Annotated in this window: 57 protein-coding genes, 1 tRNA gene and 1 pseudogene (2 of these 59 only partly in view); 44 read left to right on the top strand and 15 right to left on the bottom strand. The window is 35.9% G+C overall.

Annotated features, from left to right (window positions below):
• From darB to LOK78_RS05060, 27 genes are all read left to right on the top strand, one after another.
• A protein-coding gene (gene darB, locus LOK78_RS05190) for a dialkylresorcinol biosynthesis protein DarB (protein ID WP_053970634.1) crosses the window boundary here: on the top strand, positions 1 to 199 show its 3' portion. It extends 935 nt beyond the left edge of the window; only the last 199 of its 1,134 coding nucleotides appear in the window; its start codon lies off the left edge, out of view; its stop codon occupies positions 197 to 199.
• Positions 200 to 631 (top strand): hotdog family protein, encoded by a 432-nt coding sequence (locus tag LOK78_RS05185; RefSeq protein ID WP_166956488.1) that lies wholly within the window; start codon positions 200 to 202, stop codon positions 629 to 631.
• Positions 624 to 1,073, top strand: coding sequence for a hotdog family protein (locus LOK78_RS05180; RefSeq protein WP_232634121.1), 450 nt, complete (start codon positions 624 to 626; stop codon positions 1,071 to 1,073). Before LOK78_RS05185 ends, LOK78_RS05180 begins: the two co-directional genes overlap by 8 nt.
• A gap of 6 nt (positions 1,074 to 1,079) precedes the next feature.
• Complete coding sequence (DarG, locus tag LOK78_RS05175; RefSeq protein ID WP_166956491.1) at positions 1,080 to 1,490, top strand: flexirubin biosynthesis protein DarG; 411 nt, start codon at positions 1,080 to 1,082, stop codon at positions 1,488 to 1,490.
• Positions 1,480 to 2,475 carry a BtrH-related acyltransferase DarH gene (gene darH, locus LOK78_RS05170; protein WP_232634119.1) on the top strand — a complete coding sequence of 332 codons (996 nt, stop codon included), beginning with the start codon at positions 1,480 to 1,482 and terminating at the stop codon, positions 2,473 to 2,475. Before DarG ends, darH begins: the two co-directional genes overlap by 11 nt.
• A 5-nt stretch (positions 2,476 to 2,480) precedes the next feature.
• Complete coding sequence (locus LOK78_RS05165) at positions 2,481 to 3,224, top strand: ABC transporter ATP-binding protein (protein ID WP_232634118.1); 744 nt, start codon at positions 2,481 to 2,483, stop codon at positions 3,222 to 3,224.
• Positions 3,217 to 4,488, top strand: coding sequence for an ABC transporter permease (locus LOK78_RS05160; protein ID WP_232634116.1), 1,272 nt, complete (start codon positions 3,217 to 3,219; stop codon positions 4,486 to 4,488). Before LOK78_RS05165 ends, LOK78_RS05160 begins: the two co-directional genes overlap by 8 nt.
• On the top strand, positions 4,466 to 4,915 hold the full coding sequence (locus LOK78_RS05155; RefSeq protein ID WP_166956500.1) for an acyl-CoA thioesterase: 450 nt from the start codon (positions 4,466 to 4,468) through the stop codon (positions 4,913 to 4,915). The genes LOK78_RS05160 and LOK78_RS05155 overlap by 23 nt, the downstream gene beginning before the upstream one ends.
• Positions 4,908 to 6,056, top strand: coding sequence for a beta-ketoacyl-[acyl-carrier-protein] synthase family protein (locus LOK78_RS05150; RefSeq protein ID WP_232634115.1), 1,149 nt, complete (start codon positions 4,908 to 4,910; stop codon positions 6,054 to 6,056). Before LOK78_RS05155 ends, LOK78_RS05150 begins: the two co-directional genes overlap by 8 nt.
• Positions 6,053 to 7,117: a methyltransferase gene (locus LOK78_RS05145; protein WP_232634113.1), complete on the top strand. Its 1,065-nt coding sequence runs from the start codon at positions 6,053 to 6,055 to the stop codon at positions 7,115 to 7,117. Before LOK78_RS05150 ends, LOK78_RS05145 begins: the two co-directional genes overlap by 4 nt.
• Complete coding sequence (locus tag LOK78_RS05140; RefSeq protein WP_232634105.1) at positions 7,118 to 7,735, top strand: beta-ketoacyl-[acyl-carrier-protein] synthase family protein; 618 nt, start codon at positions 7,118 to 7,120, stop codon at positions 7,733 to 7,735.
• A gap of 2 nt (positions 7,736 to 7,737) precedes the next feature.
• Positions 7,738 to 7,995 carry a phosphopantetheine-binding protein gene (locus tag LOK78_RS05135; RefSeq protein WP_053970645.1) on the top strand — a complete coding sequence of 86 codons (258 nt, stop codon included), beginning with the start codon at positions 7,738 to 7,740 and terminating at the stop codon, positions 7,993 to 7,995.
• A 7-nt stretch (positions 7,996 to 8,002) separates the two neighbouring features.
• On the top strand, positions 8,003 to 9,205 hold the full coding sequence (locus LOK78_RS05130; RefSeq protein ID WP_232634103.1) for a beta-ketoacyl-[acyl-carrier-protein] synthase family protein: 1,203 nt from the start codon (positions 8,003 to 8,005) through the stop codon (positions 9,203 to 9,205).
• 2 nt (positions 9,206 to 9,207) lie between these two features.
• The gene (locus tag LOK78_RS05125) at positions 9,208 to 10,269 is read left to right on the top strand and encodes a beta-ketoacyl synthase N-terminal-like domain-containing protein (RefSeq protein WP_232634101.1); all 1,062 of its coding nucleotides are present in this window, start codon (positions 9,208 to 9,210) and stop codon (positions 10,267 to 10,269) included.
• Complete coding sequence (locus tag LOK78_RS05120) at positions 10,263 to 11,039, top strand: polysaccharide deacetylase family protein (protein WP_232634099.1); 777 nt, start codon at positions 10,263 to 10,265, stop codon at positions 11,037 to 11,039. The genes LOK78_RS05125 and LOK78_RS05120 overlap by 7 nt, the downstream gene beginning before the upstream one ends.
• Positions 11,032 to 11,649 (top strand): flexirubin biosynthesis/transport protein LolA2, encoded by a 618-nt coding sequence (lolA2, locus tag LOK78_RS05115; RefSeq protein WP_232634097.1) that lies wholly within the window; start codon positions 11,032 to 11,034, stop codon positions 11,647 to 11,649. Before LOK78_RS05120 ends, lolA2 begins: the two co-directional genes overlap by 8 nt.
• Positions 11,630 to 12,235, top strand: a complete 606-nt coding sequence (lolB2, locus tag LOK78_RS05110; protein WP_502243832.1) for a flexirubin biosynthesis protein LolB2 — start codon at positions 11,630 to 11,632, stop codon at positions 12,233 to 12,235. Before lolA2 ends, lolB2 begins: the two co-directional genes overlap by 20 nt.
• A gap of 5 nt (positions 12,236 to 12,240) precedes the next feature.
• Positions 12,241 to 12,852 (top strand): porin family protein, encoded by a 612-nt coding sequence (locus LOK78_RS05105; protein ID WP_053970651.1) that lies wholly within the window; start codon positions 12,241 to 12,243, stop codon positions 12,850 to 12,852.
• A gap of 4 nt (positions 12,853 to 12,856) precedes the next feature.
• Positions 12,857 to 13,222: an ApeI family dehydratase gene (locus LOK78_RS05100; protein ID WP_053970652.1), complete on the top strand. Its 366-nt coding sequence runs from the start codon at positions 12,857 to 12,859 to the stop codon at positions 13,220 to 13,222.
• Between the two features lies 1 nt (position 13,223).
• Positions 13,224 to 13,718 (top strand): hypothetical protein, encoded by a 495-nt coding sequence (locus LOK78_RS05095; RefSeq protein ID WP_053970653.1) that lies wholly within the window; start codon positions 13,224 to 13,226, stop codon positions 13,716 to 13,718.
• 19 nt (positions 13,719 to 13,737) lie between these two features.
• Entirely contained in the window at positions 13,738 to 14,934 is a 1,197-nt protein-coding gene (locus LOK78_RS05090; protein ID WP_232634093.1) for a DUF2062 domain-containing protein, read from the top strand.
• Entirely contained in the window at positions 14,927 to 18,616 is a 3,690-nt protein-coding gene (locus LOK78_RS05085; protein ID WP_232634086.1) for an MMPL family transporter, read from the top strand. Before LOK78_RS05090 ends, LOK78_RS05085 begins: the two co-directional genes overlap by 8 nt.
• 1 nt (position 18,617) lies before the next feature.
• Complete coding sequence (locus LOK78_RS05080) at positions 18,618 to 20,147, top strand: phytoene desaturase family protein (protein WP_232634084.1); 1,530 nt, start codon at positions 18,618 to 18,620, stop codon at positions 20,145 to 20,147.
• 3 nt (positions 20,148 to 20,150) lie between these two features.
• Positions 20,151 to 21,020, top strand: coding sequence for a cupin-like domain-containing protein (locus tag LOK78_RS05075; protein ID WP_232634082.1), 870 nt, complete (start codon positions 20,151 to 20,153; stop codon positions 21,018 to 21,020).
• Positions 21,013 to 22,713, top strand: coding sequence for a C45 family autoproteolytic acyltransferase/hydrolase (locus LOK78_RS05070; RefSeq protein WP_232634080.1), 1,701 nt, complete (start codon positions 21,013 to 21,015; stop codon positions 22,711 to 22,713). Before LOK78_RS05075 ends, LOK78_RS05070 begins: the two co-directional genes overlap by 8 nt.
• Positions 22,710 to 23,999 (top strand): flexirubin biosynthesis putative acyl-CoA ligase FlxY, encoded by a 1,290-nt coding sequence (gene flxY, locus LOK78_RS05065; protein WP_232634078.1) that lies wholly within the window; start codon positions 22,710 to 22,712, stop codon positions 23,997 to 23,999. The genes LOK78_RS05070 and flxY overlap by 4 nt, the downstream gene beginning before the upstream one ends.
• Positions 24,000 to 24,079: 80 nt before the next feature.
• Positions 24,080 to 26,506 (top strand): hybrid sensor histidine kinase/response regulator, encoded by a 2,427-nt coding sequence (locus tag LOK78_RS05060; protein WP_232634076.1) that lies wholly within the window; start codon positions 24,080 to 24,082, stop codon positions 26,504 to 26,506.
• On the opposite strand, the gene LOK78_RS05055 is transcribed toward LOK78_RS05060, so the two are convergent.
• Both LOK78_RS05055 and LOK78_RS05050 read right to left on the bottom strand, forming a co-directional pair.
• Positions 26,503 to 27,840 (bottom strand): sigma-54-dependent transcriptional regulator, encoded by a 1,338-nt coding sequence (locus LOK78_RS05055; RefSeq protein WP_232634074.1) that lies wholly within the window; start codon positions 27,838 to 27,840, stop codon positions 26,503 to 26,505. The genes LOK78_RS05060 and LOK78_RS05055 overlap by 4 nt on opposite strands.
• A 144-nt stretch (positions 27,841 to 27,984) precedes the next feature.
• Positions 27,985 to 28,305, bottom strand: a complete 321-nt coding sequence (locus LOK78_RS05050; RefSeq protein ID WP_232634072.1) for a hypothetical protein — start codon at positions 28,303 to 28,305, stop codon at positions 27,985 to 27,987.
• A 272-nt stretch (positions 28,306 to 28,577) separates the two neighbouring features.
• Between LOK78_RS05050 and nhaA the strand changes: the two genes are divergently transcribed.
• From nhaA to LOK78_RS05020, 6 genes are all read left to right on the top strand, one after another.
• Positions 28,578 to 29,900 (top strand): Na+/H+ antiporter NhaA, encoded by a 1,323-nt coding sequence (gene nhaA / locus LOK78_RS05045; RefSeq protein ID WP_232634071.1) that lies wholly within the window; start codon positions 28,578 to 28,580, stop codon positions 29,898 to 29,900.
• Between the two features lie 32 nt (positions 29,901 to 29,932).
• Positions 29,933 to 31,591, top strand: coding sequence for an FAD-dependent oxidoreductase (locus tag LOK78_RS05040; protein ID WP_232634069.1), 1,659 nt, complete (start codon positions 29,933 to 29,935; stop codon positions 31,589 to 31,591).
• Between the two features lie 234 nt (positions 31,592 to 31,825).
• Positions 31,826 to 33,160, top strand: coding sequence for a tyrosine-type recombinase/integrase (locus LOK78_RS05035; RefSeq protein WP_232634067.1), 1,335 nt, complete (start codon positions 31,826 to 31,828; stop codon positions 33,158 to 33,160).
• A 387-nt stretch (positions 33,161 to 33,547) separates the two neighbouring features.
• On the top strand, positions 33,548 to 33,817 hold the full coding sequence (locus tag LOK78_RS05030; RefSeq protein ID WP_232634065.1) for a helix-turn-helix domain-containing protein: 270 nt from the start codon (positions 33,548 to 33,550) through the stop codon (positions 33,815 to 33,817).
• A 4-nt stretch (positions 33,818 to 33,821) separates the two neighbouring features.
• Positions 33,822 to 34,211 carry a hypothetical protein gene (locus LOK78_RS05025; protein ID WP_232634064.1) on the top strand — a complete coding sequence of 130 codons (390 nt, stop codon included), beginning with the start codon at positions 33,822 to 33,824 and terminating at the stop codon, positions 34,209 to 34,211.
• 64 nt (positions 34,212 to 34,275) lie between these two features.
• The gene (locus LOK78_RS05020) at positions 34,276 to 35,175 is read left to right on the top strand and encodes a hypothetical protein (protein WP_232634062.1); all 900 of its coding nucleotides are present in this window, start codon (positions 34,276 to 34,278) and stop codon (positions 35,173 to 35,175) included.
• 29 nt (positions 35,176 to 35,204) lie between these two features.
• On the opposite strand, the gene LOK78_RS05015 is transcribed toward LOK78_RS05020, so the two are convergent.
• Positions 35,205 to 35,441, bottom strand: a complete 237-nt coding sequence (locus LOK78_RS05015; protein WP_232634061.1) for a hypothetical protein — start codon at positions 35,439 to 35,441, stop codon at positions 35,205 to 35,207.
• A 188-nt stretch (positions 35,442 to 35,629) separates the two neighbouring features.
• Positions 35,630 to 35,800 (bottom strand): hypothetical protein, encoded by a 171-nt coding sequence (locus LOK78_RS05010; protein WP_232634060.1) that lies wholly within the window; start codon positions 35,798 to 35,800, stop codon positions 35,630 to 35,632.
• Positions 35,801 to 36,413: 613 nt separating this feature from the next.
• Between LOK78_RS05010 and LOK78_RS05005 the strand changes: the two genes are divergently transcribed.
• Genes LOK78_RS05005 through LOK78_RS04995 form a run of 3 tightly spaced genes read left to right on the top strand, consistent with a single transcriptional unit; the run spans position 36,414 to position 37,459 of the window.
• Positions 36,414 to 36,863 carry a hypothetical protein gene (locus tag LOK78_RS05005; protein ID WP_232634059.1) on the top strand — a complete coding sequence of 150 codons (450 nt, stop codon included), beginning with the start codon at positions 36,414 to 36,416 and terminating at the stop codon, positions 36,861 to 36,863.
• Between the two features lie 16 nt (positions 36,864 to 36,879).
• Positions 36,880 to 37,086 (top strand): hypothetical protein, encoded by a 207-nt coding sequence (locus LOK78_RS05000; protein WP_232634057.1) that lies wholly within the window; start codon positions 36,880 to 36,882, stop codon positions 37,084 to 37,086.
• A gap of 10 nt (positions 37,087 to 37,096) precedes the next feature.
• Positions 37,097 to 37,459, top strand: coding sequence for a hypothetical protein (locus LOK78_RS04995; protein ID WP_232634056.1), 363 nt, complete (start codon positions 37,097 to 37,099; stop codon positions 37,457 to 37,459).
• Between the two features lie 226 nt (positions 37,460 to 37,685).
• Here the strand turns inward: LOK78_RS04995 and LOK78_RS04990 are convergent.
• The 3 genes from LOK78_RS04990 to LOK78_RS04980 all read right to left on the bottom strand — a co-directional run bounded on the left by LOK78_RS04990 (position 37,686) and on the right by LOK78_RS04980 (position 41,168).
• Positions 37,686 to 37,759, bottom strand: a tRNA-Asn gene (locus LOK78_RS04990).
• A gap of 57 nt (positions 37,760 to 37,816) precedes the next feature.
• Positions 37,817 to 39,163, bottom strand: a complete 1,347-nt coding sequence (gene rseP / locus LOK78_RS04985) for an RIP metalloprotease RseP (protein ID WP_232634054.1) — start codon at positions 39,161 to 39,163, stop codon at positions 37,817 to 37,819.
• A gap of 70 nt (positions 39,164 to 39,233) precedes the next feature.
• Complete coding sequence (locus tag LOK78_RS04980; protein WP_232634053.1) at positions 39,234 to 41,168, bottom strand: M1 family metallopeptidase; 1,935 nt, start codon at positions 41,166 to 41,168, stop codon at positions 39,234 to 39,236.
• 97 nt (positions 41,169 to 41,265) lie between these two features.
• Between LOK78_RS04980 and LOK78_RS04975 the strand changes: the two genes are divergently transcribed.
• From LOK78_RS04975 to LOK78_RS16900, 4 genes are all read left to right on the top strand, one after another.
• Positions 41,266 to 41,937, top strand: a complete 672-nt coding sequence (locus LOK78_RS04975; RefSeq protein WP_232634051.1) for an SCO family protein — start codon at positions 41,266 to 41,268, stop codon at positions 41,935 to 41,937.
• A gap of 73 nt (positions 41,938 to 42,010) precedes the next feature.
• Positions 42,011 to 42,244, top strand: coding sequence for a FeoA family protein (locus tag LOK78_RS04970; RefSeq protein WP_053970666.1), 234 nt, complete (start codon positions 42,011 to 42,013; stop codon positions 42,242 to 42,244).
• Positions 42,237 to 44,336 carry a ferrous iron transport protein B gene (gene feoB / locus LOK78_RS04965; RefSeq protein ID WP_053970667.1) on the top strand — a complete coding sequence of 700 codons (2,100 nt, stop codon included), beginning with the start codon at positions 42,237 to 42,239 and terminating at the stop codon, positions 44,334 to 44,336. The genes LOK78_RS04970 and feoB (LOK78_RS04965) overlap by 8 nt, the downstream gene beginning before the upstream one ends.
• 16 nt (positions 44,337 to 44,352) lie before the next feature.
• Positions 44,353 to 44,493, top strand: a complete 141-nt coding sequence (locus LOK78_RS16900; RefSeq protein ID WP_157492133.1) for a FeoB-associated Cys-rich membrane protein — start codon at positions 44,353 to 44,355, stop codon at positions 44,491 to 44,493.
• Positions 44,494 to 44,495: 2 nt separating this feature from the next.
• Here LOK78_RS16900 and LOK78_RS04955 read toward each other — a convergent pair whose 3' ends face one another.
• The 4 genes and pseudogenes from LOK78_RS04955 to LOK78_RS04935 form a co-directional block, all read right to left on the bottom strand.
• Entirely contained in the window at positions 44,496 to 44,930 is a 435-nt protein-coding gene (locus LOK78_RS04955) for a hypothetical protein (RefSeq protein WP_232634049.1), read from the bottom strand.
• A gap of 10 nt (positions 44,931 to 44,940) precedes the next feature.
• Positions 44,941 to 47,116, bottom strand: a pseudogene (feoB, locus tag LOK78_RS16755) (ferrous iron transport protein B).
• A gap of 16 nt (positions 47,117 to 47,132) precedes the next feature.
• Positions 47,133 to 48,155: a metal-dependent transcriptional regulator gene (locus LOK78_RS04940; protein WP_232634043.1), complete on the bottom strand. Its 1,023-nt coding sequence runs from the start codon at positions 48,153 to 48,155 to the stop codon at positions 47,133 to 47,135.
• Positions 48,152 to 48,811 carry a metal-dependent transcriptional regulator gene (locus LOK78_RS04935; RefSeq protein ID WP_053970670.1) on the bottom strand — a complete coding sequence of 220 codons (660 nt, stop codon included), beginning with the start codon at positions 48,809 to 48,811 and terminating at the stop codon, positions 48,152 to 48,154. Before LOK78_RS04935 ends, LOK78_RS04940 begins: the two co-directional genes overlap by 4 nt.
• Before the next feature lie 104 nt (positions 48,812 to 48,915).
• On the opposite strand from LOK78_RS04935, the gene LOK78_RS04930 reads away from it, so the two are divergent.
• Positions 48,916 to 51,168, top strand: coding sequence for a TonB-dependent receptor (locus LOK78_RS04930; protein ID WP_232634041.1), 2,253 nt, complete (start codon positions 48,916 to 48,918; stop codon positions 51,166 to 51,168).
• A gap of 9 nt (positions 51,169 to 51,177) precedes the next feature.
• On the opposite strand, the gene LOK78_RS04925 is transcribed toward LOK78_RS04930, so the two are convergent.
• The 4 genes from LOK78_RS04925 to LOK78_RS04910 form a co-directional block, all read right to left on the bottom strand.
• Positions 51,178 to 52,098, bottom strand: coding sequence for a hypothetical protein (locus LOK78_RS04925; protein ID WP_232634040.1), 921 nt, complete (start codon positions 52,096 to 52,098; stop codon positions 51,178 to 51,180).
• A 105-nt stretch (positions 52,099 to 52,203) separates the two neighbouring features.
• Positions 52,204 to 54,000, bottom strand: a complete 1,797-nt coding sequence (locus LOK78_RS04920) for an energy transducer TonB (protein ID WP_232634038.1) — start codon at positions 53,998 to 54,000, stop codon at positions 52,204 to 52,206.
• A 10-nt stretch (positions 54,001 to 54,010) separates the two neighbouring features.
• Entirely contained in the window at positions 54,011 to 54,550 is a 540-nt protein-coding gene (locus LOK78_RS04915; RefSeq protein WP_232634036.1) for an RNA polymerase sigma factor, read from the bottom strand.
• Positions 54,551 to 54,611: 61 nt separating this feature from the next.
• Positions 54,612 to 55,400: a TerB family tellurite resistance protein gene (locus tag LOK78_RS04910; RefSeq protein ID WP_232634034.1), complete on the bottom strand. Its 789-nt coding sequence runs from the start codon at positions 55,398 to 55,400 to the stop codon at positions 54,612 to 54,614.
• 117 nt (positions 55,401 to 55,517) lie between these two features.
• On the opposite strand from LOK78_RS04910, the gene LOK78_RS04905 reads away from it, so the two are divergent.
• The 3 genes from LOK78_RS04905 to LOK78_RS04895 all read left to right on the top strand — a co-directional run.
• On the top strand, positions 55,518 to 55,928 hold the full coding sequence (locus tag LOK78_RS04905) for a BrxA/BrxB family bacilliredoxin (RefSeq protein ID WP_053970676.1): 411 nt from the start codon (positions 55,518 to 55,520) through the stop codon (positions 55,926 to 55,928).
• 76 nt (positions 55,929 to 56,004) lie between these two features.
• Positions 56,005 to 56,742, top strand: coding sequence for a lysophospholipid acyltransferase family protein (locus LOK78_RS04900; protein ID WP_166956591.1), 738 nt, complete (start codon positions 56,005 to 56,007; stop codon positions 56,740 to 56,742).
• Between the two features lie 12 nt (positions 56,743 to 56,754).
• Positions 56,755 to 57,671: the 5' portion of an acyl-ACP desaturase gene (locus tag LOK78_RS04895; RefSeq protein ID WP_232634032.1), read on the top strand. Its footprint extends 76 nt past the window's final position; only the first 917 of its 993 coding nucleotides appear in the window; it begins with the start codon at positions 56,755 to 56,757; its stop codon lies off the right edge, out of view.

The following is a 57,671-nucleotide window of genomic DNA, read 5'->3' as shown; positions in this document are numbered from 1 at the left end:
AGAAGGTGGTGTAGAAATTCCATGGGAAAACTGGTTCATGAATTTGGAACGTGTTGGAAACGTAGGTGCTGGTTCCATTTACATCATGCTTGAAGAATTAGTAGCTTCTGGAAAGTTGAAAAAAGGAGATAAAATACTCTTATCTGTTCCTGAAAGTGCCCGATTTGCATATTCTGTCGCATTAGTAACAGTGGTTTAGATGTCAAAACTCCCAATTACTGATATTTCAAATCTTATTCCGCAAAAATCACCTTTTGTGATGGTGAATTCTTTGGAACATTTCTCTGAAACAGAAGTTGTTTCCACCTTTACGATTACAGAAAACAACATTTTTGTTGAAAACGGTCAATTACAAGAACCTGGATTGGTGGAGAACATGGCCCAGACGGTGGCGCTTCATACTGGATATGCCTATTTTCTAAAAGGAGAAGATGCACCCACAGGATATATTGGATCCATAAAAAAAATAGCAGTAAAAAAACTTCCATCCATCAAAGAGACCATAACTACAAAAGTTAGTATTTTACACGAAATAATGGGAGTAACTATGGTTAACGTAACTGTATTAAACGTTGACCAAGAGGAAATTGCCTCAGGCGAAATGAAAACTGTTATTGCTGATAATGGATAAGATTCACAATCTTGATATCACCAAATTTCTACCACATCGTGAACCTTTTTTAATGGTTGATCATGTACTTTCAATTGATGATCAACATGTATCGACCTCTTTTCATGTAACCGAAAATTGTCTTTTTACTGAAAATGGTTTTTTTAATGAAGTTGGGCTCGTAGAAAATGCTGCCCAGACTTGTTCTTCAATTGTTGGGAAAACCTATTTTGATGGCAACGATGCCGATGACATCAAACTCATTGGATATATTAGCGCAATTAAAAAAGTTTCCATTCTTTCTTTACCAAAAGTTAACTCTACTATAGTTACCGATGCCAAGTTAATTTCCCGTTTTGACACAGAAGAATTTAGCATCTGTACGTTACAATGTAAAATTGTCCAAGACCACAAAGAATTAGTATCTTGTGAATTGAATTTAGTGATTCAAGAATTAACATAGGAGCAAATGAAGAAGAATGAAGTACCTCAAGATAAAAGTAATTTAGAATCTGCCAATTTTAAAGAATTGTGCTATGCTGTGGATGAGAATGGGGAGTATACCACGGTAAATAGTAGTGGTTGGACCCCTAAAACCATCGCTCTTAATCAAGCCATTGAAGATATTAATGAACGTGTTGCAGCAGCCAAAAATAGGGTCTTGAATAACGATGTTAGCCCTATTGAGTACTACATGGAATACCATAAAATGGATTTAGGTATCTTATCCAGTTATGTTGGTATGTGGCAATGGCGCGTAAAACGTCATTTTAAACCTAATGTTTTTAAAAGGCTATCTACCAAAACTCTAAAAAAATATGCTGATGCTTTTGATGTGAGCATTGAGCAATTAAAAAATATCGAATTGCATGAAAATTGATTTTACGCACCATCAATCGGCACATTGTGAAAATGGTGTGGTATCCAATTTAATGAAGCACAATGGATTTGAAGTAAGTGAACCCATGGTTTTTGGAATTGGATCTGGATTGCTTTTCTGCTATGTTCCATTGTTGATGGTCAATCATGCACCTGCCATTACATATCGCGCGATGCCAGGATTTATTTTTAAACGATTTGCCAATCGTGTGGGTATTAAAATTAAAAGAGAAAAATTTAAAGACCCAGTCAAGGCCAAGGCTCGATTGGATGAAAATCTTGAAAAAAATAATCCTGTTGGATTGCAAGTAGGTGTTTATAACCTACTTTATTTTCCAGATGAATATCGCTTTCATTTCAACGCCCACAATATGGTGGTTTATGGCAAGGAAGGAGACACGTATCTTATTAGTGATCCCGTTATGGAAACGGTCACAACACTTACCGATAAGCAATTGGAGAAAGTCCGGTTTGCAAAAGGTGCTTTTGCTCCTAAAGGACATATGTACTACCCTATTGCCTTCCCCAAGGAATTACATTTGGAAAAAGCCATCATAAAAGGCATCAAACAAACCTGTAAGGATATGTTGGCCCCTGTACCCATTGTAGGAGTCAAGGGCATTCGCATGATAGCCAAACTGATAAGAAAATGGCCCAAAAAGAAAGGCACCAAAGTGGCCAACCACTATTTGGGACAGGTCGTAAGAATGCAGGAAGAGATTGGAACTGGCGGCGGTGGCTTTAGATACATCTTTGCAGCTTTTTTACAAGAATCCAGTAAAATTTTGGGCAACCAAAAACTTTCCGAACTTTCAAAAGAAATGACTAGCATCGGTGATGCTTGGAGGGATTTCGCACTGGAGGCTTCCCGCATATATAAAAATAGAAGTCCGAAAACAGATGCCTACAATCAAGTGGCCGATATGTTGGACGTCATAGCAGATAGGGAAGAACAATTCTTTAAGAAATTAAGAAAAGCTATCTAGTAGTTATGATTCAAATTGACCAGGTATCAAAAAAATATAAGGACGCCGATTATTATTCGGTATCCAATTTGAGCCTGCACGTCAATGAAAAGGAAATTTTTGGTCTTTTGGGACCAAATGGCGCTGGAAAAACAACTCTCATTTCTATTTTGTGCTCCTTGATTAAACCTACTTCTGGGACTTTCAAAATTGATGGATTGGATTATCAACATGATAAAAACCGATTAAAACAACTCATAGGTATTGTTCCTCAAGAATACGCCTTATACCCGACTCTAACAGCCTTTGAAAACTTGCAGTACTTCGGAAGTATGTATGGTTTGAAGGGAAAGGATTTATCCAACAAAATAAATGTTGCCTTAGAGCGATTAGGTTTGCTCCCTTTTGCACATAAAAAAATACGAACGTTTTCAGGAGGAATGAAACGCCGAGTCAACCTGATTGCCAGTATTCTTCATCATCCCAAAGTGTTATTTCTTGATGAACCCACCGTTGGTGTGGATGTCCAATCCAAGAATGCGATTATTCAATTTCTACAAGAACTGAATCAAAATGGGACCACTATCATTTACACCTCCCATCATTTAAATGAGGCCGAAAATTTTTGTACTGAAGTGGCTATCATTGACCATGGAAAAATTATTATCCAAGGAAAACCAAAAGACCTTATTTCCAACCATGAAGGAACTCACAATCTGGAAGATGTCTTTTTAAGCTTAACAGGTAAAGCACTTAGGGATCATGCGTAAATTATGGGCATCTGCATATAAAGAATTTTTGTTGCTTACCAGAGACATTGGGGGTATTGCTATCTTATTTATCATGCCTTTGGTACTAATTGTAACCATTACATTAATTCAGGATAGCTCTTTCAAAACCATCGAAAATATTGACATTCCCATTTTGGTAGTTGACAACGACCAAGGTGATGTTTCTAAAACAATACTGGATGGTCTAAAAGAATCCGACGCATTTGAAATCCATTCCAAAACCTCTGAAGATGAAGCCAAGGATTTGGTTTTTAAGGGAAAATATCAAATGGCTATTGTCATTCCTAAGGAGCTTTCTGAGGAACTACAGGCCCAAGTAGATCAAAATGTGGAAGGTATTATGGCTAAATTTTCTATGGATTCTGATAGCACAGATACCACTCCCAAAAAACAGATTGCAATAAAAGAAGTTCGTCTTTATTTTGATCCTGCCACTCAAATTACCTTTAAGACATCGGTGAAGAACGGGATTGACAAGATGATCTCTAAAATTGAAACCGAATCCATTTATAAAGCTTTTCAAGAACAAATATCAGATGACCCCGAAGAAGTCATTTTTGATACAAAAAGCTTAATTAGCTTTAAAGAAGTTCTCCCAGAAAAAGACGAAAAAGAAATGATTCCCAATTCGGTGCAACATAATGTTCCGGCTTGGTCCCTATTTGCCATTTTCTTCATCATTGTCCCTTTATCCATCAATTTGGTTAAGGAAAAAAACCAAGGAACGTTCGTTAGACTCCGAACCAATCCTGTGTCTTATGCTACCGTATTGGGAGGAAAAACATTGGTTTATTTATTGGTTTGCCTGATACAGTTCATGCTTATGTTGATGATTGGGGTGTTTCTTTTCCCAAAAATAGGTTTACCAACCTTGGATGTATCTGGACGTTTACCACTATTGTTTGTCGTGGCATTGTTTGCTGGGTTAGGAGCCATAGGTCTGGGGCTTTTATTGGGAACCATTGCCAAGACCCAAGAACAATCAGCGCCATTTGGAGCTACCTTTGTGGTAATTTTGGCAGCTTTGGGAGGTGTATGGGTTCCAGTGTTTGTAATGCCTAAATTTATGCAGACACTATCTCATATTTCACCTATGAATTGGGGGCTTAATGCTTTTTATGATGTTTTCTTGCGTAATGCTTCATTTTTGGATATTTTACCTGAAATTTTCACCTTACTTATCTTTTTTTTGGTGACAACTTTAATTGCTATTGTTTATAATGAAAGAAAAAATGCCGTCTAAACCTATCATTTCACATACCAGTAAAGTACGTATCCGATTTGTAGAGACCGATCCATTGGGAATTGTTTGGCATGGAAACTATATTCAATACTTTGAAGATGGAAGGGAAGATTTTGGAAGACATCACGGTATTTCCTACTTAGATCAAAAAAAATATGGCTTTGCCACTCCGATCATAAAATCAAGTACCGATCATAAAAGACCGTTACGCTATGGTGATATTGCGACCATAAAAACCATTTTTATAGATAGTCCGGCAGCCAAAATGGTATTTCGTTATGAAGTATTCAATCAAGATGATGAGCTTGTTTGTACTGGAGAAACCGTTCAAGTTTTTGTAGACCAAATTGGGGAAGGAGAGCTTTGGCTCACGCCTCCAGATTTTTTTATTGCATGGAAGAAAAGTGTAGGATTGCTAGATGAATAAGGTATTTCTTTCATATAACAATATTATTTCTTCTTTGGGATTTTCAAGTGAAGTCGTTGTTGAACAAATTAAAAAGGAAGTTTCTGGTTTATCTTTAATTAAAGACAAGACTTATCTTCCACAGCCTTTTTATTCATCACTGATAGATAACAACCTCTTAAATGAGGCCTTTGAATCTTTGGGGAGTCCACAAAACTATACCAAATTAGAAAGAATGATGATTCTTTCTCTAAATGATGTCATCACCCAATCAAATCTATCAATAAACGATCGTGTTGGATTGATTGTCTCAACTACAAAAGGAAATGTAGATGCTCTTGATACAGACAATTCATTTCCTGAAGAAAGAGCCTATTTGAGCTCCTTGGCTAATTCCATTTCAAATTTCTTTGGAATAACTAGGACTCCCATCGTTATTTCTAACGCATGCGTTTCAGGGATTTTAGCAGTGGCTACGGCCAAAAGGTACATCCAACAAGGCATGTATGACCATGTATTAGTAGTTGGCGGTGATTTGGTTACCGAATTTATTTTGTCAGGTTTTAATTCCTTTCAAGCCCTTAGTGACGAACTTTGCAAACCTTATGATAAAGATCGCAAAGGAATCAATATCGGAGAAGTTGCTGCTAGCGCATTGGTTACAAATGACATAGAATTATTATCAGAAGATGCTGTTGCGATTATAGGAGAAGCTTCCTGCAACGACGCCAATCATATTTCAGGACCTTCCCGAACGGGTGAAGGTTTATTCAGAAGCATTCAGTCGGCCTTGGAACAGTCACAAATTTCGGCCAAAGACATCGATTTTATTTCTGCCCATGGAACGGCGACCCTATATAATGATGAAATGGAAGCCATTGCCTTTAACAGATCTGGATTGGAAAACGTACCAACCCATAGTCTTAAAGGTTATTTCGGACATACCCTTGGTGCTTCTGGTTTGCTTGAAGCCATTGTTGGGGTTCATTCATTAAAAAATGATACACTTTATAAATCTTTAGGTTTTGATACCCTTGGTGTTTCAAAACCCATTAATCTTATAACATCTACACAAAAAACACCGTTACGAACCATGCTTAAAACAGCCTCAGGTTTTGGAGGTTGCAATACAGCTGTTGTTTTCAAAAAACATACACTATGACAAAAACCGCCGTAAAAGCTTTAGATGCCTTAAATGAAGCCCATAAAATTGCTTTGGCTCCATTCCTATTTCAATCTGTCGTCTGCCTAAGAAATTTGGGAGTTTTTGATGAAATATTCAAGCATCGTAAAAAAGGAGGCGCTAAAATGGCCGAGATAGCTGAAACTTTATCTTTAAGTGAGTATGGATTGGGTGTGCTTTTGGAAATGGCAGAAAGTTCAGATATTGTGGAAAAAAACGAATTAGGCCATTTTGAATTGACAAAAACGGGTTATTTCCTCGCCTATCACCCAACGGTCAATGTTAATGTGAATTTCACTCAAGATGTATGCTATAAAGGGCTGTTTCATTTAGAAGATGCTATCAAAAATGGGCAACCCGAAGGATTAAAAGAATTGGGGTCTTGGCCTACCATTTATGAAGGCCTATCCAAGCTTCCTTCTGATGTTCAAAAATCTTGGTTTGAGTTTGACCACCATTATTCGGATGACATTTTTAGATTGGCACTTCAGCAGGTACTTAAAAACAAACCCAGAAAAATCTTTGATATAGGAGCCAATACTGGCAAGTTCTCAATAGCATGTTGTGAAGAAGATGAACAGGTTGAAGTAACAATGATTGATTTACCAGGTCAACTGGAAATGGCTCTCAAAAACGCTCAAGAAAAGGGATTTGAAGAGCGTATAACAGGGTATGAAATAGATTGGTTAAAGGATAATCCAAAAATACCTACAGGAGCTGACACCATTTGGCTATGCCAATTTTTAGACTGCTTTTCAAAGGAAGAAATTTTAAAAATTCTATCCACTTGTGTGGCTTCTATGGATGATCATACTCAATTGGTGATTGTGGAAACCTATACAGACAGACAACGTTTTGACAGTTCTAGATATGTGCTGGAAGCTACCTCCTTATATTTTACAGTTATGGCCAACGGCAATAGCAAAATGTACAAGTCAACAGACATTTTGGAATTAGCTGAGCAAGCTGGATTGGAGATCTATAAAGATTTACCTTTAGGAGAATATCACACCATGTATATTTGCAAGAAATCCTCTTAAATGACAAAAGGGAGCTTAGCCATATCATCTTATATCCAGATTAAGGACAATCAAATTAAACTTAACGGGGAAAATTTATTTTCTCAAGACGGCCCCTTTTCAGAATTTATAAAATTGGGGTACAAACAATGTGGTGTTGCCTATCCTAAGTTTTTTAAAATGGATGATTTAAGCAAATTGGCATTGGTTGCGGCAGACATCCTTTTAAAACATGAAGGTGTCCAACCCAAGAATGAAGAAAATATTGCACTTATTTTTTCAAACAAGGCTTCTAGTTTAAATACGGATAGAAGCCACCAAGAATCTATTCAAAATAAAGACAATTACTACCCAAGTCCGGCTGTATTTGTCTATACTTTACCCAATATTTGTTTGGGTGAGATCAGCATTAAATATAAACTCTATTCTGAAAATAGTTTTTTTATCTTTGACAACTTTAATGCTGAACATCTGTATCATTACAGTCAAAGTTTAATACAATCCAAACAAGCAGAAAAAGTTTTGTGTGGTTGGGTTGACGTTGATAATGACACTTATGAAGCATTTTTATATTTGGTTTCCAAAAATGGAAGCTACGAACACACAATAAACGAGATTAACAAATTATACAAGAAATAACTATGGACGCTTTAAAACAAGAATTGAAGGAGAACATTATTGAGCAGTTGAATTTAGAGGATATGTCTCCAGCAGATATCGCAGATGATGATATGCTTTTTGGCGATGGTTTAGGATTGGATTCCATAGACGCTTTGGAATTGATTGTCATGTTAGACAAAAATTATGGTATCAAATTAACTGATCCAAAAGAAGGACGTTCCATCTTTGAGTCCATTAATACCATGGCCACTTATATTTCAGAACACAGAACCAAGTAATTCATTTATGGGGAAAGGTGTTGCTATTACTGGGATGGGAATTATTTCTGCCATTGGAAACAATGTGGAAGAGAATTTTCAGTCCTTAATCGATAAAAAAAAGGGCATTGGAAGAGTCAAAAAAATCCAAACGAACCATGTCAATGACATTATGGTAGGAGAAATTGATTTCACCAATGATGATTTTATTGAACAATTGCAATTACCCGCAACTAATAATTATTCGAGAACCGCTTTACTAGGTGTCATAGCCGCGAAAGAGGCTATTAAAAATGCTGGGATTTCTGATATAACTCAGTACAAAACTGGTTTAATTTCAGCCACCAGTGTTGGTGGTATGGATATGACTGAAAGGTATTTTTATGAGTATTTAGAGAATCCTGAAGTCCAGAAATATATTGATGGTCATCATGCGGGAGATTCTACTCAAAAAATAGCAGAACAACTTGGTATAGATGGCAGTTTGGTTACTACTATTAGTACGGCGTGTTCTTCTGCTGCAAACGCCATAATGTTGGGTGCCCGTTTAATTAAAACAGGCCGTTTGGATCGCGTTGTGGTGGGCGGGTCTGATTGTTTATCAAAATTTACCATCAACGGATTCAAAACGTTGATGATTCTTTCAGACACCTACAATACACCTTTTGACGAAAATCGTAAAGGCTTGAATTTAGGGGAGGCTGCTGCGTTTTTGGTATTGGAATCTGACGAAGTTGTTCAAGCCGAAAACAAAACTGTCCTAGCTTATGTGAAGGGTTATGGGAATGCCAATGACGCATTTCACCAAACCGCTTCTTCAGACGATGGAGATGGTGCTACCCTAGCCATGGAACAAGCCCTTAAAATAGCGGGTCTACATCCTGAAGATATTGACTACATAAATGCACACGGGACAGCTACTGGCAACAATGACCTTTCAGAAGGAAGAGCCATACTAAGGGTTTTTGGAGATCGTGTACCCGATTTTAGTTCTACCAAAGCATATACCGGACATACCCTAGCTGCTGCTGGAGGAATTGAAGCAGTATATTCTGTTTTGGCATTACAAAATAATGTGATTTATCCCAATCTCAATTTTGAAACACCCATGAAGGAGTTTGACATTACTCCCGAATTGAGCATTAAACAAAAAGAAATCAAGACAGTACTTTCCAATTCTTTGGGATTTGGAGGGAATTGTTCTACCGTTATATTTTCAAAAGAACCATAATCATGAGGCAAGTATATGTAAATAGTGTTGGTTCTATTTCTACCCAAAAGACCTTTGACGGCAGTTTTTTGGAAGATGTTATTGATCATGAAGATCATGTAATCCATGCCTTGGATCCTGTTTATAAGGATTACATCCCACCGGCTGCCGCCAGAAGAATGGCTAAAGGTATCAAAATGGGAATTGTGGCTTCCAAAATAGCCCTTACCGAGGCTGGTATCCATAATGTGGATGCCATTATTACAGGAACAGGAATGGGATGTGTAAGAGATTCTGAGAAATTTGTTAGTGCTATTATTGACAATGACGAACAGTTTTTAACGCCCACACCATTCATTCAATCGACACACAATACCGTTGGCGGTCAAATAGCTTTAGAAATTCAATGTAAAGGTTACAACTTCACTTATGTACATGCTGCCATTTCATTTGAATCAGCTTTGTTAGATGCTTTGATGCAAATTCAAGAGGATGAAGCTAATCACATCCTTATAGGAGGAGTTGATGAATTAGGAGATCATACCGTAAAAATACATCAGATTATCAAGCATATCAAAGCTGAAAAAGTAAAATCTTCCCAACTTTTAGCCTCTAAAACACCGGGTGCTGTATTTGGTGAAGGTGCTAATTTTTTTGTGCTCTCCAGTGAAAAAGGTGAAACTTCGTATGCTGAAGTTCTCGACACTAAAACTTTTAATACCTTAGAAAAAGATCAGCTGCAATCAGAGTTAAATATCTTTCTAAAGGCAAACAACATAGAAGCCAATGACATTGATTTACTAGTTTTAGGAAACAATGGGGATGTTGATTTTGATGATTACTATAATGAACTTGCTCAAGATCTATTCACCCAAACACAACAAGTTTATTTCAAACATTTAAGTGGGGAGTTTAACACCGTATCTTCCTTTGGTTTTTGGCTAGCGTCAAACATTTTAAAACATCAGTCGGTTCCTGAAGTCATAAAATTAAATCATACTCAGACAGTTCAATTTGACAACGTCTTATTGTATAATCAGTATCGTGGGGAAAATCATAGTTTCACTTTACTTAAAAAATGCTAATATTTAAAACAGTTAATATCATCACTGTTTTATTACTTATAATATTACTTCTTGGTTATGTTTTAAATTGGAATCCATTGTGGTTAATCTTCCCAATAATTACCATTTGGCTTATTCTAACAGCATTGGGATCGGGTTTAATAGGCTGGAATTATCATTTTAAATCTGTCAATTCCAATCCAAATATTAAAAAACACCAAGTTGCTATTACATTTGATGATGGCCCAAACCCAGAATTTACGCCACAGGTGTTAGCCCTTTTAAAAAGCTTTCATGCAAAAGCCACTTTTTTTTGTATTGGAAAAAATATAGATCAGCATCCAGACCTTTTCAAGACAATAATTGAAGACGGTCACACGGTAGGAAATCACACCTACTCCCATTCCAATACCTTTGGTTTTTTTGGATTTACCAAGGTATTAACAGAACTTCAAGAGACCAATCAGTCTATTAAAAAACATGGAGGACTGCATTGCAAATTATACCGACCTGCATTTGGTGTAACTAACCCAAACATTAAAAAGGCTATAAAAGCATTGGGATTGACTTCCATAGGATGGAATCAACGCTCTTTTGATACTACCAATTTGAGTGATGTAACCATTCTGAAGCGAATAACCAAAGACCTTAAAAAAGGTGATATTATTTTACTTCATGACAGCAGCGCAAAAACCCTTCGTGTTTTGGAACAGTTATTGTTATTTTTACAACAACAAAATTTGGAATCTGTCACTATAGATTCCTTATGTCAATTGGAAGCTTATGCGTAACCTTTACTTTCTTTTCTTTTTCATGATGTTTTCGGTTTATGGCCAAACCAAAATGAGTAGCTCACAAGCTGAAGCATTAAGAAATTTGGTTAAAGAACAAGCTGAAACCACCAAAACAATAAAGAGTGATTTTATTCAATACAAACATTTAGATTTTTTATCAAATGATATAATTACAAAAGGAGAACTGCGCTTCAAGTCGCCAAATTTGGTGAAATGGGCCTATACTGAACCTTTTGAATACTCAGTCATTTTTAAGAATGAAACCTTATTTGTAGATGATGAAGGTAAAAAAAGCCAAGTTGATTTAGGGTCAAATAAAATGTTTAAACAATTAAATCAATTGATCATTAAAAGTGTCAAAGGAGATATGTTTGATGAACAAGAATTTAATATTGCTTATTATGCGTTGCCTCACGGTAGCGAAGTTCATTTCTCTCCCAAGGATTCCAAACTTCTAGAATACATTAGCAGTTTTCAAATAATTTTCAGTGACAAAGGAGATGTAGAACAAGTCAAAATGTTAGAGCCCTCTGGGGACTATACCAAAATAGAATTTAAACAAAGGACTCTTAATTCAAGATTGGATGATGCGATTTTTAATCCTTAGTTTATGCCTGCTCACATTAGCATGTGGTTCTTATCCAAAAAAAGCTGACCTTACACCAACCGATCTTCAGGTTAATACAGTTTCTAATTCCTACTTTTCAGATCTTACTAAAGACTATGTCTATAAAGCTCAAATTGAAGTTTACGGCAAATCTTTTGGTGGCTTATTTATTATAAAAAAAATAGGAGAAAACCATCACCGTGTAGCCTTCACAACAGAAATGGGAAACAAGTTATTTGACTTTTCATTTAACGGTGATAACTTCAAGGTGAATTACATCATGGATGATTTAAATAAGAAAATGTTTATAAACATCCTAAAAGAAGATTTTTCAGCTTTAATCAAAGAACAGCTGACTGTAACCGATTCCTATCAAAAAGGAAATTATACAGTTTATAAAACTCATATTTTAAACCAACCCTACTTTTATTTCATTCAAAACGAAGGATTGGAAAAAATTATAAAAACCAAAGGAGGAAAAGAAAAAACCTCCTTTCTGTTTCAAGAAATAAATGATAATATTGCAGACCAAATTACAATCAAGCATCAATCTATCAAACTGATTATTCAGTTAAAATCTATTTAAACCCTATGAAAAAAAACCTATTTATTTTAGCCCTTACTTTGGTGTCATTTACTTCCTTTTCCCAGGTCTCATTTCGACCAGGAGTAAGAATCGGGGCGAATTATTCAAGTATTTCAAACACAAGAACGGATTCCAAAATGGGATTGAATGCGGCCATTTTTGGAGCCCTGAAACTGACCGAATTCTATACCTTACAGCCTGAAATAGTATACAGCAACCAAGGTGCCGAAAGAAATTTTATAGGCGGTATCGAGGATAACTACGACATTCATTATGTATCTGTTGCAGTAGCAAATAAATTTTTCCCAGTTAAAGGATTAGGATTACATCTCATTGCTGGACCAAGTTTAGATTTTAACTTTGATGACAATTGGATTAATCTCATAAATGATGATAGTGATAGTGACATCACCCCATTTGATTTTTCCTTGTTTGCTGGTATAGGTTATGAATTCCCGTTTGGACTAGCAATTGAAGCTAGATACAAACAAGGATTTATTGATCTGGATTTTTGGGATGATAGCTATTATGATTCAAATGGATATTACCATAATGAAGAAAACAATCAACTTAATTCAGTCATTCAATTAGGGGTGGCTTATAAGTTCAACTTTTAAACTCATGCTAATCAAAGACTTTTATACCCTAAATGATTTGACCGTAGTTGAAAACTCAGCTAAGGCCCATATCACTATCAATAAAAACCATGAGGTGTTTAAGGGGCATTTCCCCGGAAATCCTGTGACTCCCGGTGTTTGTATGATGCAAATCATTAAAGAACTTACCGAACAAATTGTTGGTAAATCTCTTTTTATGGAATCTTCAAGTAATGTGAAGTTTATGGCCATCATCAATCCTGAAAAAACTCCAGATTTGGAATTAACCTTGGATATCGTTGAAGAAGACCAGCACTATAAGGTAAAAAACACGACGAAGTTTGGAGAAACTGTGGCATTAAAACTTAGCATGGGATTCAAAACCATTTAAAATGAAATTTCTATACCTTATCATAACTTTATTTGCCTTTACAAATCAATCTTTAGATTTGAAAGAGGTTAGAGATATGTATAGAGATGCTGCACACGACAAATCCAAGGTAGAAGCATTTTATGTTGCCTTGTCTCCCGTGAAAAAGGAAGATGCGGTTACACTGGTAGCCTACAAAGGAGCTTCCATAGCATTAAAAGCTAGAGGTGCTAAAACCATTAAGGAAAAAAAGGAAGGATTTGTAGAAGGAGCCACTCTCTTGGAATATGCCATACAAAAGGAGCCCAATGCTATCGAACCCCGTTTTATAAGATTAGGGATTCAAGAAAACACACCCAAATTATTGGGTTACAAAGAGGACATAGATAAAGACAAGTTGTTTTTATTGAAACAATATTCAAGTATTTCTTCCATCAACTTGAAAAATCACATTAAAGATTATATCTTACAATCAACTCTTTTTACTCCTGAAGAAAAAGATTTGGTGCGTAATTAAGAACTAAGATTTGTAGCGGGTGAATTCAAATCAAATCACAAAAAAAATAGATCAGTTAAAAGTTTGTGTTGTTATTCCAACTTATAATAACGAACGCACTTTAAAACGTGTTATAGATGGCGTTTTAAACTATACAGAGCAAATCATTATAATCAATGATGGATCTACAGATTCCACTCCATCGTTGTTATCGGACTACCCCAATCTTACGGTTATTCATTTTGAAAAAAACCAAGGTAAAGGGATGGCATTAAGAAAAGGTTTTGAAGTGGCTTTGGAACAGGGTTATGAATTTGCTATTACAATTGATTCTGACGGACAACATTTCCCAAGTGATATTCCCCTTTTCATTAATGAATTGGAACTTAGCAAGAATCGGGATTTATTATTAATTGGTGCCCGTAATATGAGACAAGAGGGGGTTCCCTCAAAAAGCAGTTTTGGAAACAATTTTTCTAACTTTTGGTTTTGGTTCGAGACTGGCATCAAACTAGAAGACACCCAATCTGGATACCGTATGTATCCACTGCACATCATTAAAAATCTAAAGTTTTTTACTACCAAATTTGAGTTTGAAATTGAAGTCATTGTTAAGTCGGCATGGAAAGACGTCGAAGTCAAAAACATTCCCATTCAAATACTTTATGATCATTCTGAAAGAGTATCGCACTTCCGTCCATTTAAAGACTTTACGAGAATTAGTATTCTGAATACCTGGCTGGTTTTTTTGACTTTATTTTTTATCAAACCTAGAAATATTTTTAGGAGTCTTAAAAAAAAAGGGGTTAAACGATTTTTTGTTGAAGATTTTTTAGGTAGTTATGATTCTCCCAGAAAAAAGGCATTATCCATTGCCCTAGGGGTGTTTATAGGGTTATCTCCATTTTGGGGATTCCATACCGTTATTGTTATTTTTCTAGCCATTTTTTTCAACTTAAACAAAGCTATCGCCTTTGCATTTTCAAATGTGAGTTTGCCTCCATTCATACCCTTTATTTTGTATGCCAGTTCCAAGGTGGGACAATGGGTTTTAAATGTTAATTACCCCTTCACTTTGGATGACCTTGTTAACAATTTTGAAATTGTCAAACATCTAGAAACTTATATCGTCGGAAGCTTTACATTAGCCGGTTTCTCTGCCCTAATTTTGGGTATTTTGGCCTATTTCTTCTTCACTGTTTTTGAAAAAAGGAAAATGGTTTTAAATAATGGCTAAAATCTTCTTCAATATATCCCAACAAATCAAAAAAAGAAAGACTCTTAGTTTCGTTGGGATGCTCTTCGCTATTTTAGGTTTGTTCTATGTGTCATTTAATATCCAATTTGAAGAAGACATTACTAAACTAATACCTGTCAATGACAAAAATGAAAATGCGGGAAAAATTTTCAAAACAGTCAATTTTGCTGATAAAATCATTGTCAATATTTCTAAATCGGAATCAGGAACCTTAAATGACCTATCCAAGTATGCCTCACAATTCTTAGACAGTTTATATGCAAAGGCTCCTTCATATGTAGCTTCTGTTCAAGGGAAAGTCGAAGACGAGGAAGTTTTAAATACCCTAAATTTTGTTTATGACAATCTTCCTTTATTCTTAGATGGACAAGATTATGAGACCATCAAACAAAAACTAAATCTTGACAGCATTGAACGTATAACTGAAGCTAACTACAAATCGTTGGTTTCTCCATCGGGATTCGTTACCAAAAAACAAATTGTAAAGGATCCTTTGGGACTTGGTTTAATAGGATTAAAAAAGCTCCAAAGTCTATCTTTTGGTGACAAAATTAGTCTTCACGATGGCTTTTTGGTAAGTGAGGATAAAAACCATATTTTACTTTTTATATCCCCCACTTTCCCTTCCAGTGAAACAGGTGAAAATGCCAAGTTTGCTGATCTTTTGTATCAAATAAACAAGCAACTAAATGCAGAATTTAAAGGAAAGGCAAGTTGCGAATATTTTGGAGGCGCCTTGGTAGCCGTCGAAAATGCCAAACAAATTAAACATGATATACAGTTTACGGTAGGTATTGCCATGACCGTTTTGCTGTTGATCTTGATCCTCTTTTACAAAAAGCTTTTGCTCCCTATCATACTTTTTGTTCCCACTCTTTTTGGCGGATTGCTCGCCATGACACTTCTGTTTTTTATTAGAGAAAAAATATCAGCCGTTTCCTTAGGAATAGGCTCTGTGCTTCTTGGAGTAACCCTGGATTATTCCTTACATGTGCTTACCCACATCAGAGCCAGCAACAACATGAAAGCCTTGTTTGAGGAAATCACCAAACCTATTTTAATGAGCAGCTTAACTACAGCACTGGCTTTTTTATGTTTGTTGTTTTTAGAATCCCAAGCATTACAGGATTTGGGGATATTTGCTGCCACTAGCGTTATTGGCGCTTCCTTCTTTGCTTTGGTTTTCATCCCACAAGCCTATAAAGATTCTATAAAACTAACTGATAGGAAAAGTTTAATTGACCGCTTTGCCGAAATTCCATTTCACAAGAAAAAGGTCATGTTTGTGATTTTAGGAGGACTCATACTTATAAGTCTATTTAGGTTCCATCATGTCTCTTTCAATAAAGATATTACCAAGTTAAATTATGAGCCCCCAAAGTTAAAGGAAGCTCAAAACCGCTTGGAACAGATCACAAATATTGGATCAAAATCAGTTTATGTAGCGGCATTTAACACAGAACTGCAAAAAGCACTGCAAACGAATGATTCCGTTTACTCAACGCTTAAAAAACTGGAATCCAACAAGGAAATCACTGATTTCAGTTCCATTGGAGGTTTAGTCAAGTCGATAAAAATCCAAGATGAACGCATTGCTGAATGGCAATCATTTTGGGATGAATCCACCAAAAATGAGTTGCAAAAGAATCTCATTTTAAGTGGAGAGAAGTTTGGCTTTAAGCCCAAAACACATCAGGATTTTTATAGTCTATTGGACAAGGAATTCAATTCACTTTCGGTAGAAAGTTACCAAGCCATCAATGCCATCCAAATTGAAGACTACGTGTCTACCAAAGACGGTTTTTCTACCGTCACATCTTTGGTGAAACTTGACTCAAATGAGGTCAAAAACATCCATGAAAAGTTTGATTCCAATCCACATATATTTTTGATTGATCGACAAGGCATGAATGAGACATTCTTAGGGAATTTGAAAAATGACTTTAACGATTTGGTTCTTTATTCCCTATTGGCTGTTTTGTTCATATTATTTGCCTTTTATAGAAGCTTTTCATTAACATTAGTTACCAGTATACCCATTGGTTTAACTTGGTTCTTCACCATTGGTTTAATGGGGCTCTTTGGGATTGAGTTTAATATTTTTAACATCATTATATCCACATTTATATTCGGATTGGGTATAGATTACAGCATTTTTATTACCAATGGCTTGTTGCACGAATACCGAACTGGAGAAGCGGTTTTACCGACCCACAAAACCTCAATCATCCTGTCGGTAATCACTACCATTCTTGGAGTTGGGGTGATGATTTTCGCCAAACATCCAGCACTATATACCATTTCCCTTGTGTCCATAATTGGCATTTTATCAGCCATGGTGAATGCGTTCACAGTGCAACCCTTGTTATTCCAACTTTTTATTGGAAGCAATAAAAAGCGACCCATCAGTTTTCGATACTTGGTTTTTGCCATTATTTCATTCTCATATTATGGTTTGGGAACTGTAATAATTCCGATAATTGGAACCTTATTTGTAAAAATACTGCCCATAAGCCGAAAAAAAAGCATGCCGTGGTTTCATAAATTGGCCTCCAACTTTATGACTTCGGTATTATACTCCAATCCTTTTGTCAAGAAAAAAGTTATTAATGAGGTAGGTGAAACATTTGAAAAACCCGCCATAATTATTTCAAACCACACGTCTTTCTTAGACACACTTGCCTTAGAAATGCTTTACCCAAAAATCATTTTTTTGGTAAACGATTGGGTATACAAGTCTCCCATTTTTGGATATGCCATGAAATTTACGGGTTACTACCCTGTAAGTGAAGGAATTGACAAAGGGATGGATCATTTAAAAGAAAAAATAGAACAAGGCTATTCCATAGTGGTTTTCCCTGAAGGCACCAGATCTTACACGCACAAGATGAAACGCTTTCACAAAGGCGCTTTTCATTTGGCAGAAGAGTTTCAATTGGATATCCTTCCAGTTCTAATCCATGGAAATTCTGAGGTAATCCCTAAAGGTAGTTTTGTCATCAGAGACGGCAGTATTACCTTAAAAGTATTGGAACGTATTTCACCTCAGGACCCTTCTTTTGGCACAACAACCCGAGAAAAAACGAAACAAATAAGCGCTCATTTTAAAAACGAATTTTTCAATTTCAGAAGAGAAATTGAAGACGGTCGTTATTTTCATCGCCTACTTTTGGAGGAATATCGTTATAAAGGTGATACACTTTACCAAACAGTAAAAAAAGATATTTTCAATAATAAAGATACGTACCACCAAATTCTTGATGAACTGACTGAATATACACAAGTTGCTCATTTATCTAAAGATTTTGGCGCTTTTGATTTCTTAATGGCTCTAGATAAACCAGAGAGGAAAATCAGTGTTTTCACTGAAAATTTAGACATAAGAACTATTTTAAAAAATAGTTTCTTAACCAACAGTCCTCATTACAATCTACATTTTAATGAAACAATTTCTTCAACAATCCATGATCAGATTGAAGTAGTCGTCATAGACGCTGCCTTTAATTTTGATATTTTCACTTTTAATTCCCTGCCAAAACTTAAAAAAGTTGTGCTGATTAAAGATGGTATATCCTTAAAAAACAAACTTTTGGAAAATTACCAACTAACCCCCACGATTGAAAACGAAAAACTTATTATCTTAAAGCTTCAAAAAAAATAATATGCAAAACCATTACGATGTTGTCATTGTAGGAAGTGGTCTGGGAGGTTTGGTCTCAGCCATTATTCTTGCTAAAGAAGGCTATAGCGTATGTGTTTTAGAAAAAAACCAGCAATTTGGAGGAAACCTTCAAACCTTCACTAGAAATAAAACCATATTTGATACAGGTGTCCATTATTTAGGAGGACTTAGTGAAGGGCAAAATCTTTTTAAATATTTTAATTATCTAGGAATAGCACATGACCTCAACCTAAAAAAGATGGATGAGTTGGCCTATGATAGGATTACTTTTGGGAATGACCCACAATGGTACCCTCATGCCCAAGGCTATGCCAAGTTTGAAGAGGAACTTATTAAGAAATTCCCGACCGAGTCTGAAGCCATCAAGGCTTATTCCAAAAAAATGAAAGAAACTTGTTCCAAGTTTCCTCTTTATTCTCTACAGAAAGGATCTCCTTATGATTTGAGTGTGTTTCAAGAGTCTACTTGGGAAGTCGTGAATGCGCTCACTCAAAATAAAAAGTTACAAGCGGTTTTAATGGGGTCTAACTACCTTTATGCCGGTTTGAAATCCACACCTTTTTATGTTCATGCCCTCTCAGTCAATTCCTATATTGAAAGTTCATATAGATGTATTAATGGAGGCAGTCAAATCACCAAATTATTGATAAGAAAACTGAAGCGTTTGGGGGGTGTTGCCTTAAAACATCAAGAGGTTGTAAAAATGGATCTCAAGAATGATAAAATATCAAAGGTTTCCTGTTTAAATGGCACCGAATTTACCGCTAATTGGGTTATTTCAAATATCGAGCCTCAAACAACATTAAACATGTTTGGTGAAAGTCCGTTGAAAAAACCATACATCAATAGGATCAAAAACATTAAAAAAACCGTAGCGGCTTTTAGTCTCTATATTGTATTTAAACCCGATACCTTCAAATATTTCAATCACAATATTTACCATTTCAAAACTCCAGAAAAAGTATGGACCTCTCAAGACTACGACATCCAAAATTGGCCTGAAAGTTATATGGTATCCTTAGGAGTGAAAAAAAACATGGATGACTATGCCGAAAACATGACAATCATGTCCTACATGAGATATGAAGAGGTGCTTCCTTGGGCCCATACGTTTCATACGGTTAAATACAAAAACGAACGGGGCCAAACCTATGAGGAATTCAAAGCTGAAAAAACAGAACAAATCCTGTTGGAATTGGAAAAACAATTTCCAGCCATACGCTCTTGTATTTTAGAGACCTACACTTCTACCCCTTTATCTTACAGAGATTATATAGGAAGCCTTGGAGGGTCTATGTACGGCTTTCTAAAAGATGCCGAAAAGCCTATGCAAGCTATCCTTTCGCCTAAAACCAAAATAGACAATCTCTTGTTTACAGGACAAAGTCTCAACATGCATGGAATTCTTGGAGTAACAATAGGAGCCGTCTTAACCTGTTCAGAAATATTAGGAAAAGCCTATTTGGTAGATGCCATCAATGAAGCAAATCAAACTCAAGAAATAACCTAACCTATGGAAAGGATTCAAACCAAACCAATTGAGAGAGTAAAAGACATTTCAAAAGAAGCGTTTATTGAAAAGTACTATAAACCTCAAAAACCTGTTTTAATTGAAGGTTTGACAAAAGAATGGCCGGCCTACAAAAAATGGAATTTGGATTATATCCAAAGTCTAGCTGGAGATCAAGAAGTGCCTCTTTACAATAATGAACCCACCAAAGGAAAACAATATTCGGCTGAACCTGTTATGAAAATGAAACTCTATGATTACATAGAGATTTTAAAAACGAAACCCACCGACCTGAGGATCTTTTTCTATAACATTCTAGATAACATGCCAAAACTGATTTCGGATTTTGAATACCCCGATATCGGTCTAAAATTTTTCAAAAGATTGCCTGCCATGTTCTTTGGAAGTGAAGGTTCCAAAGTACTTCCGCATTATGATATGGACTTATCCGATTTGGTTCATTTTCATTTTCATGGAAAAAAAAGTGTTATGCTATTTGCTCCAGATCAAACTCAATACCTTTATAGAATTCCCTTTTCGGTACACAATTTAGAAGAAATAGACTTAGACAATCCCGATTTTGAAACCTACCCTGCCTTAAAGAAATTACAAGGTTATGAAGTAATCATGAATCATGGTGATGCTTTGTATATGCCCAGTGGTTATTGGCATTATATTAAATATCTTAATGGTGGTTTTTCCATGACTCTTAGAGCTTTCACCAAGAAACCAAAGACCTTTGCTAAAATGTTATATAATGTTTTTTTTATGCGGCATTTTGAAAACGGTATGCGTAAATTGCGTGGTCAGAAATGGATTGATTATAAAAACGAAATCACCATCAAAAACACCCATAAGAATCTCAGTGAATAACGCCCAAACTTCTATCATAAAATCCTTGGCTCCTTCTTGGCTTATTATTGGTCTTTTGGTTATCAATCTTTGGTCTTGTGGTGTTTCTAAGTCCATTAAAGATGTTCCAGAGGTAAGTAATTACAATCATAACATTCCCGAAAGAACCCAAATCAATGATTCCACCTTTGTGCTGGATTCAAGTCATCTTACCAAAAACGAACAAGGGCAATGGGAACTTATGGTTTCTGGCGATCCTCTCGAAATCGGAATGAAAACCGGACTTTTGACCCAGGAACTCTTTGTGAAACAAGAAGCAGCCTTTTTGGGTAAGGTGGAAGATATGGTCCCATCGAAATTCAAACAGAAACTACTTAGAAAAATATTAGCATGGTACAATCGAAAAATGTACCTACACATTCCTGAAGAATACAAAGCAGAAATCTACGGGTTATCAAAATATGCTGGTGATAAATACGACTATGTTGCCGATGATTATCTTCGTATTCTTTACTTTCATGGCGCCCATGATATTGGACATGCTTTTCAAGATTTAGCTTTGGTCGGTTGTTCTTCCTTTGCCGCCTGGGGAAACAAAACGGAAGATGGCAGCTTGATTATTGCCAGAAACTTTGATTTCTATGCTGGTGATGACTTTTCAAAAAATAAAATCATCGCTTTTGTTGAACCCCAAGATGGTTACGCATTCATGTCTGTTACTTGGCCGGGAATGATAGGTGTTGTTTCAGGAATGAATACCCAAGGACTTACAGTTACCATCAATGCTGGCAAATCAAAAATACCTTTGGCTGCAAAAACGCCTATTTCCTTAGTGACAAGAGAAATTTTGCAATATGCCTCAAATATTGAGGAAGCCATCGCCATAGCCAAGAAACGCCAGGTATTTGTTTCAGAATCTATTTTTGTGGGTAGTGCAAATGATAAGAGGGCTGTAACCATCGAGGTGTCTCCAAAGAATTTTGGTGTTTATGAAGTTACAAACTCCAATGAATTAATTTGCTCCAACCACTTCCAAAGTGATGCTTACAAAGATGATGAAAGAAATTTAAAGCATATAGCCGAAAGTCATTCCCAATACCGCTATGAACGTATGGAGGAACTGCTGAACCAAACTGAAAAACTTACTCCTAAGAAAGCCATTGACATTTTGAGGAATAAAGAAGGTCTTCATGACGAAGCTATAGGTTATGGCAACGAAAAAGCCTTAAATCAATTACTAGCCCATCACGGTATTGTTTTCAAACCAGAGCAGGGATTGGTCTGGGTTTCTTCCAATCCTTACCAGTTAGGAGCATTTGTAGCCTATGACTTGAATAAAATTTTTGACAGTTCCATCAACGCTTCACCCGAAATCTCATTACAGGAAACAAGGTTAACCATTGAAAAAGATCCTTTCCTTTATACCGAGGCTTATAAAAATTATGAAACTTATCGCATTGATAGTCGGAAGATAGTTCAAGCTATAGAGGAAGATACCTCCTTGGAAACAGCATTTCTAAACCATTTTAAAGCGCTAAACCCAAACTTTTGGCAAGTTCATTATTTAGTTGGTAAATATTACTACGAAAAAGGAGAATACAATGAGGCTTTGCTTAATTTTGAAAAAGCACTGACCAAAGAAATTACTACGATACCGAGTAAACAAGAGGTCGAAAATTATATTAAAAAAACACATCGGAAATTAGACGAATGATTCCTGAAATAGAAAAAGCATCCGTACAAAATATAAAGGCTTTCCAAGAAGCCAAACTGCAAGAATTATTACCGTATTTAAAGGAACATTCCACCTATTACCAACGGCTGTTTGCAGGTCAAAATATTGATATAGAGCAAATCAAAACTTTAGAAGATTTGGTTCAAATTCCAGTGACCACCAAGGATGACCTTCAAAAATATAATGACGATTTTCTTTGTGTTCCCAAAAACAAAATCATTGACTATGTAACGACCTCTGGCACTTTAGGGGATCCGGTAACTTTTGCTCTAACAGATAAAGACCTTGATCGTTTGGCCTATAATGAGGCTATTTCATTTGCCTGTGCTGGTGTAACTGGCAAAGATGTGCTACAACTGATGACCACCATAGACCGCCGATTTATGGCGGGATTGGCCTATTTTCTGGGTGTAAGGAAATTGGGAGCCGGTATCATTAGAGTTGGTGCTGGTATACCAGAATTGCAATGGGATTCTATTCTAAAATTCCGACCAACCTATTTAATTGTTGTTCCTTCTTTCCTTCTTAAATTGATAGAATATGCTAAGTCGCATGATATTAATTTAGAAGAATCTGGTGTTAAAGGTGCTATCTGCATTGGTGAATCCTTGAGGAATCAAGATTTCACCTTAAATACTTTAGCTGAAAAAATCACCTCTCAGTGGGACATTCAATTATTCTCTACCTATGCGTCGACAGAGATGAATACCGCCTTTACCGAATGTGAATTTCAAAAAGGGGGACATCATCATCCGGAATTAATTATAGCCGAAATACTCGATGACCACAACCTCCCCGTACCTTCAGGAAAAGTGGGCGAATTGACTATTACCACCTTGGGTGTTGAGGGCATGCCCCTATTAAGATTTAAAACGGGAGATATGGTTACAGCCCATGAAGAACCCTGTGAGTGTGGTCGTCATACCATAAGATTGGGGCCTGTGGTGGGGAGAAAAAAGCAAATGATTAAATACAAAGGGACTACCTTATACCCTCCAGCCATGGAGAATATATTGAATGATTTTAATGAGGTAGAATGTTATGTTATAGAAATTTATCATAATAATATTGGCACTGATGAAATCTGTATAAAAATTGCGAGCCATAATAAATCAGATAAATTCATGCACAATATCAAGGATCATTTCAGAGCCAAACTAAGGGTTACTCCTAAAATAGAATTCCATGACAAAAAGGAAATTGAAACCATACGCTTTCCTTCCATGAGCCGAAAGCCCATTCTTGTAATAGACAAAAGAAAATAGCATGCCTTTTTAGTCTGGGTATAGGAGCTGCTGGTACAAATTTTCAATTATTTGATTACCTTGTCATTTCATTTTGATCTATGAAGCTACCAAAGCACAGAATTACCCTCAAAGTCATTATTGGCTACATTATTTTAGGTATCCTCGCAGTCATTTCGGGTTATTTGGTATTATCTGAAATCAAAACTTTTACCCAATTCCAAAACCAAGATATTTCTGATCGCAACAAGATCATTAAAACAGGTGGATTAATTGCCGATATTTATGAAAATGAAAGTTTGGCTCGGGCTGCCATTCAACTAAGTTCTTCTGAAAAGTTTGATGTTTATGTTGAGGAAAACGAAGCATTACTTAAAAAAATAGATTCCCTTAACTTCATGGTAGATAATGACTATCAAAAGCTCATTTTGGATAGTATTAAGGTTGTTTTTAATAAAAAACTTCAAAACATCACAGACCTTAAGGAGTTGAAACTAAATGACAATTCAGATCGTTCAATCGAACAGGCTATCAAGAAGTTAGGCTCTATTGAATCTATTTTAGGAAAAATCACTGTGGAAGACTTTGTAGAAAACCCAAATGCCTTGGATAGGAAGACTAAAACAAATCTTCAAGAATATGTAGACCTCATCAATAAATACAACCCGCAAGATTCTATAAACACTATAAGCCAGAAGGAAATTGATTCCATAGTGACCATTTCCAAAAGTATGCTTAGGGATTTACAACGTGACAATACCAGACAAAGAGCCTCCCTCTTGGAAACAGAACGAGAATTGATAGAAAACGACCTTACTACTTCCCGTAAATTAAGGGAGCTCTTAAAAGCATTGGAAAGTGATATCATTCTTTATTCAAACAATCTAAATAAGCAACGGGCACAAACCTTAAATCATAGCCGACAAATTATCATTATAGCATCTGTTATCAGTTTTATATTGATCGTTATTTTTTCCTTTATCATTTTAAATGACTTTTGGAAAAGTCAAGAATACAGAAAGCAGTTAGAAGCTGCCAATAAAACCACGTCTTCCCTTTTAAAGAGTCGGGAGCAATTAATTTCTATGGTAAGTCATGACTTAAGAACGCCGTTAAGTACTGTGACGGGCTACAGTGAATTGCTTCAAAAAAATACCACTTCAGTTAAAGAAAAAAATTATCTAGAGCATATTAGGAATGCTTCATCCTACATGGGACAATTGGTAGAGGATCTTTTGGAGTTTTCAAAATTGGAAGATGGGAAAATAGCTATTGAATCAGTACCATTCAATATAAGACAGAATATCGATGACATTGCTCAAGGTGCGCAAAACATTTATAAAAACAAGCCCGTAGAACTCATAGTAGAACATGACGAACAAATATCATGGCCTATTGTTAGCGATCCCTTTCGAATCAAACAAATCCTCTACAACCTGATTGTAAACGCCTATAAATTTACCAAAACGGGCAGTATAAAAGTTAGAAGCACTTTAGAATCTGAAGGATCTCATGACTTTTTAAAAATTTCCGTAAGCGATACAGGAATTGGTATTAGCAAAGACAAGCAAGAAACTATATTTAAGGCCTTTACGCAGGCCGATTCCAGTGAGGAGACTAAGCAAAATGGGTTTGGTTTAGGCTTGACTATTTCCAAAAAATTAGCGGAATTGCTGGGAGGCACCTTGACCCTTGAAAGTGATTTGGGCGTAGGCAGTACTTTTACCCTAAGAATTCCTGTTACTTTTTCAAAACAGCAAATAGTATTGGACACTCAGGCTCCTTTGGAAAACCAATGGAATCTTACCGCTTTGATTATTGAAGATGATCCCTCCTTAAGACAATTACTGAATGAATTGTTAGTCCAATATGGTGTGAAGCCTCATTTATATTCCAATGGGCAAGCGGCATTAGAACAATTGCACGGACTTACCTATGATTTTGTGCTCACGGATATACAGTTGCCAAAAATGAACGGTATTCAATTTATGGAGCGTCTAAAACAAGAGTCAACCTATAGTAACCAACCCATTTTTGCCATGACAGGTCGGGCAAATCTTTCCGTAGAAGATTACAAAGAAAGTGGCTTTGCTGAAGTATTGATCAAACCCTTTCACCCAAATGAGCTACAGAAATTATTGACTCAATATTTTAAGAGTCGTTCTTTTGAGGCCGAAATAAACTCATCTTCTGTGGAATCATCAGAACCTGAAGGATTCAGCGTAAAATCTTTGGGATCTTTTATGAATCATGATCCCGAGGCCATAAAAAATACGCTTCGTTTGTTTTCTGAAGACAACGAACAAAACTATCTCCATTTGATGCAAGCTTTTCAGAATAAAAATATTGAGGCAATCAACCAAGTAAGCCATAAAATGTTGAGCATGTATCGGCAATTGGAGGTGAAGCAGGTATTACCGTATCTCGAAAAATTTGAAACGGCATCAACCATTTCCGAAGAAGAATTTGAAGCATTTCAAGATAATATGGAAGTATTTTTAGCCTCTTTAAAATCGTATCTCAGCTAAGACAAATTGTACTCCTTTAATTTGTTATAAAGCGTTTTTCTAGTGATGTTAAGCAATTTAGCTGCTTGGGTCTTATTGTTTCCTACCTCTTTTAGTGCACTCACTATTAATTCCTTTTCATTTTCTTTGGTCGAAAAAGTTTTAGGAGGAATTTGACTGGATTGCTCTTTTCCAAATTCTTCAGGAAGCGAATGTTTTTCAATCACCTGATCCTGAGTCAAAAGAACAGCTCTCTTTATGACATTGGACAACTCACGCAGATTTCCAGGCCAAGAATATTGCTGAAACAAGGTCATCACCTCTTTTGAGAACCCTACTATCGACTTATTCAATTGTTCATTGGCCATATCAAGGAAAAAGTCTGCAAATAGCACGAAATCATCCATACGATCCTTCAAGCTTGGAACTTTGATAGAAAATTCATTAAGCCTATGAAACAAATCTTCCCTAAAGTCTCCATTCCCAACCGCTTCAAATAAATTCTCATTGGTAGCTGTAATGAGTCGGATATCCACTTTTATTTCTTCATTACTACCTATGGGCTTGACCTTTCTTTCCTGTAGCGCTCGAAGCAATTGAATTTGATTATCATAACTTAAATTCCCTACCTCGTCTAAAAAGAGTGTTCCACCATTGGCTGCCTCAAAGTGTCCCGTTTTATCACTTATGGCCCCAGTAAAAGAACCTTTCTTATGACCAAAAAACTCACTAGATGCCAACTCTTTTGGAATAGCACCACAGTCTACTGCCACAAAAGGTTGGTGCTTTCTATTACTTTGGTTATGGATCATTCTAGCAACAACCTCCTTCCCCGTTCCACTCTCTCCACTTATTAGAACAGTCATATTTGTTGGTGCTACCAGCCCAATGTAATCATTCAGTGTTTTTGATGCTCCACTGATTCCAGCAACAGTATCCGGAGTTGATTTATTCTCGGATAGGTTATTTTCTAGGATTTCTATTTCTTCTGGTAATTGATCTTCCAAGGCATTATGAATAACTTCTAAAACTTCATCTGGATTGAAAGGTTTGGAGATATAATCAAAAGCTCCCTGTTTCATAGCTTGAACAGCAGTAGAAACTTCAGCGTAGCTAGTCATCAACACGACAGGCACTTGGTAATAAAGAGTTTTAATTTTCTTCAGCAATGAAATTCCATCGCCATCTGGCAACCTCAAATCTGTAAAAACCAAATCGTAGGATTCAGATTTTAGCTTCAAAACAGCCTTTTCCATATTAAAGGCCACTTGAACCTTATAGTCATGGCGCTCTAAGAACTGTTTAAGCATCTCAGAAAATGTGATGTCATCTTCTACCAACAATATGGATTTCATACAAGTAATCTCCTTTTTTACAAAAGTATTAAGGAAGCTTCACCAATTCCTTTAAAAAAAACATAAAAAAAGGGACGTCTTTACTAAAACGCCCCTTTAACAAGAAAAAATTCGAGTTTTCAGGATAAAATTTATTCTTAGCTATTAATCATCAATTTCATTTAAATCGTCTTTATCTATCCATTTTCCATCTTTGGAAGCAAAAACGGTTTTGGTTGTTCCCTCTACCATCAAATCCAGTTTGTACTGACCTTTATTATTGATATAGGCCTTATTAATGGTAGCTGTTTCGAAATCGTCTTTAACGGCATTGGTTACGGCCGTTGGCAATTTATTGATGGCGATTTCTCTAAAATCATCCACAATAACTACTTTCATATTTTGGGTTTCACATACACTATTTGTGGTGGCGAAGGTTGACAATCCTCCCGCCAATATCGCGACGGCTAAAATTACTTTTTTCATAATACTAAGTTTATTTGTTATTATTTGATTTATGATATCTATTGAAACAAATATGCCAGATAGCAATTAAATCACTTGAAACAACATAAGTCATTGTATTTCAAAAGTTTAATGTTATTTCTCAAAATTATTGAGAGAAGGAAACTGTGTAAGGATGTGAAATGCGCCATGAAATCCGTATAAATTTTACACATTGTTAAAATAGAATGACACTCTTGGCTTTGAGATTATTATAAATATTAGTAATTTTTAGAAAATTTAAATCCTTCCCATTGCGTACTCTATTTCCAATAAAACGACTCATTCTTACGCCATTTGAAAAGTTTGTAAACATAGCTAGTTCCAGTGGTTTCATTTTATTTTTTGCCACCATAGTAGCACTTATTTGGGCTAATTCACCATGGTCAGACTCCTATGAAGCTTTCAAGAACTACCCTTTGGGATTTAGATTTGGAAATTTTGAATTGGTCAAACCGGTCCTATTATGGGTAAATGACGGACTCATGTCTATCTTCTTTTTCCTGATTGGATTGGAAGTGAAACGAGAAATTTTAATTGGGGAACTCAATACCTTAAAAAAAGCATCACTTCCCATTTATGCTGCTCTAGGCGGTGTGATTTTACCTGTCTTGATTTTTATTTTTCTAAATGACAACCCTGAAACAACCAAAGGTTGGGGAATACCAATGGCTACAGATATTGCATTCTCTTTGGCTATTCTCACAGTTTTAGGTAAACGAGTACCCATCGGTCTAAAAATATTCCTAACGGCTTTGGCCATCGTTGATGATATTTTAGCGGTAATGACCATTGCCATATTCTACAGCTCTAAAATTGAATGGATGCTCTTAGCTATGGCCATGATTCCTTATGCCATTTTGGTTTTACTTTTATTCTTAAAAAAATACAGCAAATACGTTTCGGTAATTTTGGGTTGTATCATTTGGATGCTCTTTTTAAAATCAGGGATTCATCCAACCATATCTGGAATTTTGGTTGCATTTACCCTGCCCCTGAGTCAAACTTTTACTGTAAGAAGTTCTATTGCGCAATTGGAACAAACTGTGAGTAAATTAGCTAAAGCCAAAGCTTCAAATAAACCAATACTTACCAAAGAGCAAATTTATGCTATAGATGATATTGAAGATTGGACCAATAAAGTACAATCACCACTTCAATTACAAGAAAATGGGCTGCACGGATGGGTTGCTTTTTTTATAATTCCCATTTTTGCCCTAGTCAATGCAGGCATCAATTTTACTAGTAATACAGAGAGTATTGATTTATCCCTAGTGACCAATCTAGCCATCGCTCTTATCGTTGGAAAAAGTCTGGGGATTTCTTTGTTTTCCTTTTTGAGTGCCAAGTTTGGGCTTTCTGAATTGCCTTTAAACATAAAATACCAACAAATTATTGGTATTGGCTTTTTGGCCGGAATCGGATTTACCATGTCTATTTTTATAGCCAATCTGGCCTATGCTGATAGCCAAAAACTTATTGAGGACTCCAAATTTGGTATTCTAATCGGGTCTACTCTATCTGGAGTTATAGGTTATTTGGTTTTAAGATACTTTGGTCCCAAGAAGAACCCTTGATTTGTAAATTTGACAATTTTAAATAATCCATTATGATAAGGAGCAAATTGATTATAATTCTTATTTTCTTGACTTCTATCGCATTTAGTCAAAATACTCTTCAAAAGGAAAACTATAAAGCAGATATTATTATTTATGGAGGTACGTCATCTGCCATTATATCGGGAATTAAAGCAGCTTCCTTGGGGCGAAGTGTAATAATTATTTCTCCCGACACCCATTTAGGAGGTATGACCACCAATGGTTTAGGATTTACAGATAGTGGTCATAAAGAATACATTGGCGGGTTAGCTAAGGAATTTTATCATAGGGTTTATCAATATTATTCAGAAGAAACGACTTGGAATTGGGTTTCCAGAAAAAAGTTTAAAAATAAAGGTCAAGATGCCCCAAGCATAGATGATAAAACCCAAACAATGTGGACCTTTGAACCCCATGTAGCAGAACAAATTTTTGATGACTGGTTAAAAGAATATCCCATACAAATCTTAAAAAATGAGTGGTTAGATCGAGAACGACCATTAGATAAAGAAGCTCAGCAAATTATGGCCTTTTATACCCTTTCTGGTAAACGCATAGAAGGAAAGATATTTATTGATGCTTCATATGAAGGAGATTTAATGGCTTTAACTGGGGTCTCCTATCATGTAGGACGGGAATCCAACTCAGTTTATAATGAAACTTACAATGGGATTCAAAAAGGAGTATTCCAACATGATCATAATTTTAAAGATTTAAAAATCAATGCCTATTGGGAGCATAATAGTAAAAAGTCTGGTCTATTGCCAAAAATATCTGAGGATACTCCTGGCAAAAATGGTGATGGAGATCATCGTGTTGAGGCATATTGCTACCGATTATGTTTAACTCAAGTAAGGGATAATTTCATACCTATAACAAAACCAGATGGCTACAACCCCAAAAATTATGAACTATTAGGACGAATCTATGAGGCTGGTTGGGACCAAACTTTTGTCAAATTTGATGCGATTCCAAATGGAAAAACCGATGTCAATAATCACGGTCCATTTAGTCATGATAACATAGGAATGAATTATGAATATCCTGAGGCATCTTATGAAAAACGGAAAGAAATAGAAAAAGAGCACCAAGCCTATCAACAGGGTTTGCTTTACTTTATTAAGACCGATCCTAGAGTTCCTGATTCCACAAGATTAGCCATGTCTAAATGGGGTTATGCAAAGGATGAATTCAAAGACAATAACGGGTTTCCACATCAATTATATATCAGAGAAGCACGCAGAATGATTGGCTCCTATGTCATGACTGAGCATGATGTCATGGGGAAGAAAAAAATAAATGACCCTATAGGCATGGGTTCCTACAGTTTAGATTCTCACAACGCACAACGATATGTTACCTTTTTCCATCATGTAGAAAATGAAGGCGATATTGGGGTGAATCCACCACACCCTTATAGTATTTCTATGAGGTCTATAATTCCAAAAGAAAATGAATGCACTAATTTAATTGTACCTGTTTGTTTATCTAGTTCTCATATTGCCTACGGAAGTATTCGGATGGAACCTGTTTTTATGCTGTTAGGAGAATCTGCTTCTCAATTAGCTGACCTTGCCCTAAAGAATAAGACAACAGTTCAAAAAGTCAATTATAATACTTTAAAAGGGGCTTTACTGGAAGCGAATCAGATTTTAACCTACCAGAAATAGTTCCTAACGATTTAAAAACAAAAAAGCCTTGATTTCTCAAGGCTTTTCTTTGAAAGCTCCCCCTCTTGGGGTGCAATTTTAAAATTGATTTCTATAACTTTCAACTATTTTAGGACTTTAAGCCTATATATACAAGAGTTTACAAATATAAAATAATGGAATAAAATGTAATTTAACGGATATTTTTACGGATAAAACCACGGATAAATATTATCTTTATAAAAACCATTCGTTATGTCTGCCATTAAATTCTATCCTTCAAAGCAAACAGGAAAGTGTAAAATCTATTTAAGAGTTATTCTAAACCAAAAACAGGACTTTAGGTTGTCTACTGGATTATCCATTGAAAATGCAAAGGATTGGAACAATAAAACCAACAGGGCAAAAAAAACTACCTCAACAAATAAAAACCTCAACAAAGACCTCAATAGACTTGAAGGAAATATAGAAGACTACATCGATGAGGTAAAACGCGACACAAAAAGAAGTTCTTTTGACATCACCAGCAAAGCCATAAAGAATGTAATACTCATAACCTTCAATGAGAAAAACAACTCCTTAGAAGACCTAAATTTACTTATACCATTTGCAAAAAGATTTGCCAAAAACCTAAAGACGCAAACTTATACAAGGAACGGGGTTAAATTTAAATACTCCCCAAAAACAATTGAGAAGTACACAATTTTCGCAAAGCACTTGGAGAACTACCAAAAATCAAAAAGAAGTAAGTTTAAGGTTTCAGATGTAAACACCTCCTTTTTAGACAATTTCTTGGAGTTTCTCCCCTCTGATGGCGTGAAGTCTATTAACGAGTTAGGAAGGTACGCAAAACGCCTTAAAACTATTATTAAGGATGCAGAAGAAAAAGGAATTCGGATCGATAGTGATTACAGAAAAATAAAAGGGTTTGAAGACGAAACCTTGGTAACGTTTTTAACCTTTGAAGAACTGGATAAAATAATTGAAACCGACATGCCAAACTCAAAACTACAAACGGCAAAGGATTGGTTAATTATAGGCTCTTACACCGCATTACGTATTTCAGATATGTTTAGGGTTACAAGTAAAAATATAACCGACTACAACGGAAATAAATACATATCTCTCAAACAGTTTAAAACCAAGAAAAATGTTTATATACCTATTCATTATAAAGTGGATGAGGTTTTACAATCATACAACTACAATTTTCCCCCAAACTTATTGGAAAACGAAAAGTCTAACAGAGCAATTTTATCTAAACTCATGAAGAAGGTTTGCGAGTTGGCAAAAATTAATGAAAAGGTAGTAGGTCGTTTAAATGGTGTTAAAGGCACGTATGAGAAACACAAATTAATCTCAAACCATTCTTGTAGAAGAAGTTTCGCCTCTAACTTTTACGGTTTGGAAGGATTTACTACAAGTATGATAATGGAAATAACAGGACACGAAAACGAAAGGAACTTCTTAAAATACATTGACAAAAGAGATATGACCATGAATGAGAGAATGGCAAGTAATTTTGCACTAATGAAAGAAAAAGACCGAGCCAAAACAAACAAACCAACCCTAAAAAAAGTAGGTAATTAGGGTTTCTAACAATTAAGTTTATACAATCTTATTAACAAATTGAACTAAATTTTACTACCCTAAATCAACAAAATTGTTTATTAATAAAAACAAATGGAATACAAATGTTTTTTTATACTAACAAACCTCTATTTTAAAGAAATTTTTGTTGATATCTCCCCCTACCTCCTCATTTGGAAATCAATTGAATACTATATACTTTTAACTATCTAAAACAAAAAAGGCATCCCAAATTGGAACGCCTCTATATTTTAATTTTGATAAAACTTTGCACGGTGTTATCATCTTCAAAATTATAGGAAACTTCAGTTAATACAAAATTTTTAACAATTTTAAATTCTGAAGTTAACGTTTCAATTTGGTCGCCTTTTACTAAAACATTATATTATGATAGTAAAAGAAGGCAATTCTCCAAAAGCCTTAAAGGAGATTATTAGAGAAACCCTTAAAACAGAATTAAGTGGTTTATTGAGCAACTTGGAAACTCATCAAAATGAGTATTTAACCCGCAGACAGGTATCAAAGATGTTAAGTGTTGATTTAAGCACGATACACAACTACACTAAAAAAGGCATTCTGCAAGCCTACCAAATAGGCGGAAGGGTTTACTTCAAAAAAGATGAGGTTGAAGCATCTATTGTTAAACTAAAAAGTTGAAGTCATGGCAATAGATATTAATTACAATACCTACAACTACAAGGAAGTAAATGTGGGTAAATACTCGACTACACGCCATTTTGAACTTGTTTACCATAGTGGCGAAAATGACATCTTTTCAGAAAAAATAAAGATAACAAACGACAGGGGTTTTGCTAAATCAAACCCAGACTATTGGGTTACTGAAAAGAATGACAGAAAATGGAATAAACAAACCTTGTCTGGACTGTTTAAAACAGATATTTCAAACATTTATCATGGTGACACCAAAAGAGGTAAAACCCTATTAATATTTGAATTTCTGAAAGATGAGCATGAACTAAACCTTTACTATGTAGAAAACCACACAAGAAAGGATTTGGATCAAGTGTTAAATTTCATTTTTAAGGATTAAACCATTGTTTTGAATTGGGGAGTAAACCTCCCCTTTTTTCTTTCCATTCAATTATTGATTTCCATTGATTGACTACACTAAAATATTGATTTTAGGAGTGGACACAGACCGTTTATTGAATTTACCTTACTTAGATTTTAAAAGTGAGTTAAACGAAAGGACTGGCGAGTTATCTACATTTAAAACTGCCATATATCATACTTGCAAAATAAGGGTGTTTGATAGTGGCATAGTTATCTTTAGTGGTAGCATTCATAAATTACATAATAGCCTTAATAACCTACCCAAAAATTGCTATAAACGTTTTACTGAAAAAGGATATAATGCAAACTTATTTACGATTAAAGAAATTTTTGAAATCCGTGAACGTCTACAACAACTATTCAAAGTTCCCTTGAAAAATATGTTATTTCAAAACATTGAATTTGGGGTAAACATTATTACCGTATTCAATCCCAATGAGTTTTTAAGAGGTTTATTAATGCACAATGGCAAACCTTTTGAATTTAGATATAACGACCACTACGCACAAGTTAAACACCAAAGATATATCATAAAGGTTTACAACAAATCACATCTGTATAATATGCCATTTAATGTAATCAGATTAGAAATAAAATTGATGAAGGCAATTGAAATAATCAAAACAGGAATCAAAACCTTTGAAGACGTAAACAATAATACCTTAATAAATGCCTTAAATCTATTAGAAAAAAGAATAAATGAAACCGTTTACTTTGACCATACCATTAACCAAGATAATAACAAATGGATTGATAAATACTCCAACAAAAAGTTTTGGCTCTATGAACTAAAACCAAATAGAAGACACAAACATAAAAAGCAACTTGAAACACTTAACAACCTACATTCTTTAAACCTAAAGAAACAATTGATTAACAGAATTAAACTGAAAAGTGTAAAAATTAACAGTTCAAAGTATATGGTTAAATATTACACCTAAGCAAGAAACAATCATAAAGAACAAAGATATTATTCTTCTTCTTCAGACTCTATATTTATCCCTTTTAGATAATGTGGATTTATCTCCAAGTTGAACTCTACATAATGAATACCATTATAGGGAGTTATTTCAACATTACATGAAATCTTTTCAGACTCCATAGAAATCCATCGAACAAATTTTTTGAATAATTTAATTGACCTATCATCCGATAATTCAAAATCAAAGTAGAGTTTTGCTCGATTGTCCTGAAGATAGTCTAACATTATTTGACTTACCGTAGGTCTTAAGTATTTACAGTATTTACCGTCCGTTTGCCCCAGTAAATTAACTAAAGATACTTCTGTATGCCTTGGATGCACTCCATCATCGAAAGTAAGTTGATAAGGAGTTCTTTTACTACTGTAGAATGTATATACGTCTAAACCGTATATATTTTCCCTTTTAACAACTATCATCCAACCCTTCTAACCTGTTTGTAAGCATCAATTGCAAGTTTCATCAAAGCACTTTTTCTTTCAAGCGCAACTTGAATCTTACTAACTTTTTCAGGAGTAGGATTGTAATCAACTTTAAAATCAATCTTATTTGATTCCAAAATATTTGTTAATGCTTCAGTCGTCATGGTTACTTTAAGGTTGTGATTTTTTAGGTAAAGTTACTAACAATAAATGTTGATAACGAAAACTAAATATAGTGCAAAACTAGTTAATTCAAAATAAATTAAATGTTTTTTTGTAATATTTTTACATTTTTTTCTTTATAAATTATTTCCATAACATTGCAAACCAATTAATTACATCACTTATTTAAAGGAAATCAACACTAAAAATTCACTTAAACATATTCAAATTCTATTTAACATTACAATTTCATAGTGAATTTTATATTTGATAAACAAAAAATATTCCAAAAAGATATTATTCGAAAAAATTACTATAATCTCTATTTTTTCCTAACTCTAAAAATAAAACAATACGCGCGCGCGAGGAGATGGTAAAATAATCTTTATTCTATCGGTTTAGAATGTACAAAACAAAAAAGCATTCAATTATAAGAAAGGCAAGAATAATAATCTTTACGTCTTTGTTATAGTTCCTTTCAGGCATGAGCAAAGATTTAATTAATCAATTTATTTCAAGTTAGTAAATTTTATATATTTATAATCAAGAACTTAATACTTCTCTCCCGATTTTAAGTTCTGTTTAAATCATATACCAACCTTAACACCTATCAAAATGAGAAAGGCATTAATTCTATTGCTTGTATTAACGGGAGTATCACAATTAGGAATTTCGCAAATCACAAAAATCGAAAGCAAAGCAATCGCAGAATATACAGTTGCTCCTATGGGAAAGTACATGGCATCATTAAAAGTATTTGAAGACCATTCAATTCTAACCTTTAGGGATGCACGTTACCAGCATATTGATGAATATGTAAGTTGTTCTTTGGACAATAAAACAGTAGAAGACCTTTATAAATTACTTTCAAGCAAAGTTGCCAAAAAAGGTGATGAATATCACGTTAAGACATTAGGCGATGAAACCCTATATATTACATTTAATAAAATGTTAGGTAAAACATATCCGACTATCTATTTGTACGAAAGTAAGTATGATACAAACAGTAGTTACATGGCATCATTAACCCACAAACAAATGGACAAACTTTTTGGTAAGAGATAATTTAAATCATTATATCATGGATTCACAAGACCAATATTTATATCAAACAACCTCTTGGGTTGAAAATAACATAGACCATATTTCTAAAAGAAAGTTCATAAAACACCACGAAATTCAATCTATGATGAATAGAATAGCACATGATTTAAGAATAGACGAGCCTTTCTTAGATGATAACGAATGGGACTCAACAATTGGGGGGTTTGAAGACTCACCTTTTTAAACAGAGTAGCATGAAAACTGAAAGAGAGTTGCTTGTTTTTATTTTAGGTTACCTAAATGGATTGAAAAAAAAGAAAAAAATACCTAATGAAGATTTAAAGAAAATTAAAGATTTTATTGAAGGTTTTAGGAATCCACCAAGAATTGAAGTAGAACATATTGACGAATATGAAGAAGGTTTGGATACGGATTTTGATTTCAAGGATTCGGATGAATTCTCTTCATATGAGGAATTTGCCAAATACAATAATATAGATATCCCTACAACGGAAGTCACAGAAGAAGAAGCCAAATCTATTTTAGATTTTTTGGAAAAACATTCTGACTTAAATAACTCCAATAAATTAGATGATTCAGAAAACTCTGAAAAATAAATTCAACACTAAGAAATCCGTTTAAAACAGACTGTTCGCCATTTCTAAATTAGATAACGAAATTAAATTATAGTACTTACTCAATACTTACCATTTAGATAAACACGAAACATTAAGGTATGTTTAAAAATCTCGTTACTTCCCGTATTTCGGATATATTTACGGATAAAAAAAGTATATAAAAAAGAAAAACGCCCTTGTATAAAGGCGTTTCTCTCGTTATTTGCTCCCCCTCTTGGGCTCGAACCAAGGACCCTTTGATTAACAGTCAAATGCTCTAACCAACTGAGCTAAGGAGGAGTGTTTTTTCTTTTTGCGAGTGCAAATATATACTTATTTTTTAATCTCTACAAAATTTTAATCAAAAATTGCTTTAAAAAGATCATTCCCGTTTGCAAATAGTACTAAAGCAATCAAAATCACGAAGCCAACCATCTGTGCATACTCCAAAAATTTATCCCCAGGTTTTCTTCCAGAAACCATTTCATACAATAGAAACATTACATGACCACCATCTAAAGCTGGAATAGGCAACAGATTTAAAAACCCTAACATAATCGATAAAAAGGCCGTAATACCCCAGAAATATTGCCAGCTCCATACAGTTGGAAATATATCATAGATGGCTTTGAAACCACCCACTCCCTTGTAGGCACCTGTACTTGGTGTAAAAATAGCTTTAACCTGCTTAACATAAGAAACCAAACGCTCTTTGGTTTTACTAAATCCAACTGGAATAGACTCTAAGAAACCATATTTTTTAACATCATACTCGTAATACCCCAATTCTTCCAAAGTTTCTGGAGTGGCTCTTGTAGCGTATACAAGACCTAATTTTCCATCATCAGATATTTTAAGTGGTACATTAAGCTTTTCATGATCTCTTAAGATATGCGCCGTTACTTGTTGCCCTTTATAGGAGTCTAAACTTGAAACTACTTGGTCGATGTATTTGGTATCTGTATCATTAAATCCAACAATCACGTCTCCCTTTCTAATACCACTTTGAGCATTAGCCGATGTATCTGGAACTTGGGCAATAATAAAAGGCATCCTTAAATCAATGAACCCTTTTTCTTTGGCATCAATCAATTGGGCTAAAAAATCTTGAGGCAGGGTAATGGTCGACTGTTCACCATTTCTTAAAATGGTAATGTCTTTCCCAAACAATACTTTTTCTGGAACCTCGGCAAAGTTTTCAATCCTCTCCCCATCAACCGCAATGATTTTATCACCAGTTTTCAATCCTGCTTTATTAGCAACAGTACTTTCAATCACATACCCATCTGAAATGTTATCATTAGGTAAGAACTTATCTCCATAATAATAGCTCATCCCAATATAGATCACTATGGCCAAAAGAAAATTAACTGTAACTCCTCCCAACATAATAATCAATCGCTGCCAAGCTGGTTTTGACCTGAACTCCCACGGTTGTGGCTCTTGTGACATTTGCTCGGTATCCATGCTTTCATCAATCATACCGGAAATTTTCACATAACCTCCAAGAGGCAACCATCCGATACCGTAAACGGTTTCACCAATTTTTTTCTTGAAAAGAGAGAACTTAATATCGAAGAACAGGTAGAACTTTTCTACTCTGGTTTTAAACGCCTTTGCGGGAATAAAATGCCCCATTTCATGCAAAATGATCAAAAGGGACAAACTCAATAAAAATTGAGATATTTTTATAACAAACTCCATATGCTAGCAAAAATTACTGGGCACAAAAATAACTTTTTAAAGACATTTAGAAAATTTAACGTCAAGTTATCTAGTTTTTTAACACGGTCTTAGTAATAACGCCCCTATTTGAGTGAATTTTTATAAATAAAACACCTGCCGATAATTTTGAAATATCAAGCGATTCGCTCCAATTCGAACTCAAAACATGCTGTCCTAAAGCATTATACACTTTAATTTCATCTACTTGTAAAGATTCAGGCTTTTTAAGATAAATGGTTTTTTTACTTGGATTGGGATATAGTTGGAAGGCACTTTGCAAGGATTCTTCAATGCCCAATGAAATGGTATTGTTTTTGGAAATTAAATCTGATTCTGGGTCAAAAAAGACATCTGTAACATTAAAAGTGATGCTTTCAGTAAAGGTTTGGTTGTTTTCTGAATTATCTAATACAACATCCAATATCTCACCTTCGGCACCCACCAAACGAATGGGAACTGGAGCTTCAAAAAATGAGACGGATTCATGACTTTGGGTTTGCCCAATATTGATTTCAACAACAGTAGGTGATATTTGATCCACTGAAATATTATATGTGGGATAACCCTCATTGTAAATCCAATCATTAAAAAACTCTGTTAAATCCTCCCCTGAAGCGGCTTCCATGATATTTTGAAAATCTGGAGTTTTAGCATAGCCGTAAGCCAAATCATCATCGACTAGAAAATCTCGCATGCCTTGATAAAAATCGGTCTCTCCCAGTTTTTTTCTTAGCATGTGAAGGACCATAGCTCCCTTATTATAACTTAATCTACTGCTAAAAACCCTATTGACACTCAAAGTATCAGCGTCTGGAATGTAAACAGCACCATCTGGTAGTGAGGTGATCGAATTGATACGGTTCTGCTTCCAGGTTATGAAAGGTGAATTACCATCAAAATCTTCAATTACCAATCCTGCCAAATAGGTTGCAAAACCCTCATTGATCCAAATATCCTTCCAACTTCCGCAGGTTACTTTATCACCATACCATTGATGAGCCAACTCATGGGCTATCAATCCTCTGTTGAATCCACCCATAAAAGAAACGGTGGTATGTTCCATACCTCCTCCCCACCCAAATTGAGCATGTCCATATTTTTCGTTTGCAAAAGGATATTCTTCAAATAAATCTGTAAACAGATTCATAATATCTACCGTGACCGGGGTTTGTGCTTGTGCCGTAGCTAGGTTTTCTGGATAGACATAATTCACAATCTCAAAGGGACTCCCATTGTTTTCAACCGTATGGTTATAGACCTCATAATTGGTCACAGCAATAGCAATAAGATAGGCTGGTATGGGGTATTTATGCTTAAATCTGGTTGTTTTTTCGTCTCCATTGATTTCTTGACTAATTTCCAACCCATTGGCGACTGCAATATTTTCTAGAGAATTTGGATTGAATGTCGGTGTGGTTAAATAGACATCCACAGAATCTATCTTATCAATTAAATCCTGCTTACAAGGCCACCAACCTTTTGCTCCATAAGGTTCTGAAAGCGTCCAAATAATGGGGTTTCCATTATGGGTTGATTGTTCAAAGGACCCAAAACCAGAGCTTACGGGGTTTCCGGAATATGAAATGGTCAAAGAATCCAGGGTTCCCATGAGTTGAGTTTCTGGCAACGTAATTACCACCTCATCATTATCGTTTTGATCGAATTCCAATGAAGTCCCATTTTGGGTCACATTGGAAACAGTCATATTTCCAGTTAGTTCAAAAACAACCTGAGTGAGATCTTCTTTGGCCTCAAAATAGGAAGTCACATCGCCTGAGATAAAAGCCATTTCCGGATTCACATCTAATTCCAGTCTGTGATATTTTAAATCGTAATTACCAGTATTGTCATTCATTATAACGGCCAATCTATTAAGGGCAGCTTTGGCCTCTGCTTCACTTATTTTTTCTACAGTGCCATTCAAATCCTGAGCAAAAATTTGAAATGGTAATAGACATAAAAAAAGGAACATGCTTCTTTTCATAACTCATTTAATTAGCTTGTTAAAATTACCCATTTTATTGATAATGAATTGTATTTTTGTCAATAATTCTGACTGTTCAAGACTAATCCTCTTACTTATGTTGAACTTCTTTAAGGGTTACAAATACATTGGTATTTCTTTGGCCGTTATTTCAGTAATCATTGTTATTATCATTTACAACGTTTTAAATGTTTACCAACCTTTGCCCATATACCAGCCCACCATGGTCAACTCTGAATTGGTTGATAGCACCTTGCATTACCAAAAGAAATACCATAAGATTTCAGATTTTAAATTGGTTAATCAAAATGGGGATACCATAACTCAAGACGTATATAAGGATAAAATTTATATAGCTGATTTTTTCTTTACAACCTGTCAAACTATTTGTCCTATCATGACCGATAACATGGCGCAACTTCAAGAAAAGCTAAAAGATGACAACCAAGTGATGTTACTTTCACATTCAGTGACTCCTGAAATTGATAGTGTACCACAACTTAAAAAATACGCCCTGAAAAAAGGGGTCATAGATTCTAAGTGGAATCTGGTTACTGGTGACAAGAAACAAATTTATGAGTTGGCAAGGAAAAGCTATCTGGCTGTAAAAACAGATGGTGACGGCGGTCCGTTTGATATGATTCATACTGAAAACTTTATGCTAATCGACAAAAAGAAGCAAATAAGAGGCTTTTATGATGGCACCAACCAAGAAGATATGGAACGCCTATTAAATGATATTAAAACACTTGAAAAAGAATATGAGTAGTTTTCAAGCCATCGGTTTTTTTGGCGTGGAAAAATCACTTACTTTTGCTTTTTTAAAATCAATCTAAATAAGCTTGAACCTGACACTGGCACAATTAAAAAAGGGACAGAGAGGCATCATAAAAGATGTTTCCTCCATCCATATTCCACTTAAGCTACTGGAAATGGGTTGCTTGCCAGGTAATTTTGTAGAACTTGTTCAAGTTGCTCCGTTTTCAGATCCCTTGTACCTCAACATTAACGGTTCTCATTTAGCTATTAGAAAAGAAACTGCTAGCCACATAATAATCGATTTAGAAAATGAGTAAGCAGATTAATGTTGCATTAATTGGAAATCCAAACACGGGAAAAACTTCTGTTTTCAACGCCCTAACAGGTTTAAACCAGAAAGTAGGTAACTATCCTGGTATAACGGTTGAGAAAAAAGAAGGCATTTGTAAATTACCTAGAGGTGTTAAAGCCCATATCATTGATTTGCCAGGAACCTATAGTTTAAATGCGTCTTCCCTTGATGAGAATGTTGTTATAGAGCTCTTGCTGAATAAAACCGATAAGGATTTTCCCGATGTAGCAGTCGTAGTGAGTGATGTAGAAAACCTAAAGAGAAACCTGCTTTTATTTACGCAAATCAAGGATTTGGAAATCCCCACCATTTTAGTCATCAATATGGCTGATAGAATGGCTTATAAGGGAATCAGTTTAGATATAGATTATCTTGAGAAAAAATTAAACACCAAAATAGCCTTAGTTAGTACAAGAAAAAAACAAGGTGTTGATGTTTTAAAAGAACTTATTGCCAGTTACAAGGAGCTTTCTACAGAGCCTTGTCTCAATGCTTCTGAAATAGATCCTCAATATTTTGACGGTTTAAGAAAAGCATTCCCTAATCAGTTGTTGTATAAACTTTGGTTGGTAATCACGCAAGATGTCAACTTTGGTAAGATTTCAAGGAATGAAATCGAGGTTTTGGATGATTTTAAAACCAAACCGAAGGCAGATTTAAAACGCTTACAGCAAAGAGAAACCATAAAAAGGTACCAATTTATTAATGATGCCCTGAAAAAAGGACAAACCATTGATTTAGCCACGGCCAAGGATTTAAGAATCAAATTAGATCGTATTTTAACCCATAAAGTATGGGGTTATCTTATTTTCTTCTTTATCTTATTGACCATCTTTCAAGCAATATATGATTGGTCTAGTGTGCCTATGGACTTTATTGATGGTATTTTTGCCTCTCTAAGTGAATGGACCAGTACCCATCTTCCTCAAGGACAGTTCACCGATTTGATAGCTGAAGGTGTTATCCCCGGACTGGGAGGAATCGTGATATTCATTCCTCAAATTGCCTTTCTATTTCTATTCATTTCCATACTAGAAGAGAGTGGTTACATGAGTCGGGTGGTATTCCTAATGGACCGTATCATGAGAAGATTTGGACTAAGCGGAAAAAGTGTGGTCCCTTTAATTTCTGGGACAGCATGTGCTATTCCAGCGGTTATGGCCACAAGAAACATTGAAAGTTGGAAAGAACGACTAATCACTATTTTAGTGACACCTTTCACGACTTGTTCGGCTAGATTGCCTGTATACCTTATAATCATTGCTTTGGTCATTCCTGAAGGGCGTTTCTTAGGATTAAGCTATCAGGCCCTTACCCTAATGTTATTATATTTGTTAGGATTTGGCGCCGCTATTTGTTCGGCTTTTATACTCCATCAAGTTCTAAAAATAAAAAGCCGTAGTTTTTTTGTAGTTGAAATGCCTAACTACAAATTGCCTCTGTTTAAAAACGTGGCTCTTACGGTTATTGAAAAGACCAAAAGCTTCATTTTTGGCGCTGGTAAAATCATACTTGCCATATCCATTGTTTTGTGGTTTTTAGCGTCCTATGGACCAGGAGATAATTTCAATAATGCCGAAGAAATTGTTACAGAACAATTTAAGGACCAAGACCTATCTGAAGAAGATTTAAATCACCATATTGCCTCTTATAAATTAGAACATAGTTTTATAGGCCGTCTTGGAAAAAGCATTGAACCTGCCATCCAACCATTAGGCTATGATTGGAAAATTGGTATTGCCATTGTGAGTTCTTTTGCAGCCAGAGAGGTTTTCGTGGGCACCCTTGCTACGATTTATAGTGTGGGAAGTGAGGAAGAAGACACCATCAAAAATAGAATGGCAGGAGAGGTTAACCCAATTTTAGGAACGCCATTGTTCAACTTTGCCTCCGGGATTTCACTATTACTTTTTTATGCCTTTGCAATGCAATGTATGAGTACGTTAGCTATTGTAAAACGCGAAACAAACAGTTGGAAATGGCCCGCCTTACAACTCGTTGTTATGAGTAGTTTTGCTTATTTGGTAGCCTTGGCGGCTTTCCAAATTTTAAAATAATTTGTATCTTTTAGATATGGAAAATGATATCATCCAAACCATATTAGTTTTTTCGGCAGTGATATTAGCTGCAGGCTTTCTTGTTCGGAAATTTTTCTTTCCAAATAGTAAAAAAGCGGCCAATTCCTGTGGCAAAGATGATTGTGGTTGTCACTAAGGCTACTCATTTACTGGAATAACCTGAAGACACCTATCATTGTCTTTTACGGTAACTCCATCAACTGGATAAGGTTTTAAGTTCTGTACATGAAGGGATTCGCCATCTACATCCAAAATTTGAGTCATGTCATCTTGAAAGTGCCTATAGGAAATCATTAAGCTCTTTTCTTCTAAAAGGACCCCTTCTTTAAAAATTTTCACTACCACAATGGCTTCGCCTGGACTAATGCAGTTCACTCCTTTAGGACAACGTGAATCTTGTTTGACCTCCATGAATTGCAATTGATAACCTTTCCATTCCATGGTTTCACCAAATTTTAAATTAAGAAGAATCTGGGGAGGATCCCCTTCCAATTTTATTTGGTCTTGGGCATACCCTAATTGCCCTAAAAAGGATATCGCTAGAACGACAAGAAAATACTTGATTGCATGCATCTGTTCAAATTTAAGAAAACATATACCAAATCTGTGCCACTAAAAAAGTAACTACAAATCCCATAGCCAAAGGCATCAATGTGGCGACCGCGGTCCATTTTACACTTTTGGTTTCTTTGTAAATGGTATAAATGGTCGTACTACACGGATTGTGAAGCAAACTGAACAACATAAGGTTGATGGCCGTTAATAATGTCCACCCTCCTGCTTTTAAAATTTCGGAAGTAGCATTGGCTGAATCCAACTCAAACATCACCCCAGCTCCTGCTCCACCAGCCATCCCAGTAACCAAAACCGTTAGCATCAGAACCGTTGGAATTACAATTTCATTGGCTGGAATCGCCACAATATAAGCCACTAGAATGACTCCATTGAGACCAATCAACCACCCAAATCCATTGAGAGAATCAATCATCCAATAGGCAATACTGTGGTCTCCAATCATAATATTGGATATCAACCAGATGACTGCTCCAGCTGGGGCAGCAAAAACGATGGCACGCCATAGAACAATGAGTGTTCTATCAATCAAAGAAGTGTATAGTGTCTTCCAAAACCTTGGTGGACGATAGGGAGGTAATTCCAAGTTGAAGGTAGAAACCTGTCCCTTTAAAACCGTTTTACTTAATAACCAAGAACTGGTAAACATAAAGGCCATTCCTAGAATGGCAATACCTATAACGGCAAATACAGAAGCTGTACCAGATAAAGCTTCGGGAACTATCGCACCAACAAAAATGGAGGCAATCAAAATTTGTGTTGGCCATCTCCCATTACATAAGGAAAAATTATTGGTTATGATAGCTATTAAACGTTCTCGTGGACTATCAATAATTCTTGTAGCTACCACTCCAGCTGCATTGCACCCAAATCCCATACTCATGGTCAATGCCTGTTTTCCATGGGCGCCTGCTTTTTTAAATAAATAATCCAAGTTAAAAGCCACCCTTGGCAAGTATCCGAAGTCCTCCAATAGCGTAAAAAGCGGAAAGAAAATGGCCATAGGAGGTAACATAACAGCAATAACCCAGGCTAAAGCCAAATACACCCCATCTATTAAGAACCCACTTAACCACCAAGGCATACCAATACTATTGGCACCAGATTTCAGTGCTGGGTGAATCGTATCCAACAATAATTCTGCAAGTAGACTAGAAGGATAGTTTGCGCCGATAATGGTAATCCATAAAATAACACCTAAAATCAAAAACATGATTGGAAATCCCCACTTCCTGCTAGTAACTATCTGGTCAATTTTGACATCGATAGCATTTCTTCCCTTTTTGCCAGCTGTGTTAACCGTTTCTTCTACAATCTCAGAGGCATCCGCATAAATACTTTCACTAATGTGATCATGAAATTCACCTCCTAGTTTCCATCGAAGCTCATTTGACAACCCTATGATATTTTCAACTTCATTCTTCATCTTACTGCATCTCAAATTCACCATTTCTTAAGGCCTCAACGACCCTTTCATCTCCCTCTAAAAGTCTGAAAGCAATCCAACGACTATTGGGAATGGATGGGAATTGTTTTTTTATTTTTTCACTTAATTTTTGAACCGCCTCATTAATACTTTTGGGCACATTGGTAATTCTATGTGGTTGACAAACTATTTGTCCGTTAGCTACTTGACTTACCACATCAATAAGCTCTGGAATTCCTTTATTAAACCTGGCACTTGTGGGAACCACGGGGATTCCCAAACGCTTAGCCAATGCTCTCTCATTAACCTCAACGTGATTTCTCTTGGCTTCATCCATCAGATTTAAACATAAGACTGCTTTACCTGTTATTTCCAAAATTTGAAGTACCAAATTCAGGTTTCTCTCCAATCTTCCAGCATCTACCACAATTACGGTGACATCTGGTTTTCCAAAAAGGATAAAGTTTCTGGCAACCTCTTCGTCCTGTGATGTAGAAAGCAAAGAATAGGTTCCAGGTAAATCTACCAGTTTGTATTTTTTATTATTGTATTGATACGCTCCTTCAGCTCTTGTTACCGTTTTACCTGGCCAATTACCCGTGTGCTGCCTTAACCCTGTCAAAGCATTGAATACGGTACTTTTTCCAGTATTGGGATTACCCGCCAAGGCAATAACAAAATCGGTATTTTCTGCATTGACCCCCAATTTTTTCAATCCATGTGGATTAAATTGCGGACATGCCTCACATGCACTTGTTATTTTCTTGTTCTCCATTTTACCGTTTTTTAATAAGTATTTTGGCCGCCTGATCTTCTCGCAACGCAATGGTGGTTCCTTTAACCAAATACGCTTTTGGATTGCTTAAAGGGCTTACCAAATCAATTTTTATAGGGGTGCCTTTTACAAAGCCTAAATCCAGTAGTCGTCGTCTGCCATCACCTCTAAATTCTTTGGAAATCCCTATAATTTCAGCCTCCTCTCCCTTCTTAAGGGAAGACAACCGAACAGCATCTTCCTCAAATACTACTTCTGTTTCAAAAACTTGAATCGTAATATTTTTAGCCACTTCTGGAGCTAAGACAAACTCTTCACCCTCCGAATAGAACAACACCCGTTGCTTGCTATTTTCAACAACCCTAATTTGTGAACCTATATGTATGTTTTCAGCTAAAATCTGGCGGTAAATCACATCAGGTTCATCTTCGATATGCACAATTTTACCAACGGTATCTATTTCCAAATCTGCCAAAGATTCTCCTTCTATATCCAATACGTCTCCTTCATGCGTTGGGATAGGGTCTCCATGAGGATCGTACATGGGGTTTCCTAATTGGGTCGCCAACATATTGGTCTCCTCATGACTTAATCGGTGCTCCATTTTCTCAGCACGATGGTGCCACTCGCTTTTTTCAAATCCTGTTTTTTCCGCTAGATATTTTTCCCAAAGACGGTGAACACGCACAATTTTTATAGCATAACTCCTACCTGATGGCGTTAGTTCCAACACCTCTTCAGTTTGGGTAATGAGCATGCTTTTTTCCATGGTTTCCAAAACATCTTCTAGCGTTCCATCACTGTATTTCAAACTCTTGATCAAATCTTCCTTGAAAATAACAACTCCCTGATTTTCCCAAGTGTACATTTGTTTCAAAATATCTTCTGTGATGGTTTTTTGATCGGTTCTAACACTGTTTTGAATAATCCAAAACCAACCTTTGGTAGGTCGAAACAAAAAATAAAGCAAGCCTGCAAGAAGCACAAAAAGAATCAGGTTATATAATGGCTGACTTATATTCATTGGTTGCTCTTTACAAATAAGTTATTCGAAACCACTTTAGATATACTCAAAGGCTTGTTGTGCACTTCCAAAATCATGGATTCATCAAAAGCCTCTTTGGACAATACTTTAAACTGGGTTCCCAAAGCAATCTGATGTTTATCCAGATACTTCAAAAACTCTTTGGAAGAATCCTTAACACCAACACACATGCAATGTTCGTGTTCTTTGACCTGCGCCAAAAGCACCTTGTCTGTTTTCTTTATTTGTCCATTTTTATCCGGAATGGGATCTCCATGTGGATCATGGGTGGGAAATTCCAAAAAAGCATCAAGTTGATTGATTAATTTTTCAGACTGAATATGTTCCAATTGCTCTGCCACTTCGTGAACCTCATCCCAAGAAAAATTAAGGTGTTCCACTAAGAAAACTTCCCACAACCTATGTTTTCTTACTACCGAAGCCGCCAGTTTTCTGCCATTTTCTGTAAGCTTCGCCCCTTGATATTTTTTATAAACCACTAATTCCTTCTCTGCCAACTTCTTTATCATATCAGTTACAGAGGAAGCTTTAGTAGCCATTTTATCAGCAATAGCATTAGTACTCACTGAAATAGTCCCAAACTTTCCTAGATGATATATGGCCTTTAAATAATTTTCTTCGGCTAATGATAACATGGTTTTCTTTTGGTCAAAGATATTGATTTACTTCAATAAAAACAATTTTTTAGTCTTGTCTAAATTTTATTTTAACTTTGCATAAAAATAAGTTTATTTCATACATGCGCCTCCTTTACTTTTTTATCTTTTTGGGCATTTTCAAAACCCACGGACAAAAGGATTTTACTATTTCGGGTATGGTTACCTCCAATGGCGAACCACTGCCCTACGTCAATGTCTATTTAAAAAACACCAATCTGGGAGGTGTGACTGATGAACAAGGGAGTTATCTGATGAAAAATGTGCCTTCCGGGATTTATATCCTTACAGCTTCCTTTACAGGGTTTACTACCAAAACCAAAAAAATAGAGATCACCAATCAAAATCTTAACATAAACTTCGCTCTTGATGAAACCGAAGCCCTAAACGAAGTAGTCATAACAGGAACCTTAAAACCTGTGAGCAGACTCGAGAGTCCGGTACCTGTGGAAATCTACTCGACCACCTTTTTAAAACAAAACCCAACCCCCAGTATTTTTGAAGCTCTACAGAATGTAAATGGAGTGCGCCCCCAAATCAATTGCAATGTTTGTAATACGGGAGACATCCATATCAATGGATTAGAAGGTCCTTACACTCTGGTTCTTATTGATGGCATGCCGATAGTAAGTGGACTTTCCACCGTATATGGCCTGTCGGGAATTCCTAATTCCTTGATTGAGCAAATAGAGATTGTAAAAGGGCCTGCTTCTTCTTTATACGGAAGTGAGGCCGTGGGTGGTTTAATCAATATCATTACCAAATTACCAGAAAACACTTCCAAACTCACATTAGATAGTTTTGTGACTGGCTGGGGAGAAGCCAACATTGATTTAGGATATAAAGCCACACTTGGCAAAAAAGCGAATGTCTTGACCGGAATTAATTACTTCCATTACAGCAACCCCATAGACAACAACAATGATCATTTTACTGATGTAACCCTACAAGATCGAATCTCGGTTTTTCAAAAATGGTCTTTTAACAGACCTAAAAACAGAGCTTTTTCAATTGCTGGCAGGTATTTCTATGAAGATCGATGGGGTGGAGAAATGAACTGGAACAAGAGTTATCGAGGTGGCGACAAAGTTTATGGAGAAAGTATTTATACCTCACGGTTTGAGATTATAGGCCTCTATCAATTACCTATTAGCGAAACCATAAATTTCCAGTTTTCATACTCTGACCATGATCAAAACTCGGTATATGGGAACATGCCCTACATAGCGCAACAACGTATCGGTTTTGGACAATTAATTTGGGATAAGTCCATCCAAAAACATGATTTACTCTTCGGCACTGCAATAAGATACAATTACTATAACGACAATACCACAGCCACAGAAACGGCCGACGAGGTAACCATTCCTTCGCTTTTCATTCAAGACGAAATAGCCTTTAACAGCAAACATCATGTATTATTAGGCGCCCGTTATGATTACGATAAACGCCACGGGAGCATTTTTACCCCCAGAGTTGCCTATAGATTTAAACCTACTGACGAAGACATTATCCGTATCAATGCAGGAACGGGTTTTAGAGTCGTCAATCTTTTCACCGAAGAACACGCCGCTTTGACAGGAGCGCGCGATGTGATAATAGAAGAAGCGCTAGAGCCTGAAGAATCATATAACGTGAACATCAATTACCTCAAAAAAATATACACAACTAGTGGTATGATGTTTACCCTAGATGCTTCGGCTTGGCATACCTATTTCACCAATCAAATTGTACCCGATTATGAAACCAATCCCAACCAAATTATATATAATAATTTAGACGGACACGCCATTTCACAAGGTGTAAGCCTAAATTTTGATGCCGTTTTTGCTCATGGAATCAAGGCCAATATAGGCGCCACTTTTCAAGAAGTAAATCAATATGAAAACGGCGAAAAAAACAGGCAATTGCTTACCGAACGTTTCTCAGGAAATTGGGGTGCAAGCTACAAACATTACCCTACAAACCTTTCGTTTGATTATACCGGAAGCATTTATGGCTCTATGTTATTACCAACCCTAGGTGAATTGGATCCTAGAAGCAGCGAATCGCCCATATGGAGCCTTCAAAACATTCAAGTCACGTATGATGGTTTACAAAACATAGAATTCTATTGCGGCGTCAAGAATATTCTCAATTGGACTCCTGGTAAAAAGGAGCCCTTCTTAATAGCTCGAGCCGACGATCCCTTTGATGAACATGTGGATTTTGACAGCAATGGTAATGTCATTCCTACTCTAGACAATCCGTATGCGCTTACTTTTGATCCATCTTATGTGTATGCTCCCAATCAGGGCAGGCGCTTGTTTTTTGGTATGCGCTTAAACTTAAAGTAAATGTTTGCTTTACACGCCGAGATTAGGCAATACAAACGATTTGGTATTTGAATGCAATCTGATCCACAAACCTGGATTGGCGTTTAATTGCTGTTTGGCTTCCTCCAAATCGGAACTGATTGCTGTTTGAAGCACCTTGGCATAAGTGTCTACTTTGGCTGGAGCTGTATCAGCATCAACCACCGACTGCACCACTTTTTTGGCTTGTAATATCGCCGCAGGACCAAGAGTTAAAATATATTTTGCTGATCGACATTCCTGTTCGTCTCTTTCACTCACCAAACTGCCCCCTGCCTTAAATTTATTGATATGATGCTCTAAAATACTATTTGAAATAGGTATGATTCCAGCAACATGATGCCACTGTGCCCCTGAAAACGGTTTTATATAAGCCAAGTGAGACGCTTGTTTGGCTTCTGGTCCATGACCAATAAAAAAGATATCCAAACCACCTAAATTTTCTAGTTTCGTCAAATACCCCATAAGAGCCGATTCCAAATCGACTGTATCGGTTTGCATGGGGGTAAAGCTTTTTATCTTCTTGAAAAAAGCGTCTCCCAAAATACGTTCAAAATCCCTAACAAAACTGAAGCCATTAGCCATGTTCATTGGTGCCAAAGCGTCTTGTGTAAATACATTTAACCGACTTAACAATGCATCTTTCTCACCTGTTTTAGCGATCTCACCCAATAAACGATGTAATTCCTGAGCACCACGACCACCCAAAAGCGCGATGTTGATATCGCCTTCTTTTTCGGCTGCAGTTGCATATAATTCCTGCAACATGGCTTGTCCCACAGCTGCTTCGGAAGGCAGCACAGTTGGCGTTATTCCATGATCTACCACTTGAAACTCTGAAGTATCTAAATGAGACAACCATACATTATTATTTTCTTCTTGTCTTGTAAATGGAATTTTATTATCTGTCATGTCTGTTTTTTATCATTCTATTTAAACCTCAAAAATAAACCTAAATGCCATATTTACCATTTATCTCAAAAAAATCCGAAATTTAAGGCCCCAATAATCTAATGTTTATTCCTCTAAGTATGCATTTAGCTTTTCTAATTCATGTTTCAAACTAGCGCTATCTAATTCCTTAAAATCCAACTCCATCTCAGATATATCCCTAACCAATTCCTCTTTCAATCCTAAATAAAAAGTATCTCCCACTTTCCTTATGACCACCAACATAACTTCCTCCTCCTTTGGCAACTCACCAAAATCAAAATAGTTATTGTTTGATTTGCCACGAAGAATGGATTTTATCGATTTAAAAACCAAACTAACCTTGCTTCCGTCGGCATTCTTTAATTTGAATTTATATTTTACTTTTTCCTTTTGACTTTTCACAAAGCGATCACAATTAATCCAACCCAATTTTGAGGTTGCCATCACATATTGAAGAATCTCACTACTTGAGACCGATGATTTTCCCGATGCTTTGATACTATCTCGTTCCATCCATTTGCGATCAAAATTTTGAAAATACAGCGAGTCATCTGCAACTCGAAAGGTACGTCTTGACCGCGTTTTACCCGGAAATTTAAACTCCAAAGGGATAAAATAAGGAACCACAACTTCCTTGTCTCTCTGCTTTGCCGGACTCATTTGTGGTAAAAGGTGAGCCACTCTTAGCGCTTCTTTCCCTAGTTTTTTATGCGGCGCATGAGCATACACATTAAAAACATTTCCCTCTGCATCTATTTTAAAAAATACCTTTACAGAAAATTTCCCAGTAAATTTTAACTCTTCAGCAATACTTAAATTAAACTTCTCTAAAAAGAAGGCCTTCATTTTCTCATTGAAGCAAGATATTAAAGCCTCCCTTCCTTCTTCTTGACATCCAGGAAAAACAGGGGGCTGCTCAACCAGGTTAAACGGGACTTCAACATAAGCCTCTTCAAATATCTCTGAAACTGGCTCCATGACTTCCAGATTTTCCAATTCATCTTCCTCCTCTACCAATACCCAATTAACCTCAGAATCTGACCACTCTCCTGTAAACAACTGCATATCCTTTTCCTTCTTTTTACACGGAAAACTTATTTCTATGGATTGATCAAGTTCTAAATTTTCACCTTCTTTTAAAGCCTCAACAAACAACATGCCTCCAGTTTCCAGAATTTCGCCTTCTGAGGTTGTTGATAAATTTGCCAACAGCATATCAGATATTTTGTAATATTCCGTAACCCTAAAATCAACCACGCCATGAACCTTTAATCCTTTAGAATTCTTAAAGGAATTGGCTTTAATTTTAATTTTGGTGCCCTCGGGAAGCTTTAAAATTGTGTCCTTTTCAGAATGTAAAACAAAGTGAACCGCCTTTTTTACTGGCCAATCTACATGGTTACTTTCTACAGAATCTTTAGTATTTGTAATTTGCTCATTGCCTTTAAGACTCTTTTTTTCCACAGGAATATCTTCTTTCCTATCTATTATGGTATTATTTAAAATAGAATCTATACTTACTGGCGGAACTATAATCGCTTTACTGGGCAGTTCCTTTTTTGGCAGTTTTGAATCTTGGCTATTGTTATCATTCGTTTTTAGAACCAACAAATAGACCAACAAAAACCCAACTAATGCAGCCGTAATTAAAATTCCGATCTTAAAATACCTCCTTGTCGTATATAACTTCCTAGCTTGTTGAATATCTTTTTTTAACGATGTCCTTTTCATTCCACCTAAGAATGCTTTATGAAAAGTAAAATCATTTTGAAAATCAACATCTGATTCCAAGTCTTTTTCAAACCTTAAAGCCCCCTCATAACTAAGCTGCTCTTTCAAATAAGCTTCAATGGCATCTATATTTTTTGTGAATTTTTCCATGGTTTCTGAATTAAGAATGATTGGTAATTAAAGTTTCATAAATGCTCTTAACCTTCTTAAGGCATTTATACTTTTGATTCTTGGCAATTTTTTCAGATTTGAACTGCATATGTATTGCAATAACTTTGAAAGACCAATCTTTCAAGTAAAACAGTTGCAGCAATTGCCGACATCGATTTCCTAATTCAGAGAACGCTTTCTCTGCTAGTTTAAACTTTCTTTCTTCCAAAACATCTTGGAACATTTCGGTTTCTTCCTTTGAAAAATCCATAAGCTCCTGTTTTGAGTATCCCTTTTGGATATCCTTCCAAACAAAACGTGATACAGAATATAAATAAGTGTAAAATGAAGAAGTAAGTTTGAAATTTGTCTTTTCTAAATTGCGATGCAAGATGATTAGTGATTCTTGAAACACATCTTGAGCATCATTTTTAGTTCCTCCTTTAGACAAAATAAGCTTCTCAATCCTAGGGTAAAGGGCGTAAAGTTTTAGAAAGGCTTTCTCCTCTTGACCATTTTTAAAAAGAGCCAATATCTTTTTATCATTCATAAGGTTGTTTTTCTTATTAATGGTCAAATAGACAAAAGGTCTCCTTTAAATATCCATTTTTTTAAAATCCTTTTTCTTTTTGAAGTTGTTCGTAGGCCTGTTGTACCTGTCTAAATTTTTCCTCGGCTCCTTCTTGGTGCTCCTTCCCTAAATGGGCCACCCGATCGGGATGGTATTTTTTGGCCATTTTTCTATATGCGGCTTTTATCTCTTCTACAGAAGCATTTTTATCAATTTCCAAGATTTTATAGGCATGGTCCACACTGTTATAAAACATCTCCTTAATGCTTTCAAAATCTCTAGAGCTAACCCCTAAATAACCAGAAATGGTATAGATCTGCTTGACTTCAGCCTCGGTGACATGTTCATCTGCTTTAGCAATACCAAATAAAAAGTGAATGAGTTGAAGTCTGGAGGGGTGGTCCATCATCCGTTGAATTTGCATACAGACCTGTCTTGTAGAAATATCTTGTTGGTTAATATTTTTAAACAGCTTAAAGGCGTGGTTAGCCCGTTCCTTACCATACATGTTAGCAAAATATTGACGCACAAAATTCAGTTCTCTTTGATCTTGATGGTTATCAGCCTTAATCACTATAGATGCCAAAATCAACAAACTCACCTCAAAATCTCCGGAGGTAGTTTTAGGTTGGGCTTTCCTTTCATAATTAGGCATTTTGCGGTATTTAGGACGCTGTCTTTTTCGGTCTTCACCTTCTCCCAAATATGGGAATCCAGCACCATCTGCCATCGAATCTACAACCGACCCCAAAGCCAATCCAATAATTGCTCCTATAGGTCCGCCAAAAGACCAACCCAAAGCAGCTCCAAGCCATTTTGAAATACTCATGGTAACTATCAATTTAATTTATAGGTAAATATACTATTTGTTAGTAGAATGCCTCTGCCATTTGTTACACAATTGGTATCTTTGCCCCACAATTATTAATCATAAAAAATTAAATATATGTATCCAGCAGAATTAGTAAAACCAATGCGCGAAGATTTAACCAATGTTGGGTTTGAGGAATTGCATACTGTAGAGGCTGTTGATGCTGCTATAGCCAAAGAGGGAACGACCTTGGTAGTAGTCAACTCTGTTTGTGGTTGTGCGGCAGCAAACGCACGTCCTGGGGCAAGAATGAGTTTGCAAAATGCTAAAACGCCCGATCATTTGGTGACCGTTTTTGCAGGTGTAGATAAAGATGCAACAACTAAAGCTAGAGAATATATGATTCCTTTCCCTCCAAGCTCTCCTAGTATGGCTTTGTTTAAGGATGGTGAATTGGTTCATATGCTAGAGCGTCATCACATTGAAGGAAGACCAGCAGAAATGATTGCTGACAACTTAATGGATGCCTATAACGAGCATTGCTAGATTTAAAATCTAAAAAAAATTAAAGCCACATTGATATGTGGCTTTTTTGTTTCCAATTTTGGACTAACTTTGACCCATGCAAAAAATACTAGCTTATCCCTTAACTATTTTATATTTTCTGTTTTTTGGGCTGACCTTAATTGTTTTTCATCCCATTCAATGGGTCTGCTTTAATGTTTTTGGTTATCAAGCACATAAAATAAGTGTTGATTGGTTGCAGTTTTTTCTGATGCGCTCCATGAATGTTTTAGGAACTACTTATACGTTTCATAACGACTATGACATTGATACCAACCAACCTCTAATCATTGTCGCCAACCACCAAAGCATGTATGATATTTCTCCCATTTTATGGCATATGAGAAAACATCATCCAAAATTCATCAGTAAGATTGAATTGGGAAAAGGAATTCCCAGTGTGTCATATAATTTAAGACATGGAGGCTCTGTTTTGATCGACAGAAAAAATCCAAGGCAATCCATTCCTGCCATTATGAAATTTGGAGAATATATCGAAAGCAACAATCGGGCAGCGGTGATTTTCCCAGAAGGAACTAGAAGCAAAGATGGAACTCCTAAAAAATTTCAAACCAAAGGTTTGGAGATGTTATTCAAAAAAATACCATCTGCAACCATTGTGCCCATCACCATTAATAACTCCTGGAAAACGTTAAAATATGGGAAATTCCCTATGGGATTGGGCGCAAAAATCTCTTTAACCGTGCATAAGCCCATTAAATTGGCTACCTTTGAAAATAGGGAGAATTTGGTTTCTACAATAGAAGAAACCATTACCTCTGGAATTCAATACTAAAACCTCATAATTATGTCTTTAAAAAATGTAAGACTGGAAGTGATGCAGTTCTTGGAAAAAGACGTGGATTCACTCATCGAAAAATATCTTATCCCCATAGATAGCATTTGGCAACCTACCGATTTTCTGCCAAACTCAGAAAAAGACTCCTTCTTGAACGAAGTGGAAGAAATTAGAGAACTCTCAAAAGAATTACCCTATGACTTTTGGGTGGTACTTGTTGGAGATATGATCACAGAAGAGGCTTTGCCTACCTATGAATCCTGGTTGATGGATGTAGAAGGTGTAGACCAAGTGGGCAGAAATTCGTGGTCTAAATGGGTGCGCCATTGGACCGCTGAAGAAAACCGCCATGGTGATGTGTTGAACAAATATTTATATCTCTCAGGAAGAGTCAACATGAAGGAAGTTGAAAAAACAACGCAATACCTAATTGCTGACGGATTTGATATTGGAACCGATCGAGATCCTTATAAAAATTTCCTTTATACCAGTTTTCAAGAATTGGCTACCTATATTTCACATAATCGAGTCGCTCAAATTGCCAAGAAAAAAGGCAATATTAAGCTGTCTAGAATGTGTAAAATCATCTCAGGAGACGAAATGAGACACCACAATGCCTATTGTGAATTTGTGGAACGTATTTTTAAGGTGGATCCTAGCAACATGATGTTGGCTTTCCACCACATGATGAAGTTAAAAATTACCATGCCAGCTCATTTCTTAAGAGAAACTGGGCAAAGCATTGGTCAAGCTTTTGAAGAATTTTCAAATACAGCACAACGCTTGGGTGTTTACACCTCTAAAGATTACGTTGACATTTTGGAAAAACTCCTTGTACGCTGGGAAATTGATAAAATTGGAAACCTCAACGATGAAGCTGAAAAAGCTAGGGACTATCTTATGAACCTACCAACTAGATTAACCCG

Source organism: Mangrovimonas futianensis (genome assembly GCF_021245805.1).
Lineage (GTDB): Bacteria > Bacteroidota > Bacteroidia > Flavobacteriales > Flavobacteriaceae > Mangrovimonas > Mangrovimonas futianensis.
Note: the sequence above shows the minus strand (reverse complement) of the source record. Positions and strands in the feature narration are given on the sequence as shown.

Coding starts and splice junctions, on each gene's coding strand:
- LOK78_RS05185 (WP_166956488.1), top strand. CDS start 200: ATGTCAAAACTCCCAATTACTGATATTTCAAATCTTATTCCGCAAAAA.
- LOK78_RS05180 (WP_232634121.1), top strand. CDS start 624: ATGGATAAGATTCACAATCTTGATATCACCAAATTTCTACCACATCGT.
- DarG (WP_166956491.1), top strand. CDS start 1,080: ATGAAGAAGAATGAAGTACCTCAAGATAAAAGTAATTTAGAATCTGCC.
- darH (WP_232634119.1), top strand. CDS start 1,480: ATGAAAATTGATTTTACGCACCATCAATCGGCACATTGTGAAAATGGT.
- LOK78_RS05165 (WP_232634118.1), top strand. CDS start 2,481: ATGATTCAAATTGACCAGGTATCAAAAAAATATAAGGACGCCGATTAT.
- LOK78_RS05160 (WP_232634116.1), top strand. CDS start 3,217: ATGCGTAAATTATGGGCATCTGCATATAAAGAATTTTTGTTGCTTACC.
- LOK78_RS05155 (WP_166956500.1), top strand. CDS start 4,466: ATGAAAGAAAAAATGCCGTCTAAACCTATCATTTCACATACCAGTAAA.
- LOK78_RS05150 (WP_232634115.1), top strand. CDS start 4,908: ATGAATAAGGTATTTCTTTCATATAACAATATTATTTCTTCTTTGGGA.
- LOK78_RS05145 (WP_232634113.1), top strand. CDS start 6,053: ATGACAAAAACCGCCGTAAAAGCTTTAGATGCCTTAAATGAAGCCCAT.
- LOK78_RS05140 (WP_232634105.1), top strand. CDS start 7,118: ATGACAAAAGGGAGCTTAGCCATATCATCTTATATCCAGATTAAGGAC.
- LOK78_RS05135 (WP_053970645.1), top strand. CDS start 7,738: ATGGACGCTTTAAAACAAGAATTGAAGGAGAACATTATTGAGCAGTTG.
- LOK78_RS05130 (WP_232634103.1), top strand. CDS start 8,003: ATGGGGAAAGGTGTTGCTATTACTGGGATGGGAATTATTTCTGCCATT.
- LOK78_RS05125 (WP_232634101.1), top strand. CDS start 9,208: ATGAGGCAAGTATATGTAAATAGTGTTGGTTCTATTTCTACCCAAAAG.
- LOK78_RS05120 (WP_232634099.1), top strand. CDS start 10,263: ATGCTAATATTTAAAACAGTTAATATCATCACTGTTTTATTACTTATA.
- lolA2 (WP_232634097.1), top strand. CDS start 11,032: ATGCGTAACCTTTACTTTCTTTTCTTTTTCATGATGTTTTCGGTTTAT.
- lolB2 (WP_502243832.1), top strand. CDS start 11,630: ATGCGATTTTTAATCCTTAGTTTATGCCTGCTCACATTAGCATGTGGT.
- LOK78_RS05105 (WP_053970651.1), top strand. CDS start 12,241: ATGAAAAAAAACCTATTTATTTTAGCCCTTACTTTGGTGTCATTTACT.
- LOK78_RS05100 (WP_053970652.1), top strand. CDS start 12,857: ATGCTAATCAAAGACTTTTATACCCTAAATGATTTGACCGTAGTTGAA.
- LOK78_RS05095 (WP_053970653.1), top strand. CDS start 13,224: ATGAAATTTCTATACCTTATCATAACTTTATTTGCCTTTACAAATCAA.
- LOK78_RS05085 (WP_232634086.1), top strand. CDS start 14,927: ATGGCTAAAATCTTCTTCAATATATCCCAACAAATCAAAAAAAGAAAG.
- LOK78_RS05080 (WP_232634084.1), top strand. CDS start 18,618: ATGCAAAACCATTACGATGTTGTCATTGTAGGAAGTGGTCTGGGAGGT.
- LOK78_RS05075 (WP_232634082.1), top strand. CDS start 20,151: ATGGAAAGGATTCAAACCAAACCAATTGAGAGAGTAAAAGACATTTCA.
- flxY (WP_232634078.1), top strand. CDS start 22,710: ATGATTCCTGAAATAGAAAAAGCATCCGTACAAAATATAAAGGCTTTC.
- LOK78_RS05060 (WP_232634076.1), top strand. CDS start 24,080: ATGAAGCTACCAAAGCACAGAATTACCCTCAAAGTCATTATTGGCTAC.
- LOK78_RS05055 (WP_232634074.1), bottom strand. CDS start 27,840: ATGAAATCCATATTGTTGGTAGAAGATGACATCACATTTTCTGAGATG.
- LOK78_RS05050 (WP_232634072.1), bottom strand. CDS start 28,305: ATGAAAAAAGTAATTTTAGCCGTCGCGATATTGGCGGGAGGATTGTCA.
- LOK78_RS05040 (WP_232634069.1), top strand. CDS start 29,933: ATGATAAGGAGCAAATTGATTATAATTCTTATTTTCTTGACTTCTATC.
- LOK78_RS05035 (WP_232634067.1), top strand. CDS start 31,826: ATGTCTGCCATTAAATTCTATCCTTCAAAGCAAACAGGAAAGTGTAAA.
- LOK78_RS05030 (WP_232634065.1), top strand. CDS start 33,548: ATGATAGTAAAAGAAGGCAATTCTCCAAAAGCCTTAAAGGAGATTATT.
- LOK78_RS05025 (WP_232634064.1), top strand. CDS start 33,822: ATGGCAATAGATATTAATTACAATACCTACAACTACAAGGAAGTAAAT.
- LOK78_RS05015 (WP_232634061.1), bottom strand. CDS start 35,441: ATGTTAGACTATCTTCAGGACAATCGAGCAAAACTCTACTTTGATTTT.
- LOK78_RS05010 (WP_232634060.1), bottom strand. CDS start 35,800: ATGACGACTGAAGCATTAACAAATATTTTGGAATCAAATAAGATTGAT.
- LOK78_RS05005 (WP_232634059.1), top strand. CDS start 36,414: ATGAGAAAGGCATTAATTCTATTGCTTGTATTAACGGGAGTATCACAA.
- LOK78_RS05000 (WP_232634057.1), top strand. CDS start 36,880: ATGGATTCACAAGACCAATATTTATATCAAACAACCTCTTGGGTTGAA.
- LOK78_RS04995 (WP_232634056.1), top strand. CDS start 37,097: ATGAAAACTGAAAGAGAGTTGCTTGTTTTTATTTTAGGTTACCTAAAT.
- rseP (WP_232634054.1), bottom strand. CDS start 39,163: ATGGAGTTTGTTATAAAAATATCTCAATTTTTATTGAGTTTGTCCCTT.
- LOK78_RS04980 (WP_232634053.1), bottom strand. CDS start 41,168: ATGAAAAGAAGCATGTTCCTTTTTTTATGTCTATTACCATTTCAAATT.
- LOK78_RS04975 (WP_232634051.1), top strand. CDS start 41,266: ATGTTGAACTTCTTTAAGGGTTACAAATACATTGGTATTTCTTTGGCC.
- feoB (WP_053970667.1), top strand. CDS start 42,237: ATGAGTAAGCAGATTAATGTTGCATTAATTGGAAATCCAAACACGGGA.
- LOK78_RS16900 (WP_157492133.1), top strand. CDS start 44,353: ATGGAAAATGATATCATCCAAACCATATTAGTTTTTTCGGCAGTGATA.
- LOK78_RS04955 (WP_232634049.1), bottom strand. CDS start 44,930: ATGCATGCAATCAAGTATTTTCTTGTCGTTCTAGCGATATCCTTTTTA.
- LOK78_RS04940 (WP_232634043.1), bottom strand. CDS start 48,155: ATGAATATAAGTCAGCCATTATATAACCTGATTCTTTTTGTGCTTCTT.
- LOK78_RS04935 (WP_053970670.1), bottom strand. CDS start 48,811: ATGTTATCATTAGCCGAAGAAAATTATTTAAAGGCCATATATCATCTA.
- LOK78_RS04930 (WP_232634041.1), top strand. CDS start 48,916: ATGCGCCTCCTTTACTTTTTTATCTTTTTGGGCATTTTCAAAACCCAC.
- LOK78_RS04925 (WP_232634040.1), bottom strand. CDS start 52,098: ATGACAGATAATAAAATTCCATTTACAAGACAAGAAGAAAATAATAAT.
- LOK78_RS04920 (WP_232634038.1), bottom strand. CDS start 54,000: ATGGAAAAATTCACAAAAAATATAGATGCCATTGAAGCTTATTTGAAA.
- LOK78_RS04915 (WP_232634036.1), bottom strand. CDS start 54,550: ATGAATGATAAAAAGATATTGGCTCTTTTTAAAAATGGTCAAGAGGAG.
- LOK78_RS04910 (WP_232634034.1), bottom strand. CDS start 55,400: ATGAGTATTTCAAAATGGCTTGGAGCTGCTTTGGGTTGGTCTTTTGGC.
- LOK78_RS04905 (WP_053970676.1), top strand. CDS start 55,518: ATGTATCCAGCAGAATTAGTAAAACCAATGCGCGAAGATTTAACCAAT.
- LOK78_RS04900 (WP_166956591.1), top strand. CDS start 56,005: ATGCAAAAAATACTAGCTTATCCCTTAACTATTTTATATTTTCTGTTT.